Source organism: Bradyrhizobium sp. 87 (assembly GCF_023073015.1).
In the GTDB taxonomy this organism is placed as follows: domain Bacteria; phylum Pseudomonadota; class Alphaproteobacteria; order Rhizobiales; family Xanthobacteraceae; genus Bradyrhizobium; species Bradyrhizobium canariense_D.
The window spans coordinates 1-53977 of the sequence record NZ_JADPIQ010000128.1 but is presented as its reverse complement, the minus strand read 5'-3'; the positions used below and the strand labels follow the sequence as shown (position 1 = coordinate 53977).

Genomic DNA, 53977 nt, shown 5'->3' with positions numbered 1-53977 from the left:
GAACGGCGCAACCGCGGTCGAGTTCGCGCTGATCGGTCCGGCATTCATCGCTTTGTTGCTCGGAATCATCCAGACCTTCCTTGTTTTCTTTGCCCAGCAGCTCCTGGAGCAAGTGGTGAACCAATCGAGCCGGGCGATCCTGACGGGGCAGGCGCAGGCCGCGAGCATGACCCAAGCCCAGTTTGCCACTGCAGTCTGCTCCAACGTTGTGATCTTGTTCGACTGCAGCAAGATGATGATCGACGTCCAAGTAGCCGGATCATGGTCTTCGGCGAACACTGGCGCGCCAGCCCTGACGTTTGACGGCAGCGGCAACGTGACGAACGTCTGGAAATTCAACCCCGGCAATCAGGGCGACATCGTTGTCGTGCGGGTGATGTATCAATGGCCGGTTTTCCTAGGTCCGCTCGGCTTCAATCTGGCGAACCAGTCGAATGGCAAACGCCTGATCATGTCATCCACGGCTTTCATGAACGAGGCCTTTGTCAACTCATGAGCCGGATGCTTCATTACGTGCGAAACTTGTGGGCCGACACGCGCGCGGTGGCCGCGGTGGAATTCGCGATTGTGGTGCCGTTCATGCTGCTGCTCTATGTGGGCGGCGTCGAACTCGGGAACGGGCTCGCCATCAGCGTCAAGGTCAGCGAAACCGCCCACACGGTCGCGGACCTGGTGTCACGAAACGCGTGCGTCACCGATGCATCGCTAAGCACCATGCTTGGAGCATCGGCGGTGACGATCGCTCCCTATGCCTCAGCGAATACGACGGTAGTCGTGTCGGAAGTATCCACGGACGCCAGCGGCAAAGCGACGGTGACCTGGAGCAAAGCACTCAACGGCACCGCGCGGCCAGTAGCTCAGCAGGTGATTTTGCCAGCGGCCCTCGGCACGCCCTCACCTTCCAACACATCGTTGATACTCGGCGAGGTGACGTATCAATACACGCCCAACCTTGGCTATGCGATCACCGGGACTATCCCGATCGGCGAGAACTATTACCTGTTTCCACGCGTTTCCTCCGCCGTACAGTATCCATGCAGCTGAAATATCGCCGGCCGAGCCGGTAGAACCGCACGGCGATTGCGGCTAATGAAAGCGGCATGGCTGATCTCAAACTGACGCTCGTGGTGGCTTGCGCGCTGGTCGACGCCGACAAGCGCGTCCTGATCGCGCAGCGCCCCGAGGGCAAGACGCTGGCCGGCCTTTGGGAATTTCCCGGCGGCAAGTGCGAGCCCAGCGAGCGGCCGGAACAGAGCCTGATCCGCGAACTCCACGAGGAGCTCGGCATCACCGTCGCCGAACCCTGTCTGGCGCCGCTGACGTTCGCGAGCTACGGCTACGAGACCTTCCACCTCCTGATGCCGCTCTTCATTTGCCGGCGCTGGGAGGGACAGGTCACGCCGCGCGAAGGCCAGGCCCTGGCCTGGGTTCGCGCCAACAAGCTGCGCGACTATCCCATGCCGCCCGCGGACATTCCGCTGATCCCGCATTTGATTGATTTGTTGATGTGAATTCGAAGCGGGCACCACACTCTCGGCGTCATGCCCGGGCTTGTCCCGGGCATCCACGATCTTCGTGCTGAACCGAGAGGCGTGGATGGCCGGGACATAGGCGAGCGGAAGCGACGCCGTCCCTCGGACGGCATGCCGGCCATGACGGCGGAAAGAGCTTACGTCCCTCCGGCCTTCTTCACCGCTTCCGCCAGGCTCGCCTTCGCTGATCCAGGCTTGAGCGGCTGCTGCTGGCTCGCATGCGGCGCCCAGCCGGAAAGCCAGATGATGTCGAATGTCGCACGGATGCGGCCGTCGGCGTCGGCAAAGCGTTCCGCGTAGATTTCAGCCATCCGCAGCAGCGTCGATCGCCGGCTGGGCGTGCGTCGCCGCTCGATCAGCACATTGGCGGCGCCCATGCGCCTGATATCCTGCATCAGCGCGAACGCGTTGGCGTAGCGCACCACGACGCGGTCGACATCGGTGACCGGCAGCGCAAACCCCGCCCGCTGCAACAGCGCGCCAACGTCGCGCAGATCGGCGAACGGTGCGACTCGCGGCGATACGCCGCCCTCGCATTCGGCCTCGGCGGCGGCAAAGGCCTGGCGCAGCTCGGTCAGGCTGTCGCCGCCGATCATCGCCGCCAGCAGCAGCCCGTCCGGCCTCAGCGCGCGACGGATCTGCGCGAGCACACCCGGCAGATCGTTGGCGAATTGCAGCGCCAGCGCCGAGACCACGAGATCGAGGCTCTCCGGTGCAAAGGGTAGCTTCTCCGCACCCGACGCATCGAGCTCAATGCGCTCGATCGAGGGCAGTCGCGCGCGCAGCACCGCGAGACCCTCGCCGGGCGTCCAGAGATCGGCCGCCGTGTGAAACTCCCGCATTACCGCGGCAAGCCGGTCGGAGATGTCCTCGGCGACCCGATCCAGCAGGAAGCTCGCGGCACCTTGCGCCTGCGCGCGGCGCTGTCGCGCGCGCAGCAAAGCACGATCGAACAAAGCGGGCGGGGTTTGTGGGTCTTGAGCCATGCCGCTGGTTACGCCGATCATGCTGGTTCTGGCAATCCACTGCGCGCGGCGCTAGCCTTGCCTCATGGAGCCGACACCGGCCCCCGTGTTCCAAACTAGCAATCCGCACCAGGCCCGCGGCGCCGGAGCGTCAAACGATGATCACCTGTTATCTGCGATACGAGATCCCCCCGGACAAGCTCGCCGAATTCGAAGCCTATGGCAGGATGTGGCTGGAACTAGTGCCAAGATTCGGCGGCATCCACCACGGGTACTTCCTGCCATCGGAAGGCGCCAGCGACGTCGCCCTCGCGATGTTCAGCTTCCCGAGCTTCGCGGCGTACGAACAATATCGGAAGGACAGCGCCGAAGATCCGGACGTCCAGAAAGCGATCGAGTTCGCAAGGCAAACGCGCTGCTTTCGCCGTTATGAGCGATCGTTCTTCCGGCCCGTGCTGCCGAAAGAGCCGTAGGCCGGGCGCGGACGAGAACAGCCCATTGACTTGAGCGTGGCGCAGGACGGCGCTAGCCTTGCCCAATGGACGCCGAGGCATCACCACCACGCTCCATTTCCAGCCATTTGCGCGGCGCGCTTCAGGCCTGCCGAGGTGTGATGGCGCATCTGCCAAGGCTTGCACTCGACATCGCGCTGCCGACGCTGTGCGTGTCCTGCCGCGAGCCGGTCGACGGCGAGGGCGTGTGCGCGGCGTGCTGGGCGCGGCTGTCGTTCATCGAACGGCCCTACTGCCCGCGGCTCGGCATTCCTTTTGTGTACGATCCCGGGCCCGACATGCTGTCGATGGAGGCGATCGCGAGCCCGCCGGCCTACCAGCGGGCGCGCGCCGCGGTGCGTTATGACGACGTCGCGCGCACCCTGGTGCATGCGCTGAAATACCAGGATCGCACGGATTTGGCGCCCGCCATGGGCCGCTGGATGGCGCGCGCGGGCGGCGAACTGCTCGCCGAGGCTGACATGCTGGTGCCCGTTCCCCTGCATTGGCGAAGGGCCTGGCGCCGCCGTTACAACCAGTCCGGGGCGCTGGCGCGGATCATCGAGCGGCAGAGCGGAGTGAAAGTGAAGGCTGAGGTGCTGCGCCGGGTACGCGCGACCGAGCAGCAGATCGGCCTGTCGCGGGCCCAGCGCGCCACCAATGTGCAGGGCGCATTCCAGGTATCCCCCGACCGCCAGGCGGACGTCCAGGGTCGGCGCATTGTCCTCATCGACGACGTCCTGACGTCGGGCGCGACGCTGGATGCGTGTGCGCGGGCCCTGCTCCGGGCCAAAGCGGCGCAAGTGGACGTGCTGGTGTTTGCCCGGGTTGTCGAGAGCCGGTGAAGTCCCATATAATTCAATGAATTCATGACATGAGAGCGCCAGACAAGATGACCGCTGCTGTCGAGATCTACACGAGGCCGGGCTGCGGCTATTGTTCCGCCGCCAAGTCGCTGCTGACCCGCAAGAAGGCGACGTTCACGGAGTTCGATATCGCCAAGAACCCGTCCTGGCGCCAGGAGATGTACGATCGCGCCGGCGAGGGCTCGACCTTCCCTCAGATCTGGATCGGCGGAGCCCATGTCGGGGGCTGCGACGAGCTCTACGCGCTCGATCGCGAAGGCAAGCTCGACGGCATGCTCGAAAGCGTCAAGGCGGAGTCATGAGCGACAACAGGACCTTCACGGCGGCTATGGTGCAGATGCGCACCGGCCTGATGCCCGAGCCCAGCCTCGCGCAGGCCACCAGGCTGATCCGCCAGGCTGTAGCCAATGGCGCCGACTACGTGCAGACGCCCGAAGTCAGCAACATGATGCAGCTCAACCGCAAGGCCCTGTTCGAGCACCTCCAGAGCCAAGACGACGACAGCTCGCTGAGGGCGTACCGGGCGCTCGCGGCGGAACTGAAGATCCACATCCATGTCGGCTCGCTGGCGCTGCGCTTTTCGGACGAGAAAGCGGTCAACCGCTCGTTCCTGATCGGGCCCGAGGGCAATGTGCTCGCGAGCTACGACAAGATCCACATGTTCGATATCGAGCTGCCTGACGGCGAGAGCTATCGCGAATCCGCCAATTACCAGCCGGGCGAGACGGCCGTGATCTCCGACCTGCCCTGGGGCCGCGTCGGCCTGACGATCTGTTATGACGTGCGCTTCCCCGCGCTCTACCGCGCGCTGGCCGAAAGCGGCGCGTACTTCATCACGGTGCCCTCGGCCTTTACCCGCAAGACCGGCGAGGCGCATTGGCACGTGCTGTTGCGTGCGCGCGCGATCGAGACCGGTTGCTTCATCTTCGCCGCGGCACAGGCAGGCCTGCACGAGAACAAGCGCGAGACTTATGGCCATTCGCTGATCATCGATCCCTGGGGCGAGATCCTCGCCGAAGGCGATGTCGAGCCCGGCATCATCATGGCAAAAATCGATCCGGCCAAGGTCGAGACCGCGCGCCGCGCGATACCCTCACTCCAGCACGGCCGCCGCTTCGGCGTCGCCGACCCCAAGGCGGGGCCGGATCATCTGCACCTGGTGCGGGGATCGGCATGATCCGCTACGCGCTCCGCTGCGACCGGAGCCACGACTTCGAGAGTTGGTTCCAGAGCTCGGCCGCGTACGACCAGCAGGTGAAGCGCAAGCTCGTGACCTGTCCGATTTGCGGCTCGGCCAAGGTCGACAAGGCGATCATGGCGCCGCGCATCGTCGGCAAGAAGGGCCGCGGACGCGCCACGCCCCCGCCTGAGCCCACCGCCACGATGACCGCGCCCGAAGCTGCGCAATCCGCACCGACCTCGCTGCTGATGGCGCAGGAGCGCGAGCTGCGCGCCAAGCTCAAAGAGCTGCGCGATCACATCGTGAAGAACGCCGACAATGTCGGCGAGCGATTCGCCACCGAAGCCCGCGCGATGCATTACGGCGACAAGGAGCACCGTCCGATCTATGGCGAGGCCTCGCCCGACGAGGCCAAGTCGCTGATCGACGAAGGCATCGAGGTGTCGCCGCTGCCGACGCTGCCGGAAGATCGGAATTAGACTCCCACCAACACCGCCACGCCGACCACGATCAGCACGATGCCAATAATCTCGCGCGGCGCGATCGGCTGCTTGAACGAATAGTACGCCACGCCTTGCGCGAACAGCACCTCGATCAAAGCGAGGGTGCGGACATTGGCGGCGGCCGTCAGCGCGAACGCCAGGAACCAGAACTGCGAGGCGAAGGCGCCCATGAAGCCGGCGAGCAGCGATGGCTTCCAAAGCCTCAGGATCGACTGAAGCACTTTTGGCGCCCGCCAGAGCAGATAGACCGTCAGGATCAGCGTCTGCACGAACAGGCCGAGCACCAGCGTGAACGATGCCGCAGTCACGAACGAGACATCAGGCACGTTGATGATGGCGCCGCGGAAGCCGACCGCAGAGAGCGCGAAGGCCGCGGCCGCGACGAGGCCGGTGATGGTCGGCTTCAATTCGGCAAAGCTCTTCTCGCCGCCGGGCCGCAGCGCGGTGATGACGACGCCGATTGTCGCGATCACGATCGCAAGCACCTTCAGCCATGTCAGATGATCGCCGAGGAAGACGAAGCCGAAGATGGCGGTCTGGATCGCCTCGGTTTTCAAATAGGCCGTCGTCACCACGAAGGAGCGGTCGTTCATGGCGAGCAGCATCAGGCCGGTCGCGACGATCTGGCTGAGCGCGCCGAGCAGGAGCCACGGCCAGAACACACCGGGCGGCATATCGAGATGATCGCCGGTGGCGACCAGCACCACCGCCAGGAAAAGCAGCGAGAACGGAAAGCCGAACAGGAAGCGGATATTGGTTGCGCCCCAGGTCCCCAGCGGCTTCGTCAGCGACCGCTGCATCGCATTGCGCGCGACCTGGCCGAGCGCGGCAATGACGGTGAAGGGAATCCAGAGGCTGGCGATGGTCAACATGGGTGGGACTGCGCTGGGAGCGAGAGGACGTTGAGTCAACGTGCCGCTCGCGCTCAAGCAGGTCAATCACGCGGATGTCATGGGTGCGATGCTTGCCTGACGAATTCGGTGTCGTCCTGGACAAGCGAAGCGCAGATCCAGGACCCATTACCCCAGGGAGTGGTTTGGCGAAGACTCGTAATTATCAGTTTTCGCCTAACTAAACCCTGGCTTTCGCCAGGACGACGCCGAATGTTTGGAAGCGGCAACGCCTCACACCATGCCTTCCGCCACCACCATGTAGTTCACGTCCATGTCTGACGAGAGGGTCCATTTGTCGGCGAAGGGGCTGTAGACGACGCCGGTCTGCTCGGTGATGACCAGGCGGTTGTCGAGCAGGTATTTCGTCAGCTCGTCGGGGGTGACGAACTTGTTCCACTCGTGGGTGCCGCGCGGCAGCCAGCGCAGGACATATTCAGCGCCGACGATGGCAAGCGCAAAGCTCTTCCAGTTCCTGTTCAGCGTCGAGACCACCATCAGGCCGTTCGGCTTCAGCATCGCGGCGCAGCGCTTCAGGAAAACGCCGACGTCGACGACGTGCTCGACCACCTCCATCGCCAGAACGATGTCGAAGCGCTCGCGCGGGTCGATCTCCTCAACCGTGGTGCAGCGATAGTCGATCGCGAGGTGCGCCTTGTCGGCATGCAGCTTGGCGGCCGCGATGTTGCTGACCGACGGATCGACGCCGATGACCTGCGCACCCAGGCGCGACAACGGCTCGCAGAGCAGGCCGGCGCCACAGCCGATGTCGAGCACGCGCAGACCGCCGAGGCAGTTGAGGCTGCGCGCGTTGCGCTCGAACTTGCGGCAGGCGGCATCGCGGATATACCCGAGCCGCAGCGGGTTGATCCGGTGCAGCGGTGCCATCTTGCCGTTGGGATCCCACCACTCGACCGAGAGCTTTGAGAATTTCGCGATCTCGGCGGCATCGACGGTCGAGCCCGGCGAGGTGCTTGCGGTTACGGAAGTATCTTGCTGCATGCTCATGGTTACGCGCGGTCCTACCGCGTGGTGATCGAACTACGGAAGGCGAGCGGCGAGGCGATGGTCTTGATCGTCTCGATCCCCTCGCCGACGCCGCGAATCGTCACGTCGCCGTAGTTGAGAATTCGTCCAAGAATGGTCTGATCGACATCGACGCTCTCGACCTTGTCCAGCGCCATCTCGAAGGTGCGGCGCTTGATGAAGCCGGTCTTGTGCACGACCCGCAAATTGGTCACGTCGGTCTCGGTGGTAAAGCGATGGAACCAGCCCTTCACAGTCCAGTACAGCGCCGCCAGAGCGACCAGGCCGGCCGCAACCAGACAGAGCATGACGAGCCCCTCGACGGTGGTTTGCCGGGACAGGACGAACAGGACCAGCGCCACGATCCAGGCCAGGATCGCCGGAAAATAGAAGATCCAGTGCGCATTGGTCGAATACAGCACCTTCTCGCCAGGCTGCAGGATCTCGTCGATATAGCGCGCCATGATCTCGGTTAACCCACTACCCCGCACCCTGCCCCGCAGGAACCCGCTTGCCCCCGGCCCCGCCGCTATGTATACGCGCGGTCGGTGTCCGCGAGGCCCGTCCAGTGCGGGCCACCATACTGATCCTTATGAAGGAATGCACGCGTCGTCATGAGCCGCCTCGTGATGAAATTCGGCGGCACGTCCGTCGCCAACATCGAACGTATCCGCAACGTCGCACGCCATGTGAAGCGTGAGGTCGACGCCGGCCATGAAGTGGCCGTGGTCGTCTCGGCGATGTCCGGTAAAACCAACGAGCTGGTGGCCTGGTGCACCGAGGCCTCGCCGATGCACGACGCGCGCGAATACGACGCCGTGGTCGCCTCGGGCGAACAGGTGACGTCCGGCCTGCTTGCCATCGTGCTTCAGGGCATGGGTATCCAGGCCCGCTCCTGGCAGGGCTGGCAGATCCCGATCACGACCAGCGACGCCCATGCTTCGGCCCGGATCGAGGGCATCGACGGCAGCGAGATCATCAAGCGCTTCAGGGAGCGCAAGGAAGTCGCCGTGATCGCCGGCTTCCAGGGCATCAACCCCGAGACCAACCGCATCACCACGCTCGGCCGCGGCGGCTCCGATACCTCGGCCGTGGCGATCGCCGCCGCCGTGAAGGCGGACCGCTGCGACATCTACACCGACGTCGACGGTGTCTACACCACCGATCCGCGAATCGTGCCGAAGGCGCGCCGGCTCGACAAGATCGCATTTGAAGACATGCTGGAGCTGGCCTCCCAGGGCGCCAAGGTGCTCCAGGTCCGCTCGGTGGAACTCGGCATGGTCCACAACATGCCAATTTTCGTCCGCTCGAGCTTCGACAAGCCCGAGGATATCGACCCGCATGCCAACCAGCCGCCCGGCACGCTGATCTGCAGCGAGGAGGAGATCATGGAAAGCCACATCGTCACCGGCATCGCCTTTTCGAAGGACGAGGCCCAGATCTCGGTACGCCAGATCGAGGACAAGCCCGGCGTGGCGGCGTCGATCTTCGGCCCGCTCGCCAATGCCAACATCAACGTCGACATGATCGTGCAGAACGTCTCCGAGGACGGGAAGACCACCGACCTCACCTTCACGGTCCCGGCCGCCGACTACACCAGGGCCAAGGAGACGATTACCGCGGCCAAGAGCCAGATCAATTATGCCCGGCTCGACACGGCTACCGATGTCGCCAAGATCTCGGTGATCGGCAGCGGCATGCGCAGCCATGCCGGCGTTGCCGCCCAGGCGTTCTCGGCCCTCGCAGGACGGAATATCAACATCCGGGCCATTACAACCTCCGAGATCAAATTCTCGGTTCTAATCGACACCGCCTATACCGAGCTTGCGGTGCGCACCCTGCACACGCTCTACGGTCTCGATCAGGCTTAGGCTAATTTTCTCTTAGCGGTCGCAGCAAACGCGAAGGTGTCCACACTTTCGCGTTTGGCAGGCGTTTTGCTTGGCAAAACAAGCCCCAATTCGCTATACGGCGAACTGGGTGGGCTGCCAGAAACTGTGCCCCAGTTGAGGCGGTGCTGATTCGGCCCAGGCAACCGCCGGGGCTGGCGCCGGACGAGCAAATTTGTTGTTTTTCTGGATTTCTGGGCGAGCCGCCGCGGGTCCTTTCGGCCCCGGCAGACGGAGGAGATTGACGGTTCATGCGGAGCGCGTCGGGAGGTCCCCGCGTCTTGTTGAGACGGCTCCGCGAAACCATGGCGGAGCAGGTCTCGGCCCAGGAGCGGCTGGACAAGATCGTGGTGCTGATCGCCGCCAACATGGTGGCCGAGGTGTGCTCGGTCTATGTGCTGCGCGTCGACAACACGCTCGAGCTCTATGCCACCGAAGGCCTCAACCGCGAGGCGGTGCACCACACCGTGCTCAGCGCCCATGAGGGCCTGGTCGGCCTGGTCGCGAGCGAGGCAACGCCTCTCAACCTAAGCGATGCGCAAAGCCATCCGGCCTTCTCGTTCCGCCCGGAGACCGGCGAAGAGATTTACCACTCCTTCCTCGGCGTGCCGATCCTGCGCGCCGGCAACACGCTCGGCGTGCTGGTGGTGCAGAATCGCGCCAAGCGCAACTATGTCGAGGAGGAGCTCGAGGCGCTTCAGACCACCGCGATGGTGCTGGCGGAGCTGATCGCCTCCGGCGAGCTGTCTGCGCTGGCCCAGCCAGGCCATGAGCCCGCGGCGCGCCATTCGGCGCAGAAGGTCGGCGCCATCCTGTCGGAAGGCATCGCACTCGGCCATGTCGTGCTGCACGAGCCGCGCGTGGTTATCAAGGACTACATCGCCGAGGACCTGCCAAAGGAGATCAAGCGGCTCGACACCGCGCTCGCCAAGCTGCGCGCCGATCTCGACCGCATGCTGGAGCGCGGCGACGTCGCCGAGGGCGGCGAGCATCGCGAGGTGCTGGAAGCCTACCGCATGTTCGCCAACGACCAGGGCTGGTCGCACAAGCTGCACGAGGCGGTCGCCACCGGCCTCACGGCGGAAGCCGCCGTCGAGCGTGTGCAATCCGACACCCGCGCGCGCATGCTGCGCTCGACAGATCCCTATTTGCGCGACCGGCTGCATGATCTCGAGGATCTCGGCTATCGCCTGATGCGACAGCTGGTCGGCCAGGATCACGCGCCGTCACGCGAACAATTGCCCGACAACGCCATCGTCATCGCGCGCGCGATGGGCCCGGCGGCGCTGCTCGACTATGACCGCAAGCGCCTGCGCGGCATCATATTGGAGGAAGGCACCGCCAATTCCCACGTCTCGATCGTGGCGCGCGCGCTCGGCATTCCCGCGGTCGGCGAAGTCCCGAACGCGCCTGGTATCGCCGATCCCGGCGACGCCGTCATCGTCGACGGCACCTCCGGCATGATCTATGTGCGCCCATCGCAGGAGGTCGAAGCGGCCTTCGCCGAGCGCGTGCGCTTCCGGGCCCGCCGCCAGGCGCAGTATCTGGCGCTGCGCGACCGGCCCTGCGTCACCAAGGACGGCCAGAAGGTCGAGCTGATGATCAATGCGGGTCTCGCGATCGACTTGCCGCACATCGAAGACACCGGCAGCGCCGGCATCGGCCTGTTCCGCACCGAGCTGCAATTCATGGTCGGCCAGAGCCTGCCGCGCACCAGCGACCAGCTCGCGCTCTATCGCACCGTGCTGGATGCCGCCGGCACCAAGCCCGTCACCTTCCGCACCCTCGACATCGGCGGCGACAAGGCGCTGCCTTATATGGAGGCGGTAATCGAGGAGAACCCCGCGCTCGGATGGCGCGCGATCCGGCTCGGGCTCGATCGTCCCGGCCTGTTGCGCGGCCAGATCCGCGCACTGCTGCGCGCCGGCGGCGGCCGCGCGCTGCGCATCATGTTCCCGATGATCTCGGAGGTGGGTGAATTCGATTCTGCGAAGGCGCTGGTCGAACGCGAACTGACCTATCTGCGCCAGCACGGCCACACGCTGCCGGAGCGGATCGACATCGGCACCATGGTCGAGGTGCCGGCGCTGCTTTATCAGCTCGACGAGCTCCTGAAGAAGGTCGACTTCATCTCGGTCGGCTCCAACGATCTGTTCCAGTTCCTGTTCGCGGTCGACCGCGGCAACGCGAAAGTCTCGGAGCGCTTCGACACCATGTCGGCGCCGATCCTGCGCGCGCTTCGCGACATCGCACGCAAGACGCAAGCCGCGAACAAATCGCTGTCGCTCTGCGGCGAGATGGCGTCGAAACCGATCGGCGCGCTGGCGCTGATCGGGATGGGCTATCGCTCGCTGTCGCTCTCGGCCACCGCGCTCGGCCCGGTCAAGGCCATGGTGCTCGATCTCGACGCCAAGAAGGCCGAGGCGATGCTCGGGCCGTTGCTGGACGCGCCCGCCGGCAGCGTCTCGATCCGGCAGAAGCTGACGGAATTTGCCGAGGCCGAAGGCCTGGCCTTGTAGCGGGCCTGTCGCCCCCTCCTGCCGCCTCGCCCTTTTCCGCATTTGAGACCGAACCGATGTCGTCACTCCCCGAAGCCAAACTGGACGTCCTGCTCGCGCATCACGCCTCACTCGAGGCCGAATCGCTCGGTCAGCTCGCCTCCGAACGCTATGTGCAGATCACGCGTGAGCTCGCCGAGCTCACGCCATTGATCGAAGCGGTCAAGACCTATCGTTCGGCCCTCAAGGAGCTCGCCGACACCGAGGCGCTGATCGCCGATCCCGCGACCGATGCCGAGATGCGCGCCATGGCGGAAGCCGAGCGCGGCGAGCTGACGCCGAAGATCGAGGAGTTGGTCCAGAAGATCCGCGTCGCGCTGCTGCCGAAGGACGCCATGGACGATCGCAACGTGGTGCTGGAAATCCGCGCCGGCACCGGCGGCGACGAGGCTTCGCTGTTTGCCGGCGACCTGTTCCGGATGTACGAGCGCTTCGCGGCCCTGCAGGGCTGGAAGGTCGAGGTGATCTCGGCCAGCGAAGGCAGCGTCGGCGGCTACAAGGAAATCATCGCCGAGGTGCAGGGCCGCGGCGCGTTCTCGAAGCTGAAGTTCGAGTCCGGCGTGCACCGGGTGCAGCGCGTGCCGGACACCGAGACGCAGGGGCGCATCCACACATCTGCCGCCACCGTCGCCGTGATGCCCGAGGTGGAGGAGGTCGACGTCGAGATCCGGAACGATGATTTGCGTATCGAGACGATGCGCGCCGGAGGCGCCGGCGGCCAGCACGTCAACAAGACCGAATCAGCGATCCGCATCACCCACATCCCGACCGGCATCGTGGTGATGATGCAGGATAGCCGCTCGCAGCACAAGAATCGCGCTTCCGCCATGAACATCCTGCGCTCGCGCATCTACGACGCCGAGCAGCAACGCCTCGACGCGGCGCGCTCGGCCGAGCGCAAGGAGAAGGTCGGCTCCGGCGACCGCAGCGAGCGCATCCGCACTTATAATTTCCCGCAAGGACGCGTCACCGATCACCGCATCAATTTGACGCTCTATAAGCTGCCGCAGGTGATGGCGGGCGAAGCGCTGGGCGAACTGACCGACGCACTGACCACCGAGCACCAGGCCGCGCAGCTCGCCGCTCAGGGCGCGGCGGCGTAGAGCTCGCGGCTTCGCGCTTTCTTCAGCGTGTCCTCAGCGTCTCTTGGCTCGAAACGCTCGCAGGATCTTGCCCAAACCGGGCGCGGCGGCGCTGAGCTCGTCCAGATGGATGCGCGAGAGGGATCGCAGCTTCCGCTCGCCCTTCGCTGTCAGCTTGACCAGGACGCGCCGCGCATCATCCGGGTCGGCTTCCCGGCCAATCAGCTTCAGTTTCGCCATGCGATCCACCAGCTCCACCGCGGTGTGGTGCCGGATCAGCAGGAAGCGCGCGATGTCGCCGACGCTGGCGCCGTCAGGGGCGGCCAATCCTTTGATCGCCAGCAGCGCCTGGTGCTGCTGCGGCGTCAAGCCGGCGCTCTGGGCCGCGGCTTCGCTGAAGGCCAGGAAGGTTCGGAGCTGATAGCGAAACTGCGCAAGCGCCCCGTAGTCGGCCTCGCGCATCGCGCCACCCTTTGTGGGCACAGCACGCGCCGGGCGTGTCGTCTTCCGCTTCGATGGGGCCATTCCCTGCCTGCGACGTCGAGCCAGCCGGTGCAACGGGCGGCCTCACCGAGACTAGCAAGGAAGGCCAAGCCGAACCAACCGACCGGCGCCCCGGACACACAAATATCGCCACCTATTCGAAGCTGGACAGCAGGATCTTCACCAGGATGACCTGGAACGCGATCGGGATACGGACGCTCTTTCGCCGGATCGAGCGCTGCAGCGCGCCGGCAATCTCGGCGCTGGTCAAGGCACCCGCGGATGCATTGCTAATCAACTCGGCCCACATCTGCGACAGCGAGCCGCCGGGCGGGATCACCGGCTTGATCGTCACGCCACAGCCCTGCGCCCAGTCGATGATTTCCCTCATCGTGTGAGGACCGCAATTGCGCGCGGTCGCGAGGCGTTCGGCCGTCAGCGCAAGCAGCAATTCGCGCGAGGGCGACCAATTCCCCTTCGGCGGTTGCTCGGCAGTGAGCTCGACCGCGAGTTCCTTGAGGACGTTCTGGGCGCGCACGCTCAGCTTCTGCATCGGACCGGGCGCGCGCTTCGCCTGAACGGGGCCGACGGCGGGCCCGCGCCGGCCGGCCGGCCAGTTGCGCGGATCGGGCATGCGCGAGGCATCGCCGGACTGCGGTGTCGCCCGCTGCCCGCTCACCTCTTCCGGCCACGCCGCCTCCTGCCGCTCCGCACCTTGCGGCCACGACCGTCGCTTTCGGGTACCCGCCACTGTCGTCTGCCGCGCCATTTCTCTCGCCGAACCCGCCAGCCTCGTACTCACAAAGGCTAATATATATCGTGATGCGATATGTTTTCACGAGATAATTTTCGGCGTTCGACCAAAGACGAAATTGACAGAAGGCGTTCACAAGCAATGCTTGCGCCCAAGAGCTACACGCGGATGTGACGTGCCCGGCGCGGACAGGCCTTCGAGGCCGGCTGCCGTCGGACAGGTCGTGCTTTGCCTGCAAACAAGAACGACGTTAGGAGGAAACGATCATGACTGACAATCTCATCCGCCGCGGCCTTTCGCGCCGTGGCCTGCTTCAGACCACCGCGGGCCTCATCGGTGGCGCGGTTCTGCCGGGGATGCCGGCGTTTGCCGAGGACAAGCCGGCGATCGGCTCCTACCCCGCAGGGGTCTCGGGCTCCACCGCCTTCATCGGCATCTCGGTGCCGCGCACCGGCACCTATGCCGTGCAGGGTGAAGACGAGCTCAAGGGCTACCAGCTCGCGATCGAGCACATCAATGAAGGCCACGAGCTGATCAAGAAGATCTCGCCCAAGACCAGCAAGGGCGTGCTCGGCAAGGAGCTGAAGTTCGGCGTCGCCGATTCCGCGGCCAAGCCGAACGAGGCAGTGCAGGCGCAGCAGCGCTTCATCAGCGAGAACAAGGCGATCATGATCACCGGCGGCACGTCGAGCGCCGTTGCGGTGGCGCTGAACAAGCTCGCCCAGCGCGAACATGTGATTTTCGTATGCGGCATTTCCGGCTCGAACGACACCACCGGCAAGGATTGCGTCCGCTACGGCTTTCGCCAGAACTTCTACGGCCAGACTGCGGCCGCAGCGATCGGCCCGGTGATGGTACGTGAGTTCGGCAAGGGCAAGAAGGCGGCGTATCTGACGCCCGACTACACCTACGGCCACACCGTTACCAAATCGATGCAGGACTTCCTGGCGACCGCCGGCTGGACCACCGTGACCAACCAGGTCGCCCCGCTCGGCGCCCCCGACTATTCCTCATACCTGCTGAACGTCGCCAACTCCGGCGCCGACGTGCTGATCAACGTCAATTGGGGCCACGACGCGGTACTGTCGACACAACAGGCCAAGCAGTTTGGCGTGCTCGACAAGATGAAGCTGGTCGTGCCGTACCAGGTGCCTTTCATCGCGCGCGAGACCGGGGGCCTGATGCAGGGCGTCTACGCCGCCACCGACTATTGGTGGACCATCGAGGACAAGTTCCCGCTGGCGAAAATGTTCAACGAAGCGTTCGAGAAGAAGTACGGCTACAAGCCCGAATGGGGCGCCGAGAACGCCTATGTCAGCTTCGCGCATTGGGCGCACATGTGCGAGCAGGCCGGCAGCTTCAGTCCGCCTGACGTGATCAAGACCTACGAGAAGGGCGAGACGATCCCCTCCCTGGTCGGCGACGTCCATTACCGCCCGGAGGATCACCAATGCGTCCGCCCGGTGATCATCGTCAAGGGCAAGCAGCAGAAGGACATGAAGAACAAGGAAGACTGGTACGACGTCGTCGAGATCGTCCCGGGTGAAGGCCTGATGCAGAAGCCCGACGCCTTCGGCTGCCATCTCGGCGACTACAGCTGAGACCTCGCCAACCCCTGTGACGCCGCGGACTGCACTCCGGTCCCGCGGCGTCGCCTTTTTCTGACGCGCAACATCGCGCGCCACAACAGCGATTGTCGCATGATAAGTTGGCCCAACCTCGTTTCACAGCTTTTCAACGGGCTCGCGCTCGGCGCCCTGCTCGCGCTGATCAGCTCCGGCCTGACCATCATCTACGGCACGCTCGGCGTGCTCAACCTCGCACACGGCGCGATGTTCATGATCGGCGGCTATGCCGGCTTCGTCGCCTATCAGTACACGGAGTCGTTCACCCTTGCCGTGATCGCGGGCTCCCTGTTCGTGATGCTGCTCGGCGTTCTCATGGAACGCGGCATCATCCGTCATTTCTATCATCGTCCGCACGAGGATCAGCTGCTCGTGACCTTCGGGCTCGGCATCTGTTTCGTCGAGCTCGTGCGCCTGATCTTCTCGAGCCAGTCGCAGCTGGTGCCGCCGCCGGCGCTATTCCAGGGCATCACCAATCTCGGCTTCATGTTCTATCCGACCTACCGCCTCGCCGTCGTCGGCATCGTCGCGATCGCCCTCGGCGCATTGTTCATCGTGCTCTACCGGACCCGGCTGGGCATGATTGTGCGCGCCGGCATCGAGGATTCGGTGATGGTGGATTCGCTTGGCATCAATGTCTATCGCGTCTTCATGGTGGTCTTCGGCATCGGCGCAATGGCCGCCGGCTTTGCCGGCATCGTCAACGCGCCGGTGGTGTCGCTGACACCGGGCATCGGTGACGACATCCTGGTCCAGACTTTCGTGGTGGTGGTGATCGGCGGCGTCGGTTCGTTCCCCGGCGCAATTCTCGGCGGCCTGATCGCCGGCGAGATCATCAGCGTCACCTCCATGTTCAACCCCGGCTATGCCTATGTGATGCTGTTTGCGGCGATGACGCTCGTACTCGTGGTACGACCGCATGGCCTGCTCGGCGTCCAGGGCCGCGAGTAAGCGATCACCTGATGCTCAAGCAACGCCCCTTCCTGATCGAAGCCCTGACTGCGATCGGCTTGATCGCAGCCCCCTTCGTGCTGCCTCATCTCGGGTTCGCGCCGAACACCGTGAACAGGATCCTGGTCTGGGGCCTGTTCGGGCTCGGCTTCGACATCCTGTTCGGCTTCACCGGCCTGCTCTCGTTCGGCCAGTCCGCCTTCTACGGCACCGGCGGCTTCGTCGCCGCCTACCTGCTGACCCGCGCGGGCTTCGGCAACGTGCTGGGCGCGCTGATCATCGGCATGATCGCGGCCGCAGCGACCGGCTACCTGATCGGCCTGATCGCATTGCGCCGCACCGGCATCTATTTCGCGATGATCACCGTGGCAATCGCGGAAGTGTTCTTCTTCGTCGAATTCAATCCACTTTCCGATTTCACCGGCGGCGAAAACGGCCTGCCCGGCGTGCCGACGCCGAGCTTCAATCTCGGCTTCATCTCCATCCACTTCACCAATGGCTGGTCGCTCTATCAGTTCATCGCGCTGTGCTATTTCGTCGGCGTTGTCATCGCCCTCAGGATCGTGCGCTCGCCGGTCGGCGCGGTTCTGAGTGCGATCCGCGACAATCCGCTGCGCGCCACGGCCGTCGGCCACAACATCCATGGCTACAAGCTGACCGCCTTCGTGATCGCAGCCGCTTACGCGGGCTTCGCCGGCGGACTGCTCGGCGTGCTCCAGGCCTTCATGCCGCCCGACGCCTTCACCTTCGACACCTCGGGCCAGCTCGTGATGCAGACGGCCATCGGCGGCAGGGGCACGCTGTTCGGACCGCTGGTCGGCGCAACCGTTTGGCTGTTCCTTCAGGACTTCCTGCAGTCCGCACTGGGCCTCGGCGCAGCCTGGAAGTTGGTGCTGGGTGTCGTGTTCGTGCTGCTGGTCTGCTTCCTGCGCGGCGGCATCATCGGCGGCCTTGCCGATCTCTACCGCCTCGTCTCGGGAAAGCGAAAGCAGACGGATGCGGAGATGGAGCAGGACGCCGCTGACACCGAGGCCAGGCTGCAACCTCCACCGGCGCCGATGCAGGCCAAGGAGGTCGAGCACCCCGCCTATTCCGGGCCGATCCTGAAAGCCACCGGCCTGACCAAGCGCTATGGCGGCCTCGTTGCCAACAGCGACATCGATTTCAGCGTCAATCGGGGCGAGCTGCGCGGGATCATCGGCCCCAACGGCGCCGGCAAATCAACCTTTTTCAAGATGCTGACCTGCGAGATCGCGCCGAGCTCCGGCCAGATCGTGTTCGAGGGCCGCGACATCACGGGATTGAAGGTCACCGAGGTTTGCCAGCTCGGACTGACCAAAAGCTACCAGGTCAACCAGCTCTTCACCGGGTTGACGGTGCGGGAGAACCTGACGATCGCAGCCCTTGCCGAACTGCGCGGAAAATTCCGGCTCGACCTGTTCCGCACGCTCGGCGGCGTCAAGGGCCTGACGGAGCAGGTGGCGCACACGCTCGCTTTGGTGAACCTGACCCGTCGTGCCGACACGCCCGTGTCCGAGCTCGCCTATGGCGAGAAGCGCAGGCTGGAAATCGGGCTTGCGCTCGCCACGTCGCCGCGCCTGTTGCTGCTTGACGAGCCGCTCGCCGGCATGAGCCCGCGAGAGCGTCTCGAGACCGTCAAGCTGCTCAAGTCGATCGCGCGCGGCCGTACCATGATCATCATCGACCACGACATGGATTCGCTGTTCGAGTTGGTCGAGCGCGTCACCGTGCTCCAGGAAGGCCGGGTGCTGGTCTCCGGCACGCCGGAGGAAATCAAGGCCAACGCCGCCGTCCAGGAAGCCTATCTCGGTGGCGTGCACGGAGAGATCGCGGCATGAGCCTGATCGAGGTCAACGGCCTGAACAGCTATTACGGGGACTCCCACATCCTGTTCGACGTCGCCATGCATGTCGAGCGTCACGAGGTGGTGGCGCTGCTCGGACGCAACGGCGCCGGCAAGAGCACCACGCTGAAGAGCCTTATGGGCGTCGTGACGCCGCGTAGCGGCAGCGTGAAATTCGACGGCATCGATATCGCCGGGCGCAAGAGCCACAGAATCGCGCAGGCCGGCATGCAGCTCGTGCACGAGGAACGCCGCATTTTCGGCAGCCTGTCGGTGGAGGAAAACATCGTCCTCGCCGGCATCACCGCGCCGAAACGCTGGCCGCTCGATCGCATCTACGAGATGTTTCCGCGGCTGAAGCAGCGGCGCAACAACCGCGGCACCGAGCTATCCGGGGGCGAACAGCAGATGCTCGCGATCGCACGGGCGCTCGTGCGTGATCCCAAGATCGTGCTGCTGGACGAGCCGTTCGAGGGACTCGCGCCCGTCATCGTCCACGATCTGGTCAAGGCCTGCCGCGAGCTCGCCGCCGCCGGCCAGACCATCGTGCTGGTCGAGCAGAACCTGGCGGCGACGCTGGCGCTGGCGACACGGATCTACATCATCAACAACGGACATATCGTGCACGAAGGGCCGGCGCGGGAGCTCAAGGCCCAGCCGGAGCTGCTCCAGCGCTATCTCGGCGTCTAGAGAGCGGCGATCATTCGCCTGGCGTGAGCGGCGAGCACCGCCGTGTCCTCCTTGCGCGTCTGCGCCGGCAGCAGCTCGATTCCGGCCCTGACCGGCATGACGTGCATGTGCAGGTGAAAGACCACCTGGCCGCTGGCCGGCTCGCTGAACTGCTGAAGGATGATGCCCTCGGCGTCGAACGCCTTCATCGCGGCAATCGCGATCCGCTTGGCGGTTCGGGCGACCGCGGCGAGGTCGTCATCCGCGATGTCGAGGATGCCGCGTGCCGGCGCCCGGGGAACGACCAGCGTGTGCCCGGGCGAACGCGGCATGATGTCGAGGAAGGCGAGGCTACGGTCGTCCCTGAAAACCTCGAAACAGGGGATCTCGCCACGCAGGATCTTTGCGAAGACGTTCTGATCGTCGTAGGGCGTCATGGACCCTCCTTGGTTGCGAGGCGCGATCTGACGCGCTCCTTTTCATTGACGCAAGCAAGCCAGCCGATCTATCCACGATGCTAGGCAGGATGGTTCCATTGGCGACAGATTTCGATCCAGGACACAGCATCGAGAGTGCGCGGCGCGTGCTTGCGGCACGGCTGCAATCGGCCGGCATCGAGCAGCCCGCCCTCGATGCGCGCCTGCTCGTCGGAGCTGCGCTGAGGCTTGATCTGACCGGGATGGTGACGCAGGCGGGCCGACAACTCGCGCCTGAAGAGGCTGCGCGGCTGGAAGCGTATGCGCAGCGCCGGCTCGCGCATGAGCCCGTCGCCCGCATTCTCGGCGCTCGGGAATTCTGGGGCCTGCCGTTCCAGCTATCCGAGGCGACGCTGGTCCCGCGGCCGGATACCGAGGCCGTGGTCGAACTGGCGCTCGAGATCTTTCATGGGCTTACGAATTCGGGACGGCGCCCGTGCATCGCCGATATCGGCACCGGATCCGGCGCCATCCTGCTCGCGCTGCTGCACGAAATTCCCGGCGCCGTCGGCGTCGGCACCGATCTCAGTCTGACCGCGCTCAAGACCGCCAGAGACAACGCCGCGGCTCTTGGCCTCGCCGACCGCGCCAGCTTCGTCGGCTGCTCCTACGCAGCGGCGCTCCGCGGCCCGTTCGACCTCGTCGTGTCGAATCCGCCCTATATCCCGTCGGCCGAAATTCCGAAATTGAGCATCGAGGTGCGCGAGCACGATCCGCACCTGGCGCTCGACGGCGGCAATGACGGTTACGACGCCTATCGCGCCCTGATCCCGCAGGCGACTGAACGTCTCGCTCCCGGCGGAGCACTGATCGTCGAGGCCGGACAGGGCCAGGCCCGCAATATTGAAACCTTGATGACGGCTGCCGCGTTGGTCGTGGACAGGCCGCCCAAGGCCGATCTGGCGGGCATCCCACGGGCGGTTTCGGCCCGGAAAATGCCCCCATAAAAGCCGGATTGGGCTGCAAAAAACCTCTTGGAATATCCCTTGGGAACGACTACCTTCCTATCAACACATCGGTGCCGGCCCCGTAGACCTACGGGCGAAAGCCGGGCTCTCGGGCGAGAGCTTACTGATAATGGTTCCAAGCCGCAGGTCCTGTTGAGCGCGATGGCCATTTGAGCTGCGCTGCTTACCGACCGCAACGTGAACGAAAGCCTGATATTGCGCTTGAAGACTTACGCAACAAAGCAGGGCTTGTTTCGGCAGGCGATATGAATGGGTTCGCTGGCGATGGATGCTGGCGGTGGGGAACGCGTCTTTTGTTGAACGCGACGGTCGACGAACATCGGCAGGGATCAATCCGCTCTTGCGTGCGGTTGCGCGCAAGCGATGTGAACCGCTGTCATCAGGTCACTCTCGGCAATCAGTAATGCGTGCAACCTTTAGGGCTGGAATTAAAGGCAGGACATGAGAAACGGTCAGAACAAGCAGCGGATGCGCAACCGCAACAATAATAATAACAATAACAACAATAATAACCGGCGCGGCCAGAACCCGATGACCCGGGTCTACGAGTCCAACGGACCTGACATCAAGATCCGCGGCACGGCTTCGCATATTGCTGAAAAGTATCTCCAGCTCGCGCGCGACGCGCGCTCCTCCGGAGACCCCGTTGCGGCCGAGAACTACTACCAGCATGCCGAGCATTATTTTCGTCTGATCGCGACGGCTCAGGAACAGTTCCGGCAGAACCAGCAACCGCGCGGCGACGAGCCCATCAGCAACAACAGCGGTGACGACGGCGAGGACGACGGCGAGAATTTCTCGAATTTCGGCCAGGAACCGGGTTTTGTCCCACAGCCGCCACCGCCGCCCTTCACCCGCGACCGCGACGGCCCGCGCGATCATCAGCCGCGTGATCATCAGCCCCGCGACAACCATGCTTATCAGCGCGACAACCAGCAGCCGCGCGAGCATCGCGAACGCGACCATCGTCCGCAGCCGCAATATCAGCCCCAGCCGCAACCGCTACCGCTGAACCAGCCTCAGCCCGTCGTCGCCGACGCCGTCAGCGTCGATCGTTTGCCTTCCTTCATCACCGGCCCGCAGCCGCAGGTGAGCGGTGGCGCGCCCGGCCAGGCCGGCTTCGAAGGTGGTGGTGGCGAGCGCTTTCCGCGGCGGCGCCGCCGCCCGAATGGCCCGCGCCCCGAGCGCGAAGCCGCTCCGGCCGCCTCAAGCGACGAAGTGGCTCCCGGCGAGTAAGCCTTTCGCCGGACATCTTGCGCCAGATGTCCTGACCCGAATCGTCCCGGCATGTCCGGGACGATTTGTTTTTAGCCGCGCGTCGCCGTCGTCGAGGATGGTACCAGCACCGGCTTCGCCAGTGATGGAATGAGCCGCGCCCGCTCGCGCTTGGCGGGGATCGCGCGGTAGACCTGCTTGGTCGCCTCGACGATGTGCACGCCGGCGAAGGGCAGCGACAGCGCCGCGCCGGCCCGCTCCCACATCTGTGCGGATTTCAGCACCCAGCCCCCGGCATAGGGCGGCATGAACAGCGCCTCGCCCCAGGCGGTCGGGGTGAACCAGGTCTGGCGCAACAGGTCCGTGATCTGCGAACGCGAATAGGGCCGGCCGTGACCGAACGGCGTGCTGTCGGTGCGGGTCCACACCCCGCGCCGGTTCGGGATGACCGCAATCACGCGACCGGACGGCGACAGCACGCGCCATGCCTCGCGCAGCAGCGCGGCCGGATCGTCCGACATTTCCAGTGCGTGGACCAGCAGGATGCGATCGACCGCGGCGTCGGGAAGCGGCAGCGAGAACTCGTCCACCAGCGAGGCAAGCGCCGGCCGTCCGGTGGGCCATTTCAGGACGCCCTGGGCCGAGGGCATGAAGGCGATGCAGCGCTCCGCGTCCTCGCGGAACAACCCGAGATAGGGCGTGGGATAGCCGAAGCCGAGCACCCGCTGGCCATCGACGCGCGGCCAGCGCTCCCGAATGCCGCGATTGATCATTTGCCGCGCCACAATCCCGAGGCGACGGGAGTAGAACTCGCGGAGGTCGACGACATCAATGGTCATGATCGCAATGTAACATGCACGAGGCGGCCCCCGCGCGCGGAATATTGCATTGCCTGCGCAACGTTAACGCCATATTTGTCTGACGGAGCTGAGCGCGATCGGAGATGACATGGCCGCCGAAATTCGTACTTTCACCTGTTTAAACGACAATTTCGGTTACCTCATCCACGATGTGGAAACCAAGGCGACGGCGTCGATCGACGCGCCGGAGGCCGGCCCCATCGTGAGGGCGCTCGAGCGCGAGGGGTGGCAGCTCACCGACATTCTGATCACCCATCATCATGGCGATCATGTCGGCGGGGTCGCCGAACTCAAGCAGAAATACAATTGCCGCGTCGTCGCGCCGCATGACAAGACGACGGAGATCGCAGACGTCGACCTGCGCGTCGCCAATGCCGAAATCGTCAGGGTCGGCAGCTTGCTGGGGCGCGTACTGGAGACGCCCGGCCACACGCTCGACCACATCTCCTATGTGTTCGACACCGACAAAGCGCTGTTCGCCGCCGACACGCTGTTCTCGATCGGCTGCGGCCGCGTGTTCGAGGGCACCTATCCGATGATGTGGGATTCGCTTCTGAAGCTGCGTGCCCTGCCCGACGACTTCAAGCTCTATTGCGGCCATGAATACACGGCCTCCAACGTCAAGTTCGCGCTGACCGTCGACCCCGACAATGCGGCGCTGCAGTCGCGCGCGGCGGAGGTGGCGAGGCTGCGGGCCGAGAACAAGCCGACCATTCCCGCGCTGCTTGGTGACGAGAAGCGGACAAACGTGTTCCTGCGCGCCGACGAACCCTCGATCGCAGCCAGGCTGCACATGAAGGGCGCGGATGCCACCGCGGTGTTCGGCGAGCTGCGCGAGCGCAAGAACAAGTCTTGAAGAACAGATCCTGACGGGAATCGATGCCGACCGCAGCCGAGATCATCGCGCGCCTCGAACTCCGCCCGCATCCCGAAGGCGGGCATTACCGAGAGACGTTTCGCGACCAGACCACCGACGCCAACGGCCGCGCGCGCTCGACCCTGATCTATTTTCTGCTGGCGCGCGGCGAGCGTTCGCACTGGCATCGCATCGATGCTGTCGAGAGCTGGCACTATTACGCCGGCAGCCCGCTGACCCTGCGGATAGCGCACGAAGGCTGCTCCCAGCACGAGGTACGGCTCGGTACGGACCTGTTGAACGGCGAGCGGCCACAGGCGATCGTGCCGGCCGATGCGTGGCAGACGGCAGAGACCACCGGCGAGTGGACCCTGGTCGGCTGCACCGTGGCGCCCGCCTTCGAGTTCGCGAAGTTCGAGCTCGCGCCGAAGGGCTGGGAGCCCTAAGGCCCTGTCGCTTCGGCTTGCGCCCGGCAATGATGCTACCGCTTCCGCAGCAACATGTCCTTCGCCGCAATCAGGCCGCCGCCGGCGATCAGGATCGCGGCGATGGTGATGTTGGCGCTGGCATTGGCAAAGCCAGCGGCGATGAGGAAGCCGGTCGAGAGCAGCGGCGTCGCATAGGAGGCGGCGCCGAGCACGCGGATGTCGCCACGCTTCATGCCGATGTCCCAGGCGTAGAACGCAGCACCGACGGGACCGATGCCGAGCGCGATGACGGAGAGCCATTGCAGCGTCGTGTCCGGCCACACCGTGGTTTCAAGCAGTCCATGCATCAGCGCGGCGAGCACCGCGGTGGCGAGGCAGAATCCCGCGACCGCATCGGTCGGCACCGCCTTCAGTCGCCGCGACAACACCGAATAGATCGCCCACACGAACGCTGCGATGAAGGCCGCGGCCAAACCCGGCAATTGTCCCTGCGTGAAGCCCGAGGTGTTACCGGCGAACAGCAGCACGGTGCCGACGAGGCCGAGCAGGGCGCCAACGACGTGATGCACGGCAAGCCGCTCGCCCGGCAGAAACGACGAGAACAGCACGATCAGGAGCGGCCACAGATAATTCAGCAGGCCGGCTTCAGCCGGTGGCGCAAAGCGCAGCGCGAGGAAATACAGCGCGTGATAGCCGAACAGTCCGCCGACACCGACGATCCACACGACCAGCGGCTGACGCAGGCTTTTGGCCGCTGCGCCGCGGCCGATCCAGGTGAGCAGGCCGACGAGCCCGCCGATCGCGAACGTCATCGCGGCCAGCTGGAATGCCGGGATCTTTCCGGTCGCCACCGTCATCACTGACAGCAGCGACCACATCAGGATCGCGGTCAATCCGATCAGCGTTGCGGTGCGGGGAGTCATCGATCAAAGGCTCTGAGGACGTTTATGCCCGGCACAAGGCCGGGCATTTTCGTCCTCACTATCGCCTTGTCGCGACTGAAGCTACATATTTTGCCTCAGCGACGTTGCGCCAAGAGAATGGGCGCCATCAGGCCTGATATTGGCCGCCATTGATGGTCAGCGTCGAGCCGGTCATGAAGCCGGCCTCGTCCGCCGCCAGGAACACGACCGCACGTGCGATCTCTTCCGGTTCGCCGAGCCGGTTAACCGGGATCTGCGGGATCACGTTCTTTTCCAGGACGTCCTTTGGCACTGCCTGCACCATTTCGGTGTTGATGTAGCCGGGGCAGATCGCGTTGACGGTGATGCCGCCCTTGGCGTTCTCGAGCGCAAGTGCCTTGGTGAAGCCGATGTCACCGGCCTTCGCCGCGGAATAGTTGACCTGGCCAAACTGTCCCTTTTGGCCGTTGATCGACGAGATCGAAATGATGCGGCCGAACTTGCGCGCACGCATGCCTTCAATGATGGGACGCGTCATGTTGAACAGCGAACCGAGATTGGTATTGATGACGGCGTTCCACTGCTCGAGCGTCATCTTGTGGAAGGCGGTGTCGCGGGTGATGCCGGCATTGTTGACGAGCACGTCGATCGGCCCGACGTCCGCCTCGACCTTCTTCACGCCCTCGGCGCATGCATCGAAACTGCTGACGTCCCATTTGTAGACGGCGATGCCGGTCTCGGCCTTGAACTTCTCCGCCGCCGCGTCGTTGCCGGCATAACTCGCCGCAACCTTGTAGCCGGCCGCCTTCAGCGCTTTGCTGATCGCAGCTCCGATGCCCCGCGTACCACCCGTCACCAATGCAACACGTGCCATATCGTATTTCCTTCCCTTGGACTCTTCGGACGTTTCTGAGTGATCGTTTTTAAGTGCGGATTATGGGGGACGTTTGACGGACATCAAGAACAAAACGCCCGGCGTCGAGCCGGGCGTTTCTCTTTAGTCGAGGCTTGTACGGTTGCGAAGAATATTTGATTTGCAACCGCTGCCTTTTTAATCGCGTGCAACGCACTCAGTCACGTGTGCAGCGCACGCCCAAATGACGCGTCAACTATCTCAGTCGCGCGCCACACACATCGCGATACCCATGCCGCCACCGATGCACAGCGTGGCGAGGCCCTTCTTCGAATCGCGCTTCTGCATCTCGTGGAGCAGCGTCACCAGCACGCGGGCGCCGGAGGCACCGACCGGATGGCCGATCGCGATCGCGCCGCCGTTGACGTTGACCTTGGAGGTATCCCAGCCGAGGTCCTTGTTGACGGCACAGGCTTGCGCAGCGAAGGCTTCGTTGGCCTCGATCAGGTCGAGATCGCCGACGTTCCAGCCGGCCTTCTTCAGCGCGGCACGCGAGGCCGGGATCGGGCCCGAGCCCATGATCTTCGGATCGACGCCCGCCTGCGCCCAGGACACGATGCGCGCGAGCGGCTTCTTGCCTTCCTTGGCGGCCTGCTTGGCGGTCATCAGCACCACGGCAGCAGCGCCGTCGTTGATGCCGGACGCCGAGCCCGCGGTGACCGTGCCGTCCTTCTCGAAGGCGGGACGAAGCTTCGCCATCGCGTCGACCGTTGCGCCATGGCGCGGATATTCGTCGGCGCTGACGACGACATCGCCCTTGCGTCCCTTGATGGTGACGGGAACGATTTCGTCGTTGAATTTACCGGCCTTCTGCGCGGCCTCGGCCTTCTGCTGCGAGGCGACCGCGAACTCGTCCTGCTGGGCGCGGGTGATCTGCCACTGCCGCGCGACGTTCTCGGCGGTGTTGCCCATGTGATAGCCGTTGAAGGCGTCCCACAGACCGTCCTTGATCATGGTGTCGATGAATTCGACTGCACCCATCTTGACGCCGCCACGCAGGTACTGGGCGTGCGGAGCCATGCTCATGGATTCCTGGCCGCCGGCGACCACGATCTCGGAATCGCCGTTGAGCAGCGCCTGATAGCCGAGCGCAACGGTGCGCAGGCCCGAGCCGCAGAGCTGGTTGACACCCCAGGCCGGGCTCTCGACCGGAATGCCGGCATTGATCGAAGCCTGACGGGCCGGGTTCTGGCCCTGGGCGGCGGTCAGGATCTGGCCCATGATGACTTCGGAGACCCGGCCGGGCTCGATGCCGCCGCGCTCCAGCGCGGCCTTGATGGCAATGGCGCCGAGATCATGGGCGGGAAGGGTTGCGAACGCTCCGTTGAAGCTTCCGACCGGGGTGCGGGCGGCGCTGACGATGACGACATCGTCTGACATGGGCATCTCCTGGGTTGAATGGGGGCAGACGGGGCTGGGGAAACGGCTCGCCAGTCTCGGACGGCATCCTGTTAACGTCGTTGAGGCATGTCAATCGGCCGGTGGCCGAATTCATCCCGCAGCGCATTCAAAATAGCGTTCTTGGCGCTTTCGCAAGCACGTTTTTGCTGCCCGATTAACCGTGGCGCACAAAACGGTAGCGTGACCCCTTTGAAAATGCTTATTTTGTTGCGTTGCGTACTCTTCCCGCCCTGCGGCATAGCCCGTCAGGTTCCCGTTCTCCGCGCTTGCAAGTGAGAGCCCATGGCGAAATCAGACCAACCCACCACGATCAAGAAATACGCGAACCGCCGGCTCTATAACACCGGGACGAGCACTTACGTGACGCTGGAAGACCTCGCCGCCATGGTCAAGGATGGCGAAGATTTCCTGGTTTACGACGCCAAGACTGGCGACGACATCACCCGCTCCGTGCTTGCCCAGATCATCTTCGAGCAGGAGAACAAGGCCGGCCAGAACCTGCTCCCGACCACCTTCCTGCGCCAGCTGATCCGCTTCTACGGCGACAGCATGCAGATGGTGGTGCCGAAATATCTGGAGCAGGCCATCGCCTCGCTCACTCAGGAGCAGGAGAAGTTCCGCAAGCAGATCGCCACCTCGCTGTCGGGAACCCCGTTTGCGCCGCTGGAGGAACAGGTCCGCCGCAACATGGAGCTGTTCCAGCAGACCTTCTCGATGTTCAAGCCTTTCGCGCCCGGCGCAGCCCGCCCCGCGGGCTCCGCGGAGCCGGCGCCCGAGCCGGCCGCCGAAGCCCCAAAGGACAGCAATATCGACGATCTGCGCCAGCAGATGAAGGACATGCAGGAACGCCTCGAGCGGATGTCGAAGAAGGACGAGTAGGGGTTCCTGCCACGCGCTAACGCGCCTTGCTGCCACAACTCCGCCGTCGTACCGGCGAGGGTGGGGAAGCTACGCCGCCAGCTTCACTGCGTGGGCAAAGTCCCAATAGAGCTTGCGCGCGCGCGTGTAGAGCGGGCCCGGCTGCAGCTCGCGATCGTCGATGCGGATCACCGGCGCGACTTTTGCGAAATTGCCGGTCGAAAAGATCTCGTCGGCGGCGAGGAAGTCGGCGTAACGCAGCGTCTTCTCGACCACGGTGACGCCGTCGGCGCGAAGCAGGCTGACGACGCGCTGGCGGGTGATGCCGTTGAGGAAGGTGCCGTTCGGCACCGGCGTGTAGACCACGCCGTCCTTGGCCATGAACACGTTGGAATTGCCGAACTCCGCGACGTTGCCGAGCATGTCGAGCATCAGCGCGTTCTGGAAGCCGCGCGAGGCGGCCTCGGCAAGCGCGCGCGAATTGTTCGGATAGAGACAGGCGGCCTTGGCCTCAACCGGGGCGCATTCGGCGGTGGGCCTGCGGAACGGCGACAGCGTGATCGCGTTGCCGACCGGCTTTGGCATCGGCGCCTCGTAGATGCACAGGCACCAATCGGTGGTCTCGGGGTCGAACAGCACGCCGCCGCCCGCGCCGTTCCGCGCCCAGTACATCGGACGAACGTAGAGCTCGGCATTCGGCGCGAAGCGTGCGATGCCCTCGTTTGCGAGTGTCATCCAGGTTCCGGAATCGACCACCGGCTTCAGGCCAAAGTTGATCGCGGATTGATTGGCGCGGGCGACGTGGCGGTCGAGATCAGGCGCGACGCCTTCGAACGCCCGCGCGCCGTCAAACACGACCGAGCCGAGCCAGGCCGCATGCGTGCGCGGGCCCATGATCGGCACATTGCCGTCGTGCCATTTGCCCTCGAAGAAGGTCCAGCTCGGCGAATATTCGATGGGCTTTTTGATCTCGGCCATGACCGGCCTCTCCCTTGGCGTGGTGCCGCATTATAGCGCCACTATTGGGCGCAATTTCTAAATGATTCCCTGCGGGAAAATGGTGAGTTACCCTCCCGCGAGGGGAAAGGAAGCACCATGCCGCTCGATCCGCTCGCAAAGCGCTTGTTGACCATGATGGCTGCGGCTGCGCCGCAGGCACGGAGCCGGCCGAGCGTGGAAGCACGGCGGCAATCATTGGCAAAGCTGATGCAGTTTGCGCGCGCCGATGCGCCTGACGTGCCGACGTCCGACGGCGTGCTGCCTGGTCCCGGCGGCGCGCTGCCCTATCGTCTCTATTCACCCGCAGGCGCCGATGATCGCGCGCCCGGCTTCGTGTTCTTTCACGGCGGCGGGCTCGTTGCCGGCAGCATCGCCACGCATGACCGCATCGCGGCGGCGTTGGCACATGCGACCGGTTGCCGCCTCGTCTCGGTCGATTACCGGCTGGCGCCAGAGCACAAATTCCCCGCCGCCGTGGACGATGCGATTGCTGCCACCGAATGGGTGGCGCGCGAGGCCGCATCGCTCGGCATCGACGCCGGGCGTCTGGTGCTCGGCGGCGATTCCGCCGGTGCAACGCTCGCTGCGATCGTGTGTCAGGAGGCGGCGCAGACAGCTGGTCTTTCCATCGTCGCGCAATGCCTGATCTGCCCGGTGCTGGATTTCGAGGAGGCCTCGCCTTCGCGCGAGGCGTTCGCCGAGGGCCACCTGATCGACCGCGTCACGATCGAAGCCGATCTCGCCGACTATCTGCCCGAAGCCTTGGACGCTGCCGATCCCCGCATCTCGCCCTTGCGCGCGACACGGCTTGCGGGCTTGCCGACCGCCATCATTCACACCGCGGAGTTCGACCCGATGCGCGACGAGGGCAATGCCTATGCCCGCAAGCTGCTCGCTGCGGGCGTCACGGTCGAGCACGTCTGCCACGAGGGCATGGTCCACAATTTCCACGCCATGGGCGCAATTCTGCCGCAGGCGCAGCTCGTGCTGTCGCAGATCGGTGAGCAGGTCAGGCGGGCGGTGGGGACGTGAAGCACCTGGTGTTGCCGCCTCCCGCAACGGGAGAGGAAAGAGAATGCCTCACGCTCTTGCCCCGATGACGGAACGCGCCGCCGCGACGTAGTTTGGCCAATGCGCATCCGCATAACGCTCGGCCTGTCGCGCGCAGGTGATTTCGGGCGCATGCGCAGCTGCGATCATGCGCGCAAAGCGCTCTTCGGCGACCGTCACATCATCGGCCGCGGTCGAGGGCGCGGCTCCAGCGGCGGTCGGCGCAACGGCGAGTCCCGCCAGTCCGGCGAGCAGGATGCGGCGTGACGTGTCCATGGCTGTCGTTCCCTCTTCATTGCACTTCGATCGTGACCGGCGAATGCATCGCCATGGCGGCGGCAGGGTACCGTGACGCTTCCGTCCAGTCCAGCAGCTGGGGCAGTGTGGTCAGTCCGGCACCGGCACGTCGAACGTGTTCAGCGTGACCGACACCATGCAGTAAACGCCGACGAGATAGGACAGTTCGGCCGCACCGTGCTCGCCGAATTCCTTGACCGCGGCCCGATAAGTCAGTTCCGGCAGCACGCCGCCGCTGACCAATGCGGACGCCACGTCGTAGGTGACGGCTTCCTGCTTGGTGAGATCGACCGGCCGCTGTCCGGCGACGATGGTCGCGAGCTTCTCGTCGGAGAGGCCGCGCTGCTCGGCAACCAGCACATGCGCATAGAGCTCGTAGCCGGAGCGGAAATGCGAACCGGTGACGAGGATCGCGACCTCACGCACCGGAGCCGGCAGCAGCGGGTTCGCCGCGATCGCCTTGACCAGCTCCCACACAGGCTTGCCGAAGCGCGGCTCGCGGATCCATGGATTCCAGGGCCCGAGCAGCGCGCCGTCGTCGCGCATGTTCACAAAGCCCTTGAAGTGGTCCTTGATGCCCGCTCGCATGTCGTCATAGAGCGGCTTCTGTTCGGCACTCAGGTCTTTCGGATCGAGAATGGGAAGGCGCACGGCAGGTCTCCTCGTTAAGAAGCCGCGAAACTCGCCCGCAGGCGCTCGCAAGGCAAGTGAAGTTGCCGTGACATTCGGTTTGGGGCGAGCCGATGGCGTCGGTTACGATGCTTCCGGCCGCACCAGCGGCTCGCCCAGCGTATGCATCAGCCGGTTGGCCCAGCCGAAGATCGCGGCCGACAGCACCAGGTCGAGCTGCTCAAGCTCGCTCAGCCCGGCCTCGCCAAGTGCGTGCGCATCGTCTGCGCTCGCTTCGATCGGAGTCGTCGAGAGTTTTGTAGCGAAATTGAACAATGCCTGCTGGCGCGTCTCCAGCGTGGCATCGCGCTCGTCGGCAAAGATCTCCTCGACGACCTCTTTGCGCCCGGAGTAATTGATGAAGCGTGAGGCGTGCACGGCGGCGCAATAGATGCAGCGGTTGACGACCGAGGCACTCAGCGCGCCGAGCTCGCGCTCCGCCGGGGACAGGCCGTCCTTGCCATACATAATGAGGTTGAACAGCGGCGAGCGCACCGCGAGCGACTCCGGGTCATGCGCCAGCGTCAGCACGTAAGGCGAGACGCCCTTGTTGGAGGGGGTGACCTTCATCGCCGCGAGCTGCTCGGGCGTTGCCGAGGCGAGCTCGACTGGCGTGACATAAGGCGACCAGGTCGGGACCGTGGTGGTGAAGCTATGGACGACCTCGCTCATCAGGCTTCGACCTCTTTCAGGAGCCTGAGGCCGGCCAGGACCCGCAGCTGGTAGTTCACGAAGGCGCCAAGCTCGGACAGCCGCACGATATCGGCCTCGCTGACGCCGGCCACCTTCAGCGCCGCAATGTCCTGTCGCGTCGCCTCGCGCGGCGAAAGCGTCAGCAGATCGACGTGGCGGGCCATGGCATCGTGAAGAGGATCGCCGCACACACCGCCGGGCCGGGTGAGCACGGCCAAATCAAGATCGCTCGAATGCGCCAGGTAGGATTCGTAATGCGCGATCAGCGCCCCGTCGCCGACATGACGGCACATCCGCGCCGCGAGTGCCGCCCGCAAGCCGTGGCTCAGACCGCCGGGCTCGCGCGGCAGCAGCACCGCGTCATGGGCCGCTTCGCTGAGGCGCAAAATCTCGGTGCGGGCGTTCAGAGCGTGGCCGAGCCGCGACGCCGCGGGCACGCCGACAATGGTTTCGATCAGCGTGGTCAAGCATTGCTCCGCGAGCTCTGTGGATTGGCGACGTCCTCGACGGCGAGCGCCGGCGGCTGCGCCGTATCGAGAAACGCCGACAGGGCAGCCTCGATCGGCATCGGATCAAGGCCGCGAGCTTTCAGCCACGTGGGATCATAATAGGTCTGCCGGTAGCGCTCGCCGGAATCGCAGATCAGCGTGACCAGCGATCCGGTTTGACCGGCGCTGCTCATCTCCGAGGCAATGCGGCACAGCGCCAGGAAATTGGTGCCGGTCGAGCCGCCGACTGGCCGGCGGAGCCGGCGCGACAGCACGTTCATCGCTGCGATCGTTGCGACATCCGGGATCTTCATCATGCGATCGACGACGCCCGGCACGAAGGAGGGTTCGCAGCGGGGCCGACCGACGCCTTCGATCAGCGAAGGCCGCTCGCAAACATGGGAGCGGTCCTGCGAGCGGAAGCAGTCGAAGAAGGCGGAATGCTCGACATCGGCAACGCAGAGCCGCGTCGGGTACTGGCGATAGCGCAAATAGCGTCCGAGCGTGGCCGAGGTGCCACCGGTGCCCGCCCCCATCACGATCCAGTCCGGCAACGGACGCGTCTCGCCCTTCAATTGCGTGAAGATCGATTCGGCGATGTTGTTGTTGCCGCGCCAGTCGGTGGCGCGCTCGGCGAAAGTGAACTGGTCCATATAGTGGCCGTTCAGGCGGGCGGCGAGCGCCGCCGCTTCCGCATAGAGTGCACGACCGTCATCGATCAGATGGCAGTTGCCGCCATAATGCTCGATCGCGGCGATCTTCTCCGCCGATGTCGTGCGCGGCATCACGGCATAGAAGGGCACGCCGATCATCTGTGCGAAATAGGCTTCCGACACCGCGGTCGATCCCGACGAGGCTTCCACCACGGGCGTGCCTTCGCGGATGTGGCCGTTGCAGAGCGCGTAGAGGAAGAGCGAGCGCGCGAGCCGGTGCTTCAGGCTGCCGGTCGGATGCGTGGACTCGTCCTTCAGATAGATGTCGATGCCTGATAGCGCCGGCACGATCAGCCGGATCAGATGCGTGTCGGCGGTGCGGCACTGGTCGGCCTCGATCGCCGCCACGGCCTCATCGACCCAGCCGCGCCGATAGGCCGGTCCGGCCGGATTGTGGTGGCGAAAGGGGTTCGGCTCCATCGACATGACCCTCAACTTCTCATAATGCCTATTGCACATCAAGAAATATTGTTCATTCTATATTCGCATAATGCGGGCACCAGACCATGAACCAGGACGTTATCGACATTCGCCTTCTCGAGGCCTTTGCCGCCGTGATGTCGGCCGGCAGCATCACGGGTGCGGCACGGTTGCTCGGCCGTTCGCAGCCGGTCACGACGCGTCAGATCCAGGATCTCGAGGCTGACGTCGGCTATCTCCTGTTCACCCGGAATGGCCCGCGCATCAGCCCGACGCCGAAAGGCGTCTTGTTTCATGCCGAGGTCGAGCGGCTTCTGATGGGCCTGAAGCACATCCGCCAGCGCGCCAACGCGATCGGCGCGGGTGCGCTTCCCGTGCTCAGCCTGGCGGCGATCCCGGCGCTGGCGGCCGGCTTCGTCCCGGCTGCGCTCGCAGCGCTCGAACGCGAGTTGCTACCAAGCCAGATCCACGTGCAGGCGCTCTCGGCCGAGAATGTGGTGCAATCGGTGCTGTCGCAGTCGGTCGATTTCGGTCTTGCGAGCCTGCCGATCCAGCATCCCGGGCTCGACGTGCAGTGGGTCTGCGAGGTGCCGTGCGTTGCGTGCCTCGCGTTGGATCACCCGCTGGCGAAGAAGAAGGTCATTCGCCTGAAGGACCTTGGTGGCGTCCGGCTGCTGACGATGGCCAACCCCTACCGGCTTCGCCGCCGCGTGGAGGAGGCGCTGGAGCGTGAAGGTGTCGTGCCCGCTGGGGTCATCGATACCAACGCTTCCCTGACGGCGATTGCCATGGCCAAGCAGTCGCTCGGCATCGCCGTGGTCGAGCCGGTGCTGACGTCCAGCCTGCCGGTTGAAGGCGTCGTCACCCGGCCGTTGGACGTGTCCATTTCGTTCCTGTTCGCCGCGATTGCGCCGACCGGGCGCGAGCCGACGCCAACGGTTGCCGCACTCAACGGCGCACTGCGCGCCGCGGTCGCGCTGATGCCGGGCGCAAGGCTGCATAGCGGCGCCACCGCGCTAGCCGAGGCCGGCGACGAAACCAGTCAATTCGAGAAAGCTTCCTCATGACGATGACACCTGGTGCGGCGGGCCTCGGGGCACTTGAAGCGCGCCTGAAGCAGGATCTGGCCTGGCTCGAACTGCCCGCCAAGTCATGGGTGCCCCGCCGCGTCGTCGATGGCGAGGGTGTCTTCGACGTCGTCATCGTCGGTGCCGGCATGGCCGGCCTTGTCGCCTCCGCCATGCTCAAGCGTCTCGGCGTCGACAACCAGCTCGTGCTCGACCGCGCGTGCGCAGGCGAGGAAGGTCCCTGGGTCACGTTCGCGCGGATGCGGACGCTGCGCTCGCCCAAGGAATTGACCGGCCCCGCGATGGGCATGCCGGCGCTGACCTTCCGCGCCTTCTACGAAGCGCAATATGGCGAGCAGGCGTGGCAGGCGCTCGACCGCGCGCCGCGCACGGTATGGATGGATTACTTGATATGGTACCGCAAAGTGCTGGGCCTGCCGGTCCGCAACGGGGTCTCGGTTGCGCGTATCCACGCGCGCCCCGATGAATTGTTCGCTCTCGACATCAGCGAGAGCGGCACGTCGCGACACATTCTCGCCCGGCATGTCGTGCTGGCGACGGGGCGCGACGGCCTCGGCGGCGCTTACGTGCCGCCGCTCGCCGACGGCATCGACCGGCGCTTCTGGGCGCATTCCGCCGATCCTATCGACTTCGAAAAGCTCCGCGGCAAGCGCGTCGCCGTCGTCGGCGCGGGCGCATCCGCGATGGACAACGCGGCGATGGCGCTGGAGTCGGGCGCCGCGCGCCTCGACCTCTTCATCCGGCGCGCGGACATCCCGCGCGTCAACAAGTTCACCGGTATCGGCAGCCAAGGGGTCGTGCACGGCTTTGCCGGCCTGACGGACGACTGGAAATGGCGCTTCCTCGATCACACGCTGAAAGCGCAGACGCCGCCGCCGCGGCAGAGCGTGCTGCGCGTCTCCGCCTATCCGCAGGCGCATTTCCATCTCGCAAGTCCGATCGATGATCTCGTCGTCAAAGAGGATCATCTCATGGTGACGACGCCGAAGGGCCGCTATGCGACCGACTTCATCATCTTCGGAACCGGCTTCAAGGTCGACCTCGCGTTGCGCGACGAGCTTGCCGCGTTTGCGCCGCATATCCGCTTCTGGAGCGACCGCTTCCCGACGCCTGACGGCATGGACAATGCGGAGCTGGAAAACTCGCCCGACCTCGGCGACAGCTTTCAGTTCCTGGAGAAGCAGTCAGGCGCCTGCCCGATGCTGGCACGGCTGCACTGTTTCAACTATCCGGCGACGCTGAGCCACGGAAAGCTTTCCGGCGATATTCCCGCGATCAGCGAGGGCGCCGACCGGCTCGCGCGCGGCATCGTCCGCCGCCTCTTCGTCGAGGATCGCGAGATTCATTTCGCCAACCTCAAGGCCTTCGCAACGCCGGAACTCGTTGGCGACGAATGGCAGGATGCCGACGCCACCCATCAACTCGCCGAATAGGCGCAACCGGACAGGCAAGCGAGAGATGCAGACGAACAGGAAAGCCATCGTGGCCGCGGTCGCCGGCAACGCAATGGAGTGGTACGACTTCACCGTGTTCGCGCTGATGACACCGGTCATCAAGAACCTGTTCTTTCCGGTCGACCCGAAAATTCCGGGCAGTGAGATCAACGCGCTACTGCTGACGACCGCGCTGTTCGGCACCGGCTTCTTCATGCGACCGATCGGCGGCCTCGTGCTCGGCTATTTCGGCGATCGCAAGGGGCGGAAAGCGGCGATGACGCTCGGCATGGGCATCATGGCGCTGTCGGTCGCGCTGTTGGCATTGACGCCGACCTACGCCACGGCCGGCATTGGGGCACCCCTGATCGTGCTGCTGGCGCGGCTGTTACAGGGCTTTTCGGTCGGCGGCGAGTTCGGTACCTCGACCGCCTATCTGATCGAAGCGGCGCCTCCCGGCCGCACCGGCTTCTATGGCTCGTGGCAGATCGCCGGCCAGCTCATGGCCAACGTGCTCGGCGCAGTGCTGGGCGCCGCCCTGACGCTGACCTTCACGCAGGAGCAGCTTGCCGCCGGCGCCTGGCGTATTCCCTTCTTCGTCGGCCTCGTGATCGTTCCGATCCTGCTCTATATGCGCGCCAGCGTCATCGAGCCCGAAGCGTCCCGGCGCAGCATGGCGACGGTGCACAAGGAGGATTTCATCGCCGCGCTGAAGAATCCCGGCCGCAATTTCCTGATCGGCATGGGCATGGTGGTGGCGAGCGCCGTGTCGTTCTACGTCACCTTCGGCTACACCGTGACGTACGCCAAGGAGGTGCTGAAGCTGCCGCTGATGCAGAGCTTCCTGGTTCAGATGATCGCGGCGATCGTGATGGTGATCGTCGTCCCCATTGCCGGCGCCATCTCCGACCGCTACCCGCGCAAGCCGCTGCTGCTGGTCTCGCTCATCGGCTATTTCGTCTCGCTCTATCCGCTCTATAGCTGGGTGATCTCCGAGCCGTCGATCGCAAAGCTCCTGGTCGCCCAGGTCGTCATCGGCTGCTTCAGCGCCTTCTTCCTCGGCGTCTACTGCACCACGCTGGTCGAGCTGTTCCCGATCCGGGTCCGCTCGACCGCGCTTGCCATCGTCAACAATGTCGCGGTGCTGGTATTCGGCGGCTTTGCCCAGTTCTTCGTGACATGGCTGATCGCGCTCACCGGCTCCCCGTTGGCGCCGATCTTCTATGTGATGATCGGCGTCGGCCTCGGGCTGATCGCGGTGATCGCGATGCGGCCGGAGGACGCCGGCCGGGAGCAGGTCGCGGACGGCATCGTCGAACAAGCGTTGTGAGGCCGCTCAAAACTCCAGCGGCGCGTTGTCGACGACTTCCTTCATCACGAAGAAGGTGCGGGTCTGGCGCACGCCGGGCAGCGCGATCAGTTGCTCGCCGTGGATACGGTTGAAGTCCTCCATGTCGCCGACGCGGATCTTGAGGAAATAGTCGAAGTCGCCGGCGACGAGGTGACAGTCGAGCACGAATTTCAGCCTGGTGATCGCCTGCTCGAAGATCGCAAAGCTCTCCGGCGTCGAACGGTCGAGCACGACCCCGACCATCACCAGCGTACCCTTTGCCACCTTCTTCGGCGCGACGATGGCGCGGACGGCGGCGATGAAGCCGTGCTCGAACAGGCGCTGGGTGCGGCGATGGCAGGTGGCGGGACTGATGGCGACGGTTTCGGCCAGCTCGGCGTTGCTGAGCCGGCCGTTATTTTGCAGCAATCGCAACATCTTAAGGTCGACACGATCAAGACGAGCGGACATGGAAGAAGCTTCCGTTCTTAGTACCTAGTCCGAAAGGAATACCACACATCTCGTCCATTATCGCAAGATCATCCGCAATAGAGGCGCAATATTTGAAAGCACCTTTTTGCAGAGCGATGCTAGCATTTTTGGAGACATTAACGCCAATCGGGATGACCTGACGATGCTCGAAAAATTCGCGCGCTATCCGCTGACCTTTGGTCCGACGCCCATCGAGAAGCTGGAGCGGCTGTCAAAGCATCTCGGCGGCAATGTCGAGGTCTATGCCAAGCGCGAGGACTGCAATTCCGGCCTCGCTTATGGCGGCAACAAGCTGCGCAAGCTCGAATACATCATCCCCGACGCGATCGCCTCGAACGCCGACACGCTGGTCTCGATCGGTGGCGTGCAGTCCAACCACACCCGCATGATCGCGGCCGTCGCGGCCAAGATCGGCATGAAGTGCCGCCTGGTGCAGGAGGCCTGGGTGCCGCACGAGGACGCCGTCTATGACCGCGTCGGCAACATCATGCTGTCGCGCATCATGGGCGCCGACGTGCGCCTGGTCGACGACGGCTTCGACATCGGCATCCGCAAGAGCTGGGAGGACGCGATCGAGGAGGTGAAGGCGGCGGGCGGCAAGCCCTATGCGATTCCCGCCGGCGCCTCCGTGCACAAATTCGGCGGCCTCGGCTATGTCGGCTTCGCCGAGGAAGTGCGCAAGCAGGAAGCCGAACTCGGCTTCAAGTTCGACTACATCGTGGTCTGCACCGTCACCGGCTCGACCCATGCCGGCATGCTGGTCGGCTTCGCCGCCGATGGCCGCGCGCGAAAGGTGATCGGCATCGACGCCTCCTTCACCCCGGCGCAGACCAAGGCGCAGGTGCTCTCGATCGCACAGAACACGGCCAAGCTCGTCGAGCTCGGCAAGGATCTCGTCGCCGACGACGTCGTGCTGATCGAGGATTATGCTTATCCCGCCTACGGCGTGCCGTCGGAAGAAACCAAGGAGGCAATCCGCCTCACCGCGCGTCTCGAAGCCATGATCACCGACCCCGTCTACGAGGGCAAGTCGATGCAGGGCCTGATCGATCTCACGCAGAAGGGCTATTTCGAGAAGGGCGCAAAGATCCTCTACGCCCATCTCGGCGGCGCGCCGGCGCTGAACGGCTATGGATATGCGTTCCGGAACGGCTAGCGCGTCGGTGATGTGAGGCGGCGCGCACCTCCCGACGAGTGTCGTCCTGGCGAAAGCCAGGACCGATTACCCCGACTGCCAATTGTTGAAACACGCTGAGGCAGTCAGCGTGCCTTTTCCTACGGCCCGTGGCTATGGATCCCGGATCGGCGCTCCGCTTCGCTGCGCTTGTCCGGGATGACGGCGGAGGTGTGCCCGCGCCCTACCGCGTCCTGACGATCTGCAGCAGCTCGTCGCCGTAATGCTCGAGCTTCTTGTCTCCGATGCCGGGCACATTGCGCAGTTCGTCCAGCGTGGTCGGCCATGCGCGAACGATGCCGTCGATGGTGGCGTCATGCAGCACGACGTAGGCCGGCACGCCACGTGCGCGGGCAATGTCCGAGCGCCACGCTCGTAGCCGCGCGCGCAATTCAGGATCGACATCGCCCTGCGGCGCGTCGGCTGCCGGGGCCAGATCACCGCGGCGGGACTTGGCGCGGCTCGAACGGATCCGGACGCCGGGCGCCTCTTCGCGCAGCCACACTTCCGTTTCGCCCCGCAGCACGCCGCGCGACGAATCCGTCAGCTTCAGCGCGCCGAACGATTCGCTGTCACTCAGCAAATGTCCCATCGCCACGAGCTGCCGCAGCACCGTACGCCACTGCTTCTCGTTGAGCTCGCGTCCGATGCCGAAAACGGTGAGCTTGTCGTGACCGAACTGCGTCACCTTCTCGGTCAGGCGTCCGATCAGCACGTCGATGAGGTGCATCGCGCCGAAACGCTGCCCGGTGCGATAGGCACAGGATAGCAGTTTTTGCGCCAGCACCCTGCCGTCGCGCATTTTCGGCGGCGTCAGGCAATTGTCGCAATTGCCGCAGCCCTCGCCCATCACGATCTCGCCGAAATAGGCGAGCAGCCGCCGGCGCCGGCAGTGCGGCGTTTCGGCGAGGCCAACGAGCGCATCGAGCTTGCCAATCGAGACCCGCTTGAATTCGTCGGAGCCGCTCGACTCGTCGATCATGCGGCGCTGCTGCACGATGTCCGAGAGACCGTAGGCCATCCAGGCCGCCGACGGCTTGCCGTCGCGGCCGGCGCGTCCTGTCTCCTGGTAATAGGCCTCGATGCTCTTGGGTAGATCGAGATGCGCGACGAAGCGCACGTCCGGCTTGTCGATGCCCATGCCGAAGGCAATGGTCGCGACGATGACGATGCCGTCCTCGTTGAGGAAGCGGTCCTGGTTGCGCGAGCGCACGCTGCTGTCGAGCCCGGCGTGATAGGGCAATGCGGCAATGCCGGCGTCGTCGAGCGCCGCGGCGACCTCCTCGACCCGTTTGCGGGAGAGACAATAAACGACGCCCGCATCACCTGCGTGACGCCCCCGGATGAAATCCTTGAGCTGCGACACCGCGTTGCGCTTGTCGACGATCTCATAACGGATGTTGGGACGATCGAAGCTGGAGACGAAGTGCGGACTGTCTGCAAGCTGAAGCCGCTCGACGATCTCCTTGCGGGTCAATTCGTCGGCAGTCGCGGTCAGCGCGATGCGCGGCACGTCGGGAAAGCGCTCGGCGATGATCGACAGGCCGACATATTCGGGGCGGAAATCATGGCCCCATTGCGAGACGCAATGCGCCTCGTCGATCGCGAACAGCGCCACCTTCGCCCGCGCCAGCAGCGCCAGGCAGCGCGGCGTCAGCAGCCGTTCCGGCGCGACATAGAGCAGGTCGAGATCACCCACGATCAGGCGCCGCTCGATGTCGGAGGCTTCCTGCGGGGTCAGCGACGAGTTCAGCGCGGCCGCGTTGACCCCGGCTTCGAGCATGGCGGCGACCTGGTCGCGCATCAGCGCAATCAAGGGCGACACCACGACACCGCAGCCTTCGCGCAGCAGCGCCGGCAATTGATAGCACAGCGACTTGCCGCCGCCGGTCGGCATCAACACCAGGCAATTGCCGCCGCCGGTGACGTGCCGGATGATCTCGCCCTGCGCGCCGCGGAACCCGGGCAGGCCGAACACCGAACGCAGCACCGACAGCGCATCGCGGCCCTGGGCCGGCGCAGGCAGCGGAGCGGTGGAAGGAGAGGACATGGGCATGTCGGGGTGAGGCCGTGAGATTCGTCACAAGGCCAGTCGCATGACCGCGCAGGCGTGGCAAGGCTGTTTGCTCCGCAGGACGCCGCCTTCCACCCTTCGTGGGAAGAAAACTTTCTTACGCCCCGATCCTCCGCAGCGCTTCCGCGACCGTCACGATCGGCATGTCGCGCCTCGCGGCGGCCTGCAGCGCATGGCGCATCAGGTCCGGCGTGCAGCCATACGGGCTCGGCGCGTTGGCGACGTCATGACCGTAGAAGATCAGCCATCCGCCGCTCTCGACCGCCTCGTCGAAATAGCCATCGACACCCGTCGTATTGATCTCGCGATCGACCAGGGGCGAGGCCCGCAGGAACTGGAGATCGATGACGTCGCGATTGACGCCGGGAAGGATGCCGCGCGCCGAGCGGAAGGTCTTGGCGAGCTGCGGCTTGCGCCACACCGACGCGATGCCATAGGGGTAAGCAAAATTTTCGAGCGTGATCGAGGAATCGATGCCGCGAAAATGGCTGCGGTTTCGCTCGATCTCGCGGGCCATGGCGGTCTCGTCGAGATTGACCGCACTCTGGTGCGAGAAGGTGTGGCACGCAATCTCGTGCCCCGCCCGGTGAAGCCGCACGATCGCGTCGTTCGACAGGCCGTGCCAATGGTCCGAGGGACGATCGACCAGGCTGCCCGCGAGATAGAAGGTACCGCGGCCGCCATGCTGCTCCAGAAGCTCGGCGCCCTCGCCTGCGGCGCTATCGGGGGCATCGTCGAAGGTGAAGCTCACCATGGGCGCATGCGCGGGCAGACGGTGCGGCGCGGCACGAAAGTGCCGGGCCAGCCGATTGCTCACGCGTCCCTGGAGTGCCGACCACACGACTCGCATTTCCTGTCTGCCCCGCCGTCACTGAAGCATTCGTGCGCCGCTCGAGGCAAGCTACACACTTCGTTAGTCCTAACGTCGATGCCGTCGTCCCGACCTAACGTGCAAGCACCGACGCGTCGGTCCCCGCGCCGAGATATTGCAGCCAGTTCCGGAACAATGCCGCCGCGGCGCTGCCCGCGGCAATATCGGCACGCAAATTCAGCGCGGGCAGCTCGTTGCTGAGCGCGGGGTGGCGCTGGTGCCTTGCCTGTTTCTCGAAGCGGACCAGCTTCTCTTCGGTCGAAGCGTCAAAATAGCTCACGGGCAGATGCGGATAATTGTCGCGCTCACGCGCGAGATAACGGCCGATGTCGCGCAGATATTCACGCTGAAGCGACAGCGCGTCATATTCCGGATGGCCCTGGAAGAACACGAATCGGCTGGCATATTGGCGGACGAAGGTATCGACGCCGGCCTTTGCCGAACGCGTCAGCACCTGGTAGCCGGCCTCAACGAGGTCGCTCTCGGCGATCTCGTTGAGACGCGAATGCGAGACCTTGAGGGGAGCGGGCGCGGCCCGCGTCAGCGGATCCCTGGTCACGGCTTCGCAGTCGAAAATGCCGTGACATTTGGCCGGCAGCGGCCGCCGTTCGATGCGGTCGAGATGCAGCACCGCGGCATGCGCAGCGAGGCACGACCAGATCGTCGAGCGCGTGTTGACCTTGGCCCAGTCGATCAGCTCGGTGAGATCGCGCCAATACGGTTCCTGGTCGAGCTCAGGCGCGATCGGCTCGGCGCCGGTCACGATCAGGCCGTCGAACCTGTGGCGTCTGAGCTCGGTGAGTTCCGAGTATTCGCTCTCGACATGCCATCTCGCTTCCGGCGAGCGCTTCACCGAAGGCAGCGAGAAGCAGTGAAAGCGGATGCGGCGCGGACCTGCTGCGGCTTGCAGCAGCTTCATGAATTGCCGCTCGGTCGCCTTCAGCGCCGGATCCGGCATGTTGTTGATCAACCCGATCGTGAGCTCGGTGCCGCCGGGCTCGCGCGCCAGATCGCCCGCTCCCGGCACCAGCGCCGGGCTCGATATAGCTTGATCCCTGTCGATCAGGATCGTCATCGGCGCAGCCGCCTACTCCGCGGCCTGGAGGCGCGCGGACGGGCAGGCCTTTTCCAGTGCCTGATCGAGGTCCTCGATGATGTCCTGGCAATGCTCGATGCCGATCGACAAGCGGATCGTTTCCGGCAAAACGCCGGCGACCCGCTGCTGCTCCGCCGACATCTGCCGGTGCGTGGTCGAGGCCGGATGGCAGGCCAGCGACTTGGCATCGCCGATATTGACGAGGCGCGTGATCAGCTTCAGCGCATCGTAGAAGGACTTGCCGGCTTCCATGCCGCCCTTGATGCCGAAGGTGAACAGCGACGAGGCGTTGCCGTCGAGATATTTCTGCACCAGCGGATAATAGGGACTGTCCGGGAAGCCGGTGTAGTTGACCCAGGCCACGCGCGGATCCTTGCGCAGGAATTCGGCGACCTTGCGGGCGTTTTCGCAGTGGCGCTCCATGCGCAGCGCGACGGTTTCGATGCCCTGGAGCAGCAGGAAGGCGTTGAACGGCGACAGCACCGAACCCATGGTGCGCTGATAGATGCTGCGCGCGCGCTCGATATAGGCTGTGCGGCCGAAGCGCTCGGCATAGACGAGGCCGTGATAGGAGGCATCCGGCTTGTTGTAACCGGGGAAGCGGTCGGCGTGCTTGGCCCAGGGGAAATTTCCGGAGTCGACGATGGCGCCGCCGAGCGTGGTGCCGTGACCGCCCAGAAACTTGGTCAGCGAATGCACGGCGATGTCGGCGCCGTAATCGAACGGCTTGAGCAGGATGGGCGTTGCAACGGTATTGTCGACGATCAGCGGCACGCCGTGGGCGTGGGCGACCTTCGCCAGTGCTTCGATGTCGCAGACATTGCCGGCGGGATTGCCGATGGTTTCGGCGAACACGGCGCGGGTGTTCTCGTCGATCAGCCTTTCGATTGCCTCGGGCTTGTCGCTCTCGGCGAAGCGGCCGGTGATGCCCTGCCGCGGCAGGATGTGCGAGAGCAGCGTATGCGTGGTGCCATAGAGCTGCGGCACGGAAACGATGTTGCCGCCGTGATCGGCGACGTTGACGAAGGCGAAATGCAGCGCGGCCTGCCCGGTCGCGACCGCAAGCGCGCCGACGCCGCCCTCGAGCTCCGCGATACGCTTTTCCAGCACCGCGCTGGTCGGATTGGCGATGCGGCTGTAGCGATAGCCTTCGGTCTCGAGATTGAAGAGCGCCGCGCCGTGATCGGCGCTGTCGAAGGCGTAGGCCGCGGTCTGGTAGATCGGCACGGCAACCGCGTGCGTGGTGGCTTCGGGCTCGTAGCCGGCGTGAATAGCGATCGTCTCGTTGCGCATCGTGCCACCTCCGCGTGGAGCGGGCCGCACTTATTGGCCTGTATGAGGCATGTGCGTTGTCCGCCGTCCCTCTGTTAGAGGCGGGTGGTAAAGCGGACAATAATTCGTCTAGAGATCGAGGAAGTAACCCTAACGGTTGTTGGGGAATTGGCTAAAATTCAAGTCAAATTGGATTAATGAAGTTTTGCGGTTGGCGGCAGCGAACACGCTGCACTCCCTTCTCCCCTTGTGGGAGAAGGTGGCGCGAAGCGCCGGATGAGGGGTCTCTATCCATACGGCCAAGCTTGCGTTAGCGGAGAGAGACCCCTCACCCGTCTCGCCGCTGCGCGGCGAGCCACCCTCTCCCACAAGGGGAGAGGGAAACAACTTCGCTGCCCTATCAGTCCATCTGTTCCCACAGCCGATGGGCGAGCACGCCGGCGCGCTTCTCGATCGCGGCCGCTGCATCGAGCGCGAGATCCTCGCGATAGCGCCCGGCAATGAGCTGCACGCCGATCGGCTGGCCATCGTGCAGCGTCACCGGCACCACGGCGCCCGGCAGGCCCAGCACGTTGATCGCGGAGATGAAGCGGATCTCGCCCCAGAAAATCTCGCGCACGCGCTGGGGGCTGACAGTGTCCTCGCGCGGGCTAGGCGTCGGCTTCACCGTGGTCGGTGCCAGCACCACCGGATACTCCTCGAAGAACAATTGCCAGGCGCGAATGTGGCCGTTGCGCGCGGCGGTCGCCTGCATCCAGGCCTTGAGGTCGAGCACGTTGGCCTTGGCTTTCATGCCGCCCCACGCCTTGTGGAAGTCTTCCGACGTCACCTTCAGCATGCCGGCCTCCTGCATCACCATCGTCTCGTTGGTGATGATGTCGCACCAGGTCTGCCAGACGCCGTCGATGTCGGGCACATCGACCTCGCTGACGCGATAGCCGGAACGCTCCAGGTGATCGGCGGCCTGACGCAACGCCGCCGCGACGTGCGGATCGACGTCCATGTCTTCAGGAATCCTGGCGAGCGCGACCTTGATCGGCCCCTTCGGCTTCGGCCCGACCAGCGGCGCCGGTACCCACCAGGGATCGCGCGGATCGCGCTGGCTCATCACCTCCAGCGCGAGCCTGACGTCGGCGACGTGGCGGGCGAGCGGCCCCTGCGCCGACATCAGATGCGCCAGCATCGGCCGCTCGGCGGTTGCGCTTGCGTTGAAGGCCGGAATACGTCCCTGCGTCGGCTTGATGGTCGCAACGCCGTTGCAATGCGCCGGCCAGCGCAGCGAGCCGCCGATGTCGTTGCCGTGCGCGATGGTGCCTATGCCGGCGGCGACCGCCGAACCCGCACCGCCCGAGGAGCCGCCGCAGGTGATATTGGGATCCCAGGGATTGAGCGTCAGCCCGTGCAGGGGATTGTCGGTGAAGCCGCGGAAGGAGAATTCCGGCGTGTTGGTGAGGCCGATGATGATCGCGCCAGCCTTCTTCAGGTTGCGCACCACCGGCGAATCCGACGGCGCGATGAGGTCCTTGTTGGCGGGGACGCCATTGAAGTTCGGACGGCCCTCGTAGTCGACGTTCTCCTTGATCGTGATCGGTACGCCGTGCAGAAGGCCGAGCTCGCCGCCCTTCGCGCGCCGCTTGTCGGCCGCATGCGCCGCGGCCAGCGCCTCCTCAGAGAGATCGACGACAACCGCGTTCAGTCGCGGATTGACGGCCCGCATCCGCTCGAGATGCGCCTCGACGGTCTCGACCGCCGAGATGGCGCTGGAGCGGATGGCGGCTGCGGTCTCGACCGCCGACCATTGCCAGGCCGGGCCTTTTGGGCGGCGTGGTGCCGATGATTTGCGCGGAGCTGCCTGCTTGACCGGCTTGGTTGCAGCCTTCGCGACCTTGCCCTTGCGAACGGCGCTTGTCTTGCTGGAGGTCTTCGCTGCTTTCTTCGCAGCAGATTTCTTCCTGGTCGCCGTCTTCTTCGCCACGTCGCATCTCCTCACATTGCGCCGCGGAAGTTATGGAGGTCACGCCACCGTGTACAGGCGCGTTTCTGCATGGCGCGACTTCACGACGCGTTGTGGCGGCCGAAGGCGCGCGAGAGACGCTCATGCACCTTTGGGGCTTTTCCCACGACGCATGTACTGGTTGAATGATGGAATAAACTGCGGCCAGGTTGCCGCATCGCGACCGGGTTTTGACGCCGCCATTTGGACAGCGGCAATTGGAGCGGACACGGGGCTGATGGCGGAGAGAGTGGGACTCTCCCCCCGATGCCGGAAATGCGCGAAAACCCGCAGAAAACAAGGATTCCTAAAAAGCCCGGCCAAGTTTTGTGACCACCGGTGTGTACCACCTGTTCGGCCGATTCGGCCGTCAATCTCGGCCGATTTCGAGGCCAACTAGGACTGTCCGTTCCACCAGGGCAGCAGAGCGGAATGGTGAAGGACTCCGAAACGAGCCACGAGCACGGCCTTAAGCCAGGGGAAGGGGGCGCCCGTCAGCCGCCCTTGGCCGACACAAACCCTTGCCCGGCGAATGGTGGTAAGCGCTTGACCGAGGAAAAGCCGCCCCCTCGACCAGCGCGGCTTGTTGCTGTCGGGCCCTTCACCAGCGGTGATGGTGCCAGCGGTGCCGCACGACCGGATATGATCCGCGGTAATAGGCGTAAGCGGGCCGCACGGCTCGGCGGTACCGGTAGCCGTAAGACACGGGCGCCGTGTAGTAGGTCGTCGTGGCGTAACCACCGCCCCAGCGATAGGGCTCGTCGTAGCCGTAGTCGTAGGCATAGGGGCCGCCGTAATATCCTGCGCCGTAGTAGCCCGAGCCACCGTAGTAGCCGTAGCCAGGTCCCCATCCATAAGCCGACGAGGCAAGCCCGCCGATTACGGCGCCAGCCAGCAGACCGCCGGCGATGCCCGGTCCCCAGCCACCTCGCCAGTGCGCTTCGGCAGGAGAGATGGTGGCCACCGAGGATAGACCAAGAGCGCCGACCATCAGCGCCGACATCGCGATCTTCTTCATCGAGATTCCTTTCACATTGCTCGCGCCCTACCGATAACGGGAAAAAGAGGCAATGGTTGCAGCTGCCCGGGCGGCGCGGGCCATGGAATCCTCGCCGCCAGAGACGGCGCGCGAAGCTCCAGTGCGGAGCCCGACCGCCGCAACCCCGACGACTACCACCTTGCATCCAGAAGGTCCGGCCGAAGCCAACGCCTGCAGCGCCGGTGCGGCACGTACGCGGGCGCATGTCAGCGCATCCTGAGCTTCCTCCCTTCGTCTACTGTCGGGAAAATCCGGAAACGTTCCGGAGCGCCTTGAGTTGGCAGCGACTGGGTTCGGTCTCTGCAGGGAGTCAGTATGGTCGACGAAGTCGTCTTGAAGAACGCCGCGGAGACCGCCTGGACGGTGTATCGGACGCGGCACCCCGAGGTCGATGCGCACGACAGCCGGCGCTGCCTGCTGGAGCGTCACCTCCACAGCAGGTCGGAAGCGCGCGCAAGCGATAGCGAAGAGCTCGCAGGCTTCGGAATAGCCTACCTGCAGCGGCGTTCTCGAGACTCGGCGTACCGCTTCGTGGCCGGTTAGCGCGCCCCATTTCGATCGGGGAGTGAACGCCATGTCTGGCATACGATACGCGGGCTGCTGACTACAACGTGCCCGAAGGCTGGCCTACACGGCGGCTGGCACCCGTGCAAGGCGCTGCGCCTCCTCCGCCCCCCTTTCAAGCCGCTAGGATCGCGTTCCGGGCGGAATGCGATCCCACCCCCGCTTACGGCCTCAAATCCTCGCTGATAGGGCCAGAACCACGGGCTGGGCACGCGAGATTGGTCTTCTGGGCGTCCGTCGGCGACTCTCTTCGCGCGGCAGGAGGGCGGCCGCGCTCCGGCCGGCGCGCGCTGCGGCACCACCAGGAACCGACGGGTTCGCGTCAGGCTTCGCCGGGTCCGGTGAAGCTCGATGCAGGCGGCGTCGTGCGCGGCGCCGGCAGCGGCCGTTCGGTCGCTCCCGGTCCTGCGGCGCCGCCCTTGGAGTCGTACCGCTTGGCGAGATCCAGGAGACGACGCCGGGTGAAAGGATCGGCCTTTTCGGCCATACCGCGGACCCGCTGCGCGAGACCTTGGTAGAACTCTTGCTCCATGACACGCCCCTCAACATCACTGCCGAGAGTTGAGTGCTCTGCGGTCGCGGAGTCAAGAAGGCCCGCAACAGTGCGTGAATCCGACCAGGATTTCATCGGCCCGCTTGAGCTCCCGATGTCGGCTGAACTAGAGTGCCATCGCAGGGGGAATGGCCATGCTCCATCCCGTCCGGAAGGCGTGCCCGGCGTGCGGCAAGCCGATGAAAGCTGTGCATGACGAAGCATCGGACAAGCGGCCGCGGTACGTCTGCACCAATTGCAACGACGACCCCCTGCGCGATCCCAACGCCCTCAAATGGGCGCACAGCCCGCTGCGGCCTCCGGAGCCGTAGGTCTTCGCGTTGCGAGCGGACTTCTCGTGAGTATGGAACGGGCTTGGCCGAATGCCGTTGGTGCGGCGGGCCTCGCGCGAATGCATGGCCTGCGTGGCTCCGCCATCAAGCCCCCCAGCCCCCAAAAGGCGGGGCCACGCTAAAATCCTCTCCGTCCCTTCCGCAGAAATTTTCGTCATCCATAACTTGCGTGAATCCTAGGCTGGGCGGGTTCAGGCAGGATGCTGCTTTCGCTGGGGGAGACCTCCAATGTTCGATGCTGAAACCACCGCGCTTTTGCGCGCGGTCCTCGAAGATGTGTGCGAGAGCGTGTCTTGCTACGAGACCGCTGCCCGCACCCACGTGGCCTCCATGATCCTAGAAGCCGCCAGCAAGGGCGAGACTTCGGTCGACGGGCTGAAGCAGGTGGGCAGGACTGCACTCGGCCAGGGGCCGATCTTGCGGAATTGACCTGCTGTCAATGAGCCGGAGTAAGTATCTGCCCGCAAGTGGCGCAGTACGGGACCCATCGGATCCTGATTACCCTCAGTGCTCGCGAACCCCAGCTTTTCTGAGTCCTTCGACAATGTCGTCGTACTCACGACGAAACTGTGGATTGCTCGAACGTGCGTAGCCGATTTGCTGGAACCACTGGATCGTGAAGTCCGGTCGGATTGCATTCAATTCGACCAATGCTTGTTGGGCCATTTCCAATTGGTCGGTGGCTCCATAAGCCGAAATCAGATCCGGATACGGAAACCAGTCCAATTTGTTCATGTTGATGGAGCGCTTACATTCCTCGATGCCTTCCTTGTATTGGCGCAGATGGATATGAGCATGGCAGAGGAAAAATCGCCAAGTGCTGGCGGCCGGATCTTTGGGGCTTAGGCGCAAAGCGATCTGAATCGGGGAAAACGCTTCGCGCGCGCGTCCCGCCGTAATAAGTACGATCCCCTTGGATGCATAAGCGACGGGCGAATTAGGATCGATTTCCAAGGCTGCGTCGTATTCAGGCAAGGCTTGCTCGGGATTTCCATAGTTCAATATGTTCCCCTTGGCTGCGTGCGCGTTTGCGGTCGCAGGGCGTTGTGCGAGAGCTTTATCGATTAGCTTGAGCGCCGTCCTTTTGTCCTGATCAACGGACGTTGACCATCCGTAGATCACGCCATCCGCTATGCATGAAGCCTTGCCGATCATTGCATCGATGTTGTCCGGATCGAGGCGCAGTGCGCTCTCGAAGAAGTCGTTTGCCTGTGCATTCATAAACTTGGTCCGGGGGCCATAGCGCTTCGCCCAGCCACGCATGCTGAAATCCACAGCGTCTGGATTGGTTGTCCTGTCCATTTGGCTGCGCCGGCTTTCAGCCTGGATGAGCTCGACGTTCAGAGAGCGAGCGAGCCGCGCCGTGACCTGCTCCTGCAATCCCGCAAGATTGGTCCGATCGCCGTCGAAGCGGTCCGACCAGACGTCGCGACCGGTCGACAGGTCAGCAAGTGACACATTCATCCGGACCCGATCTCCAGCCCGTTGCACGGCGCCCTGTACCGCCCATCGGATACCAAGATCCTTGCCGAGCGTCTTGAGATCGACCTGCTTGTTCTTATAGGTGAAAGCCGTCCCGCGTCCGATCACGAATGTATCGGGCATTTGCGCAAGATCTGTCGTCAGATCGGTCGTGATACCCTCGGCGAAATAGTCCTGCTCTGCGTCGTTGTTGAGGTTTGCGAATGGCAGGACAACGAGAGACAAACGCGGAGCAATGTCGGGCCGGGTCGTAGCCTCCTTCTGCGTTTTTTGGCTTCCCGGAAACACGTCCGCTCGGAGTGTCTTCCAAACAGTCCAGTAGCCGACGAGGCCGCCGGCGATGGCACCGACGGCGGCAATCGAGGCGAGAGCGCCGCCGATCAACTGCAATCGTGCCCGCAGCCGTATCTTCAGATTGCGATCGTATGGCGGCTTCCCTGGCTGCTCCTGATCAGATGCTGCTTTGTCCGGATGCTCATGATCGGACGGCGGTTTGCTAAGTGGGTCATTGGAGACTTCCGAGTTGGTCACCGTTGCCTCCCCGCACGGGCCGTACGCCCGGACTCCAGACATTAGCAGAATTGCGCCTGTAGGTTGGTCAGGGCTTCTCACTCATTCGCGCTTTTTATGAAGCTGTAGCCGGACGATCGCCAGTTCTACGACCGCGCGACGTCGGGTTTGGGGTCGGCAAAGCCGCCGATCACGCTCAAGCAGGGCGAGTTTCCCGTCAGCGTACGGAGCCGACGTTTATGGGCACAGACCCTCAGCCGAGGCTATCCCCGAGCTGTCGTAGTCGCTTCGCCTCCAAGTGCACTTGGTCGACACATCACTGAACCGGACCCGGGTATTCTTGCTCGATCCAGGGCTCATCGGCAAAGCGAACGTCCTCGATCTTCGACAGCCGAAGGCAGATCCACCTGGCTTGTGGCGGACGCTTCGTGCGCGCACTCGCGTCCAGAAGGAGGACGAATGCGCGCTCCTCGCCGGTGGCCTGGCCCAGAATGTAGGGGCAGACCGTCTGGCACTCGCCGTCACGGCTTACGTGAACGGGCCGGCGTTCAAGAAGCGCTTGTCTGAGCGCCATGAAGACTTCGCTGTGCCCCTCGCTCAGGATCTGGAAGGGTCGCTTGCGACCGCGGCGGGGTCGGTACGCTGCGAAGCCGGGATTGAAGGTCGCTGCTCACGTGATCCCCATGCGGTCCATCAGGGCAAAACTCGTCCGGTCGACGAAGGAAAAACTCTCGTCCGGGAAGCGCGCCCCTATCTCCGAAGCCGCCTCCAGATCGACGCGGACGATGGGTTCGATCCGAACTCCGCTGTCGCGCAGCCGCTCCCAGAAGACTTCCGCCACACCGCGGCCAAATCGGGCTTTTAGAAGCTGGCACGTCTCGACCAGCACCAAGTCCGTCGTGAGGTATTGGTCGATGCTCTGAAGGATCGACTTGGCGCACTCGTTCTGAGCATCCCGCTCGGCGGCCGCAGCGAACCAGACGGAGCTGTCAACGAACGCACTCATGCGCGTCACTCCTGAATCGGGTACTGCCAAATGTCGCGCTTTGGCTTGTTGTCCTCAAGCCATTTTTGCGCGCGGTCTTTCGAGACAAAGAGCTTGATCCAGTCGGGCTCACCGATGGCTCTGGAGGCCGGGTCGGGCAAGCAGAGCCACACCGATCCTTGAGCTGGACCGCCTTCCACTTCGTATTCCCAGGCAACGCCTTCGGGATCGTGGTCCTGGAGCCAGGCTCTACGGCACGCCCAGATGCAAATACCTTCACCCATTCGGGATCGCCCATCGTGCGCGACTCGCCGTCCTCGTAGTCATCAAGGTAGAGCCATGCGGTTCTGCCGTCGCGGCGAGCCGTGTCATGGCGGAGAACCGCCTCGTTCACCCGCTGCCTGTCGGATCGATCGGTCTCGGGCAGCGACGTCACCGCGGCGTAGAGTTCGGCCGGCATGCTACGCCTGTCGCCGGGAGGCTTGTAGCGCCATTCCATCCATTGATCGAATGCATCCGACATATCGCTCACCTCCTTGGTTTGGCGCGGAACGGACTGTCGATGATGAAGGCGTCCGGCTCGATCCCGCTCTCGATGCGCTTCCAGGTCACGGGCGCTGCGATGGGGAATCCCTCTCGGGCTCGCGGGGAATAGGTGCCGATCGCGGTGGTGCCGCGGCCATTGCGCAGATAATCGAGGAAGATGCGATCGCGACGCTTTGCCTGGGCGGACAGCAGGTAGCGGTCTGGATGGCGCGCTGCGAGGGCGGCGACCAACTGATGCGCGACCCGATGCGCCTTGTCGTGCAGCACCGGCTGATCCAGTGGCGCCATCAGATGAATTCCTTTGCCGCCGGTGAGCTTGGGCCACGTTTCAAAGCCCTCGCGCTTCATCAGCGTGCGCAGATCGAGCGCGGTCTCCACGACCGCATCCCAGCCGACACCCTCGCCGGGATCGAGATCGATTACGATGCGGTCGGCATGTTCGAAGTCCTCGACGGTCGCATTCCACGGGTGCAGCTCGACAGCGCCGATCTCGACGAGCCCAAGGAAGCCATCCAGGCTGTCGACCCACAGGCGCGTTCCCTGGCCGCCCTCGCGCTTCTGAATACGGAGCTGGTGCACGGCTTCGGGGATGTCCTTCGGCAGCGGCCCCTTATGATAGAAGGTCGTGCCGTGCACGTGACGCACGAGCTTGAGCGGACGATGCCCCAGGTGCGGCAGCGCCTTCTTCCACACCCGGGTCCAATAGTCGGCGAGTTCGTCTTTGGGGGGAGCAACGGCTTCGGGCAGAAGCTGCAGGATGTTCTCTCGGGGGACGCCCAGCTTCGGCCGACCGGCGACGGACGGCACCAGCCGCGGCGCCTTCACCTTGCGAACCGCAAGATCGTCGCGAAAGCCCTTGAACACCGCTTCGCGCAGCAGGCCGTCGTCGGTCAGCGCGCCGTACTGCACCTCGACCTCGACCGTCGGTTCAACCCAGGTTGCCTTGGGCTTCTTCACGGGCACATCGAGCGGGGAAGTTCGCCGGATCAGCGGATCGAGCCGCTCGCGCAATTCGCGCGCGGTCGTCTCGGTGTAGCCGGTACGCACCTTGCCGGCGTAGAACAGCTTGCCGTTGTCGCGCCGGCCGACGTAGAGGGAGGCGACCTTGCGCGGGCGCGCCCCAAGCTTCTCCACGAAGGCGACGATCGGGAAGCTCTCGCTCTTCCGGCACTTGAGCTTGATCCAGCTCTCCTGCCGGCCCGAGCGGTACGGCTCGCCCAGCCGCTTGCCGACCAGACCTTCCAGCCCCAGCTTGCACCCTTTCTCGAAGACCTCGTTGCCATCGGCCGCAAGCGCCTCGACGTAGATGAAGGTTTCCGGTGCGTCCTTCAGAAGGCGCTCTAGCAGGCGCTTGCGGTCCTCATACACGACGCCGCGCAGGTCGTAGCCATCGAGGTACAGGAGATCAAAGGCGTGGTAGCGCACATGCTCGCTCCGCTTGGACCCGAGCTCCCGCCTGAGCTGCTGGAAGTCCGGCAGGCCGCCACTGCCGTACACCACGGCCTCACCGGAGCTATCGCCGAAAGTTGGTGACGGCGAGAATCGGAAAGGCGGCATATCGTGGGGGTGCTTGACGCCTCCACTTCTCCACCGAAGGAGCGATATGCCG

At 64.5% G+C, this 53977-nt stretch carries 58 protein-coding genes (1 of these 58 cut by a window edge); 28 read left to right on the top strand and 30 right to left on the bottom strand.

Annotated features, from left to right (window positions below):
• The 3 genes in view from IVB50_RS31595 to IVB50_RS31585 are tightly spaced (at most 56 nt apart) and all read left to right on the top strand, a layout consistent with a single transcriptional unit that may run on beyond the window.
• On the top strand, nt 1-496 hold the 3' portion of the coding sequence (locus IVB50_RS31595) for a TadE/TadG family type IV pilus assembly protein (protein ID WP_018452907.1). It extends 65 nt beyond the left edge of the window; the window shows 496 of its 561 coding nt (coding positions 66-561); its start codon lies beyond the left edge, outside the window; the stop codon is at nt 494-496.
• Nucleotides 493-1044 (top strand): TadE/TadG family type IV pilus assembly protein, encoded by a 552-nt coding sequence (locus tag IVB50_RS31590; RefSeq protein WP_018452906.1) that lies wholly within the window; start codon nt 493-495, stop codon nt 1042-1044. The genes IVB50_RS31595 and IVB50_RS31590 overlap by 4 nt, the downstream gene beginning before the upstream one ends.
• Nucleotides 1045-1100: 56 nt before the next feature.
• On the top strand, nt 1101-1511 hold the full coding sequence (locus IVB50_RS31585; protein ID WP_018452905.1) for a (deoxy)nucleoside triphosphate pyrophosphohydrolase: 411 nt from the start codon (nt 1101-1103) through the stop codon (nt 1509-1511).
• A 158-nt stretch (nt 1512-1669) separates the two neighbouring features.
• Here the strand turns inward: IVB50_RS31585 and IVB50_RS31580 are convergent, their stop codons facing one another.
• Nucleotides 1670-2539, bottom strand: a complete 870-nt coding sequence (locus IVB50_RS31580) for a methyltransferase domain-containing protein (protein WP_026232416.1) — start codon at nt 2537-2539, stop codon at nt 1670-1672.
• A 116-nt stretch (nt 2540-2655) separates the two neighbouring features.
• Between IVB50_RS31580 and IVB50_RS31575 the strand changes: the two genes are divergently transcribed.
• The 5 genes from IVB50_RS31575 to IVB50_RS31555 all read left to right on the top strand — a co-directional run bounded on the left by IVB50_RS31575 (nt 2656) and on the right by IVB50_RS31555 (nt 5513).
• Entirely contained in the window at nt 2656-2970 is a 315-nt protein-coding gene (locus IVB50_RS31575; RefSeq protein WP_007599187.1) for an NIPSNAP family protein, read from the top strand.
• Nucleotides 2971-3035: 65 nt separating this feature from the next.
• On the top strand, nt 3036-3833 hold the full coding sequence (locus tag IVB50_RS31570; protein WP_026232415.1) for a ComF family protein: 798 nt from the start codon (nt 3036-3038) through the stop codon (nt 3831-3833).
• A gap of 47 nt (nt 3834-3880) precedes the next feature.
• Nucleotides 3881-4156, top strand: coding sequence for a glutaredoxin 3 (gene grxC / locus IVB50_RS31565; protein WP_018452902.1), 276 nt, complete (start codon nt 3881-3883; stop codon nt 4154-4156).
• On the top strand, nt 4153-5031 hold the full coding sequence (locus tag IVB50_RS31560) for a carbon-nitrogen hydrolase family protein (RefSeq protein ID WP_018452901.1): 879 nt from the start codon (nt 4153-4155) through the stop codon (nt 5029-5031). Before grxC ends, IVB50_RS31560 begins: the two co-directional genes overlap by 4 nt.
• Nucleotides 5028-5513 (top strand): DUF1178 family protein, encoded by a 486-nt coding sequence (locus IVB50_RS31555; protein ID WP_018452900.1) that lies wholly within the window; start codon nt 5028-5030, stop codon nt 5511-5513. The genes IVB50_RS31560 and IVB50_RS31555 overlap by 4 nt, the downstream gene beginning before the upstream one ends.
• Here the strand turns inward: IVB50_RS31555 and IVB50_RS31550 are convergent.
• The 3 genes from IVB50_RS31550 to IVB50_RS31540 all read right to left on the bottom strand — a co-directional run bounded on the left by IVB50_RS31550 (nt 5510) and on the right by IVB50_RS31540 (nt 7917).
• Complete coding sequence (locus tag IVB50_RS31550) at nt 5510-6409, bottom strand: EamA family transporter (RefSeq protein WP_018452899.1); 900 nt, start codon at nt 6407-6409, stop codon at nt 5510-5512. The two genes, IVB50_RS31555 and IVB50_RS31550, sit on opposite strands and share 4 nt — an antisense overlap.
• A gap of 252 nt (nt 6410-6661) precedes the next feature.
• Complete coding sequence (gene ubiG / locus IVB50_RS31545) at nt 6662-7435, bottom strand: bifunctional 2-polyprenyl-6-hydroxyphenol methylase/3-demethylubiquinol 3-O-methyltransferase UbiG (RefSeq protein ID WP_018452898.1); 774 nt, start codon at nt 7433-7435, stop codon at nt 6662-6664.
• 14 nt (nt 7436-7449) lie between these two features.
• Nucleotides 7450-7917 (bottom strand): PH domain-containing protein, encoded by a 468-nt coding sequence (locus tag IVB50_RS31540; RefSeq protein WP_018452897.1) that lies wholly within the window; start codon nt 7915-7917, stop codon nt 7450-7452.
• A 150-nt stretch (nt 7918-8067) separates the two neighbouring features.
• Here IVB50_RS31540 and IVB50_RS31535 point away from each other — a divergent pair, with 150 nt between their 5' ends.
• From IVB50_RS31535 to prfA, 3 genes are all read left to right on the top strand, one after another.
• Nucleotides 8068-9324, top strand: a complete 1257-nt coding sequence (locus IVB50_RS31535) for an aspartate kinase (RefSeq protein ID WP_085348397.1) — start codon at nt 8068-8070, stop codon at nt 9322-9324.
• 269 nt (nt 9325-9593) lie between these two features.
• A complete protein-coding gene (gene ptsP, locus IVB50_RS31530) occupies nt 9594-11861 on the top strand; it encodes a phosphoenolpyruvate--protein phosphotransferase (protein WP_026232414.1) in 2268 nt (755 codons plus the stop codon).
• A 56-nt stretch (nt 11862-11917) separates the two neighbouring features.
• Nucleotides 11918-13003 carry a peptide chain release factor 1 gene (gene prfA, locus IVB50_RS31525; RefSeq protein ID WP_085348398.1) on the top strand — a complete coding sequence of 362 codons (1086 nt, stop codon included), beginning with the start codon at nt 11918-11920 and terminating at the stop codon, nt 13001-13003.
• A 33-nt stretch (nt 13004-13036) separates the two neighbouring features.
• On the opposite strand, the gene IVB50_RS31520 is transcribed toward prfA, so the two are convergent.
• Both IVB50_RS31520 and IVB50_RS31515 read right to left on the bottom strand, forming a co-directional pair.
• Nucleotides 13037-13444 (bottom strand): helix-turn-helix domain-containing protein, encoded by a 408-nt coding sequence (locus IVB50_RS31520; RefSeq protein WP_345946345.1) that lies wholly within the window; start codon nt 13442-13444, stop codon nt 13037-13039.
• 175 nt (nt 13445-13619) lie between these two features.
• Nucleotides 13620-14234 carry a hypothetical protein gene (locus tag IVB50_RS31515; protein WP_018452892.1) on the bottom strand — a complete coding sequence of 205 codons (615 nt, stop codon included), beginning with the start codon at nt 14232-14234 and terminating at the stop codon, nt 13620-13622.
• A gap of 251 nt (nt 14235-14485) precedes the next feature.
• Here IVB50_RS31515 and IVB50_RS31510 point away from each other — a divergent pair, with 251 nt between their 5' ends.
• The 4 genes from IVB50_RS31510 to IVB50_RS31495 all read left to right on the top strand — a co-directional run bounded on the left by IVB50_RS31510 (nt 14486) and on the right by IVB50_RS31495 (nt 19349).
• A complete protein-coding gene (locus IVB50_RS31510) occupies nt 14486-15820 on the top strand; it encodes a substrate-binding protein (protein WP_018452891.1) in 1335 nt (444 codons plus the stop codon).
• A 99-nt stretch (nt 15821-15919) separates the two neighbouring features.
• Complete coding sequence (locus IVB50_RS31505) at nt 15920-16795, top strand: branched-chain amino acid ABC transporter permease (protein WP_018452890.1); 876 nt, start codon at nt 15920-15922, stop codon at nt 16793-16795.
• Nucleotides 16796-16806: 11 nt separating this feature from the next.
• Entirely contained in the window at nt 16807-18654 is a 1848-nt protein-coding gene (locus IVB50_RS31500; protein WP_018452889.1) for a branched-chain amino acid ABC transporter ATP-binding protein/permease, read from the top strand.
• Complete coding sequence (locus IVB50_RS31495; protein ID WP_018452888.1) at nt 18651-19349, top strand: ABC transporter ATP-binding protein; 699 nt, start codon at nt 18651-18653, stop codon at nt 19347-19349. The genes IVB50_RS31500 and IVB50_RS31495 overlap by 4 nt, the downstream gene beginning before the upstream one ends.
• Here IVB50_RS31495 and IVB50_RS31490 read toward each other — a convergent pair.
• A complete protein-coding gene (locus IVB50_RS31490) occupies nt 19346-19765 on the bottom strand; it encodes an HIT family protein (RefSeq protein WP_018452887.1) in 420 nt (139 codons plus the stop codon). The two genes, IVB50_RS31495 and IVB50_RS31490, sit on opposite strands and share 4 nt — an antisense overlap.
• Before the next feature lie 89 nt (nt 19766-19854).
• On the opposite strand from IVB50_RS31490, the gene prmC reads away from it, so the two are divergent.
• The gene (prmC, locus tag IVB50_RS31485) at nt 19855-20751 is read left to right on the top strand and encodes a peptide chain release factor N(5)-glutamine methyltransferase (protein ID WP_018452886.1); all 897 of its coding nucleotides are present in this window, start codon (nt 19855-19857) and stop codon (nt 20749-20751) included.
• A gap of 462 nt (nt 20752-21213) precedes the next feature.
• Complete coding sequence (locus tag IVB50_RS31480; RefSeq protein ID WP_018452885.1) at nt 21214-22008, top strand: DUF4167 domain-containing protein; 795 nt, start codon at nt 21214-21216, stop codon at nt 22006-22008.
• Between the two features lie 71 nt (nt 22009-22079).
• Here IVB50_RS31480 and IVB50_RS31475 read toward each other — a convergent pair whose 3' ends face one another.
• Nucleotides 22080-22826: a methyltransferase domain-containing protein gene (locus tag IVB50_RS31475; protein ID WP_007599158.1), complete on the bottom strand. Its 747-nt coding sequence runs from the start codon at nt 22824-22826 to the stop codon at nt 22080-22082.
• A 109-nt stretch (nt 22827-22935) separates the two neighbouring features.
• On the opposite strand from IVB50_RS31475, the gene gloB reads away from it, so the two are divergent.
• The gene (gloB, locus tag IVB50_RS31470; RefSeq protein ID WP_018452884.1) at nt 22936-23703 is read left to right on the top strand and encodes a hydroxyacylglutathione hydrolase; all 768 of its coding nucleotides are present in this window, start codon (nt 22936-22938) and stop codon (nt 23701-23703) included.
• A 23-nt stretch (nt 23704-23726) separates the two neighbouring features.
• The gene (locus IVB50_RS31465) at nt 23727-24149 is read left to right on the top strand and encodes a cupin domain-containing protein (protein WP_018452883.1); all 423 of its coding nucleotides are present in this window, start codon (nt 23727-23729) and stop codon (nt 24147-24149) included.
• Between the two features lie 35 nt (nt 24150-24184).
• On the opposite strand, the gene IVB50_RS31460 is transcribed toward IVB50_RS31465, so the two are convergent.
• The 3 genes from IVB50_RS31460 to IVB50_RS31450 form a co-directional block, all read right to left on the bottom strand.
• On the bottom strand, nt 24185-25054 hold the full coding sequence (locus IVB50_RS31460; protein ID WP_018452882.1) for an EamA family transporter: 870 nt from the start codon (nt 25052-25054) through the stop codon (nt 24185-24187).
• A gap of 127 nt (nt 25055-25181) precedes the next feature.
• Entirely contained in the window at nt 25182-25907 is a 726-nt protein-coding gene (gene phbB / locus IVB50_RS31455; protein WP_018452881.1) for an acetoacetyl-CoA reductase, read from the bottom strand.
• Between the two features lie 240 nt (nt 25908-26147).
• Nucleotides 26148-27326 (bottom strand): acetyl-CoA C-acetyltransferase, encoded by a 1179-nt coding sequence (locus IVB50_RS31450; protein ID WP_018452880.1) that lies wholly within the window; start codon nt 27324-27326, stop codon nt 26148-26150.
• A 303-nt stretch (nt 27327-27629) separates the two neighbouring features.
• On the opposite strand from IVB50_RS31450, the gene phaR reads away from it, so the two are divergent.
• A complete protein-coding gene (phaR, locus tag IVB50_RS31445) occupies nt 27630-28226 on the top strand; it encodes a polyhydroxyalkanoate synthesis repressor PhaR (protein WP_018452879.1) in 597 nt (198 codons plus the stop codon).
• A gap of 69 nt (nt 28227-28295) precedes the next feature.
• On the opposite strand, the gene IVB50_RS31440 is transcribed toward phaR, so the two are convergent.
• Nucleotides 28296-29183, bottom strand: a complete 888-nt coding sequence (locus tag IVB50_RS31440) for a branched-chain amino acid aminotransferase (protein ID WP_018452878.1) — start codon at nt 29181-29183, stop codon at nt 28296-28298.
• 117 nt (nt 29184-29300) lie between these two features.
• Here IVB50_RS31440 and IVB50_RS31435 point away from each other — a divergent pair, with 117 nt between their 5' ends.
• Entirely contained in the window at nt 29301-30236 is a 936-nt protein-coding gene (locus IVB50_RS31435) for an alpha/beta hydrolase (protein ID WP_018452877.1), read from the top strand.
• Between the two features lie 48 nt (nt 30237-30284).
• On the opposite strand, the gene IVB50_RS31430 is transcribed toward IVB50_RS31435, so the two are convergent.
• The 5 genes from IVB50_RS31430 to IVB50_RS31410 all read right to left on the bottom strand — a co-directional run bounded on the left by IVB50_RS31430 (nt 30285) and on the right by IVB50_RS31410 (nt 33534).
• A complete protein-coding gene (locus IVB50_RS31430; protein WP_018452876.1) occupies nt 30285-30530 on the bottom strand; it encodes a hypothetical protein in 246 nt (81 codons plus the stop codon).
• 111 nt (nt 30531-30641) lie between these two features.
• Nucleotides 30642-31202: a carboxymuconolactone decarboxylase family protein gene (locus IVB50_RS31425; RefSeq protein WP_018452875.1), complete on the bottom strand. Its 561-nt coding sequence runs from the start codon at nt 31200-31202 to the stop codon at nt 30642-30644.
• A 102-nt stretch (nt 31203-31304) separates the two neighbouring features.
• Nucleotides 31305-31892: a peroxidase-related enzyme gene (locus tag IVB50_RS31420; RefSeq protein WP_018452874.1), complete on the bottom strand. Its 588-nt coding sequence runs from the start codon at nt 31890-31892 to the stop codon at nt 31305-31307.
• Nucleotides 31892-32380: a hypothetical protein gene (locus IVB50_RS31415; RefSeq protein WP_018452873.1), complete on the bottom strand. Its 489-nt coding sequence runs from the start codon at nt 32378-32380 to the stop codon at nt 31892-31894. Before IVB50_RS31415 ends, IVB50_RS31420 begins: the two co-directional genes overlap by 1 nt.
• Nucleotides 32377-33534: a PLP-dependent cysteine synthase family protein gene (locus IVB50_RS31410; RefSeq protein ID WP_039798756.1), complete on the bottom strand. Its 1158-nt coding sequence runs from the start codon at nt 33532-33534 to the stop codon at nt 32377-32379. Before IVB50_RS31410 ends, IVB50_RS31415 begins: the two co-directional genes overlap by 4 nt.
• A gap of 86 nt (nt 33535-33620) precedes the next feature.
• Between IVB50_RS31410 and IVB50_RS31405 the strand changes: the two genes are divergently transcribed.
• Genes IVB50_RS31405 through IVB50_RS31395 form a run of 3 tightly spaced genes read left to right on the top strand, consistent with a single transcriptional unit; the run spans nt 33621 to nt 37385 of the window.
• Entirely contained in the window at nt 33621-34601 is a 981-nt protein-coding gene (locus IVB50_RS31405) for a LysR family transcriptional regulator (RefSeq protein WP_018452871.1), read from the top strand.
• A complete protein-coding gene (locus tag IVB50_RS31400; RefSeq protein WP_018452870.1) occupies nt 34598-36055 on the top strand; it encodes an NAD(P)/FAD-dependent oxidoreductase in 1458 nt (485 codons plus the stop codon). The genes IVB50_RS31405 and IVB50_RS31400 overlap by 4 nt, the downstream gene beginning before the upstream one ends.
• 25 nt (nt 36056-36080) lie before the next feature.
• Complete coding sequence (locus IVB50_RS31395; protein ID WP_026232412.1) at nt 36081-37385, top strand: citrate-proton symporter; 1305 nt, start codon at nt 36081-36083, stop codon at nt 37383-37385.
• A 6-nt stretch (nt 37386-37391) separates the two neighbouring features.
• On the opposite strand, the gene IVB50_RS31390 is transcribed toward IVB50_RS31395, so the two are convergent.
• A complete protein-coding gene (locus IVB50_RS31390; RefSeq protein ID WP_026232411.1) occupies nt 37392-37856 on the bottom strand; it encodes an Lrp/AsnC ligand binding domain-containing protein in 465 nt (154 codons plus the stop codon).
• A gap of 163 nt (nt 37857-38019) precedes the next feature.
• On the opposite strand from IVB50_RS31390, the gene IVB50_RS31385 reads away from it, so the two are divergent.
• The gene (locus tag IVB50_RS31385; protein ID WP_085348408.1) at nt 38020-39033 is read left to right on the top strand and encodes a 1-aminocyclopropane-1-carboxylate deaminase; all 1014 of its coding nucleotides are present in this window, start codon (nt 38020-38022) and stop codon (nt 39031-39033) included.
• 202 nt (nt 39034-39235) lie between these two features.
• On the opposite strand, the gene recQ is transcribed toward IVB50_RS31385, so the two are convergent.
• The 6 genes from recQ to IVB50_RS31355 form a co-directional block, all read right to left on the bottom strand.
• Complete coding sequence (recQ, locus tag IVB50_RS31380; RefSeq protein ID WP_018452866.1) at nt 39236-41101, bottom strand: DNA helicase RecQ; 1866 nt, start codon at nt 41099-41101, stop codon at nt 39236-39238.
• 121 nt (nt 41102-41222) lie between these two features.
• On the bottom strand, nt 41223-41966 hold the full coding sequence (locus IVB50_RS31375) for a polysaccharide deacetylase family protein (RefSeq protein ID WP_026232410.1): 744 nt from the start codon (nt 41964-41966) through the stop codon (nt 41223-41225).
• Between the two features lie 103 nt (nt 41967-42069).
• Entirely contained in the window at nt 42070-43071 is a 1002-nt protein-coding gene (locus IVB50_RS31370) for a homoserine O-succinyltransferase (RefSeq protein WP_018452864.1), read from the bottom strand.
• A 12-nt stretch (nt 43072-43083) separates the two neighbouring features.
• Nucleotides 43084-44385, bottom strand: a complete 1302-nt coding sequence (locus IVB50_RS31365; RefSeq protein ID WP_085348411.1) for an O-acetylhomoserine aminocarboxypropyltransferase/cysteine synthase family protein — start codon at nt 44383-44385, stop codon at nt 43084-43086.
• Between the two features lie 379 nt (nt 44386-44764).
• Nucleotides 44765-46339 carry an amidase family protein gene (locus tag IVB50_RS31360; RefSeq protein WP_018452862.1) on the bottom strand — a complete coding sequence of 525 codons (1575 nt, stop codon included), beginning with the start codon at nt 46337-46339 and terminating at the stop codon, nt 44765-44767.
• A 619-nt stretch (nt 46340-46958) separates the two neighbouring features.
• Nucleotides 46959-47390, bottom strand: a complete 432-nt coding sequence (locus IVB50_RS31355) for a hypothetical protein (RefSeq protein WP_247299189.1) — start codon at nt 47388-47390, stop codon at nt 46959-46961.
• A 321-nt stretch (nt 47391-47711) separates the two neighbouring features.
• Here IVB50_RS31355 and IVB50_RS31350 point away from each other — a divergent pair, with 321 nt between their 5' ends.
• Nucleotides 47712-47939 (top strand): hypothetical protein, encoded by a 228-nt coding sequence (locus tag IVB50_RS31350; protein WP_247299186.1) that lies wholly within the window; start codon nt 47712-47714, stop codon nt 47937-47939.
• Between the two features lie 343 nt (nt 47940-48282).
• Here IVB50_RS31350 and IVB50_RS31345 read toward each other — a convergent pair whose 3' ends face one another.
• Complete coding sequence (locus IVB50_RS31345) at nt 48283-48492, bottom strand: hypothetical protein (protein ID WP_247299185.1); 210 nt, start codon at nt 48490-48492, stop codon at nt 48283-48285.
• A gap of 149 nt (nt 48493-48641) precedes the next feature.
• Here IVB50_RS31345 and IVB50_RS31340 point away from each other — a divergent pair, with 149 nt between their 5' ends.
• Entirely contained in the window at nt 48642-48824 is a 183-nt protein-coding gene (locus tag IVB50_RS31340) for a zinc ribbon domain-containing protein (protein WP_346771315.1), read from the top strand.
• A gap of 249 nt (nt 48825-49073) precedes the next feature.
• Nucleotides 49074-49274 carry a hypothetical protein gene (locus IVB50_RS31335; protein ID WP_247299183.1) on the top strand — a complete coding sequence of 67 codons (201 nt, stop codon included), beginning with the start codon at nt 49074-49076 and terminating at the stop codon, nt 49272-49274.
• A 75-nt stretch (nt 49275-49349) separates the two neighbouring features.
• Here the strand turns inward: IVB50_RS31335 and IVB50_RS31330 are convergent, their stop codons facing one another.
• The 5 genes from IVB50_RS31330 to ligD all read right to left on the bottom strand — a co-directional run bounded on the left by IVB50_RS31330 (nt 49350) and on the right by ligD (nt 53925).
• Entirely contained in the window at nt 49350-50858 is a 1509-nt protein-coding gene (locus IVB50_RS31330; RefSeq protein WP_247299181.1) for a tetratricopeptide repeat protein, read from the bottom strand.
• 295 nt (nt 50859-51153) lie between these two features.
• Entirely contained in the window at nt 51154-51411 is a 258-nt protein-coding gene (locus IVB50_RS31325; RefSeq protein WP_247299178.1) for a hypothetical protein, read from the bottom strand.
• A 96-nt stretch (nt 51412-51507) separates the two neighbouring features.
• A complete protein-coding gene (locus IVB50_RS31320; protein WP_247299176.1) occupies nt 51508-51843 on the bottom strand; it encodes a PIN domain-containing protein in 336 nt (111 codons plus the stop codon).
• A gap of 5 nt (nt 51844-51848) precedes the next feature.
• Nucleotides 51849-52106 (bottom strand): hypothetical protein, encoded by a 258-nt coding sequence (locus IVB50_RS31315; protein WP_247299174.1) that lies wholly within the window; start codon nt 52104-52106, stop codon nt 51849-51851.
• Between the two features lie 244 nt (nt 52107-52350).
• A complete protein-coding gene (gene ligD, locus IVB50_RS31310) occupies nt 52351-53925 on the bottom strand; it encodes a DNA ligase D (RefSeq protein ID WP_247299172.1) in 1575 nt (524 codons plus the stop codon).
• Between the last annotated feature and the right edge of the window lie 52 nt (nt 53926-53977).

Excerpts from the sequence above, each read along its gene's own strand:
- IVB50_RS31590 (WP_018452906.1), top strand. The coding sequence starts at position 493 with ATGAGCCGGATGCTTCATTACGTGCGAAACTTGTGGGCCGACACGCGC.
- IVB50_RS31585 (WP_018452905.1), top strand. The coding sequence starts at position 1,101 with ATGGCTGATCTCAAACTGACGCTCGTGGTGGCTTGCGCGCTGGTCGAC.
- IVB50_RS31580 (WP_026232416.1), bottom strand. The coding sequence starts at position 2,539 with ATGATCGGCGTAACCAGCGGCATGGCTCAAGACCCACAAACCCCGCCC.
- IVB50_RS31575 (WP_007599187.1), top strand. The coding sequence starts at position 2,656 with ATGATCACCTGTTATCTGCGATACGAGATCCCCCCGGACAAGCTCGCC.
- IVB50_RS31570 (WP_026232415.1), top strand. The coding sequence starts at position 3,036 with ATGGACGCCGAGGCATCACCACCACGCTCCATTTCCAGCCATTTGCGC.
- grxC (WP_018452902.1), top strand. The coding sequence starts at position 3,881 with ATGACCGCTGCTGTCGAGATCTACACGAGGCCGGGCTGCGGCTATTGT.
- IVB50_RS31560 (WP_018452901.1), top strand. The coding sequence starts at position 4,153 with ATGAGCGACAACAGGACCTTCACGGCGGCTATGGTGCAGATGCGCACC.
- IVB50_RS31555 (WP_018452900.1), top strand. The coding sequence starts at position 5,028 with ATGATCCGCTACGCGCTCCGCTGCGACCGGAGCCACGACTTCGAGAGT.
- IVB50_RS31550 (WP_018452899.1), bottom strand. The coding sequence starts at position 6,409 with ATGTTGACCATCGCCAGCCTCTGGATTCCCTTCACCGTCATTGCCGCG.
- ubiG (WP_018452898.1), bottom strand. The coding sequence starts at position 7,435 with ATGAGCATGCAGCAAGATACTTCCGTAACCGCAAGCACCTCGCCGGGC.
- IVB50_RS31540 (WP_018452897.1), bottom strand. The coding sequence starts at position 7,917 with ATGGCGCGCTATATCGACGAGATCCTGCAGCCTGGCGAGAAGGTGCTG.
- IVB50_RS31535 (WP_085348397.1), top strand. The coding sequence starts at position 8,068 with ATGAGCCGCCTCGTGATGAAATTCGGCGGCACGTCCGTCGCCAACATC.
- ptsP (WP_026232414.1), top strand. The coding sequence starts at position 9,594 with ATGCGGAGCGCGTCGGGAGGTCCCCGCGTCTTGTTGAGACGGCTCCGC.
- prfA (WP_085348398.1), top strand. The coding sequence starts at position 11,918 with ATGTCGTCACTCCCCGAAGCCAAACTGGACGTCCTGCTCGCGCATCAC.
- IVB50_RS31520 (WP_345946345.1), bottom strand. The coding sequence starts at position 13,444 with ATGCGCGAGGCCGACTACGGGGCGCTTGCGCAGTTTCGCTATCAGCTC.
- IVB50_RS31515 (WP_018452892.1), bottom strand. The coding sequence starts at position 14,234 with ATGGCGCGGCAGACGACAGTGGCGGGTACCCGAAAGCGACGGTCGTGG.
- IVB50_RS31510 (WP_018452891.1), top strand. The coding sequence starts at position 14,486 with ATGACTGACAATCTCATCCGCCGCGGCCTTTCGCGCCGTGGCCTGCTT.
- IVB50_RS31505 (WP_018452890.1), top strand. The coding sequence starts at position 15,920 with ATGATAAGTTGGCCCAACCTCGTTTCACAGCTTTTCAACGGGCTCGCG.
- IVB50_RS31500 (WP_018452889.1), top strand. The coding sequence starts at position 16,807 with ATGCTCAAGCAACGCCCCTTCCTGATCGAAGCCCTGACTGCGATCGGC.
- IVB50_RS31495 (WP_018452888.1), top strand. The coding sequence starts at position 18,651 with ATGAGCCTGATCGAGGTCAACGGCCTGAACAGCTATTACGGGGACTCC.
- IVB50_RS31490 (WP_018452887.1), bottom strand. The coding sequence starts at position 19,765 with ATGACGCCCTACGACGATCAGAACGTCTTCGCAAAGATCCTGCGTGGC.
- prmC (WP_018452886.1), top strand. The coding sequence starts at position 19,855 with ATGGTTCCATTGGCGACAGATTTCGATCCAGGACACAGCATCGAGAGT.
- IVB50_RS31480 (WP_018452885.1), top strand. The coding sequence starts at position 21,214 with ATGAGAAACGGTCAGAACAAGCAGCGGATGCGCAACCGCAACAATAAT.
- IVB50_RS31475 (WP_007599158.1), bottom strand. The coding sequence starts at position 22,826 with ATGACCATTGATGTCGTCGACCTCCGCGAGTTCTACTCCCGTCGCCTC.
- gloB (WP_018452884.1), top strand. The coding sequence starts at position 22,936 with ATGGCCGCCGAAATTCGTACTTTCACCTGTTTAAACGACAATTTCGGT.
- IVB50_RS31465 (WP_018452883.1), top strand. The coding sequence starts at position 23,727 with ATGCCGACCGCAGCCGAGATCATCGCGCGCCTCGAACTCCGCCCGCAT.
- IVB50_RS31460 (WP_018452882.1), bottom strand. The coding sequence starts at position 25,054 with ATGACTCCCCGCACCGCAACGCTGATCGGATTGACCGCGATCCTGATG.
- phbB (WP_018452881.1), bottom strand. The coding sequence starts at position 25,907 with ATGGCACGTGTTGCATTGGTGACGGGTGGTACGCGGGGCATCGGAGCT.
- IVB50_RS31450 (WP_018452880.1), bottom strand. The coding sequence starts at position 27,326 with ATGTCAGACGATGTCGTCATCGTCAGCGCCGCCCGCACCCCGGTCGGA.
- phaR (WP_018452879.1), top strand. The coding sequence starts at position 27,630 with ATGGCGAAATCAGACCAACCCACCACGATCAAGAAATACGCGAACCGC.
- IVB50_RS31440 (WP_018452878.1), bottom strand. The coding sequence starts at position 29,183 with ATGGCCGAGATCAAAAAGCCCATCGAATATTCGCCGAGCTGGACCTTC.
- IVB50_RS31435 (WP_018452877.1), top strand. The coding sequence starts at position 29,301 with ATGCCGCTCGATCCGCTCGCAAAGCGCTTGTTGACCATGATGGCTGCG.
- IVB50_RS31430 (WP_018452876.1), bottom strand. The coding sequence starts at position 30,530 with ATGGACACGTCACGCCGCATCCTGCTCGCCGGACTGGCGGGACTCGCC.
- IVB50_RS31420 (WP_018452874.1), bottom strand. The coding sequence starts at position 31,892 with ATGAGCGAGGTCGTCCATAGCTTCACCACCACGGTCCCGACCTGGTCG.
- IVB50_RS31410 (WP_039798756.1), bottom strand. The coding sequence starts at position 33,534 with ATGGAGCCGAACCCCTTTCGCCACCACAATCCGGCCGGACCGGCCTAT.
- IVB50_RS31405 (WP_018452871.1), top strand. The coding sequence starts at position 33,621 with ATGAACCAGGACGTTATCGACATTCGCCTTCTCGAGGCCTTTGCCGCC.
- IVB50_RS31400 (WP_018452870.1), top strand. The coding sequence starts at position 34,598 with ATGACGATGACACCTGGTGCGGCGGGCCTCGGGGCACTTGAAGCGCGC.
- IVB50_RS31395 (WP_026232412.1), top strand. The coding sequence starts at position 36,081 with ATGCAGACGAACAGGAAAGCCATCGTGGCCGCGGTCGCCGGCAACGCA.
- IVB50_RS31390 (WP_026232411.1), bottom strand. The coding sequence starts at position 37,856 with ATGTCCGCTCGTCTTGATCGTGTCGACCTTAAGATGTTGCGATTGCTG.
- IVB50_RS31385 (WP_085348408.1), top strand. The coding sequence starts at position 38,020 with ATGCTCGAAAAATTCGCGCGCTATCCGCTGACCTTTGGTCCGACGCCC.
- recQ (WP_018452866.1), bottom strand. The coding sequence starts at position 41,101 with ATGTCCTCTCCTTCCACCGCTCCGCTGCCTGCGCCGGCCCAGGGCCGC.
- IVB50_RS31370 (WP_018452864.1), bottom strand. The coding sequence starts at position 43,071 with ATGACGATCCTGATCGACAGGGATCAAGCTATATCGAGCCCGGCGCTG.
- IVB50_RS31365 (WP_085348411.1), bottom strand. The coding sequence starts at position 44,385 with ATGCGCAACGAGACGATCGCTATTCACGCCGGCTACGAGCCCGAAGCC.
- IVB50_RS31350 (WP_247299186.1), top strand. The coding sequence starts at position 47,712 with ATGGTCGACGAAGTCGTCTTGAAGAACGCCGCGGAGACCGCCTGGACG.
- IVB50_RS31345 (WP_247299185.1), bottom strand. The coding sequence starts at position 48,492 with ATGGAGCAAGAGTTCTACCAAGGTCTCGCGCAGCGGGTCCGCGGTATG.
- IVB50_RS31340 (WP_346771315.1), top strand. The coding sequence starts at position 48,642 with ATGGCCATGCTCCATCCCGTCCGGAAGGCGTGCCCGGCGTGCGGCAAG.
- IVB50_RS31335 (WP_247299183.1), top strand. The coding sequence starts at position 49,074 with ATGTTCGATGCTGAAACCACCGCGCTTTTGCGCGCGGTCCTCGAAGAT.
- IVB50_RS31325 (WP_247299178.1), bottom strand. The coding sequence starts at position 51,411 with ATGGCGCTCAGACAAGCGCTTCTTGAACGCCGGCCCGTTCACGTAAGC.
- IVB50_RS31320 (WP_247299176.1), bottom strand. The coding sequence starts at position 51,843 with ATGAGTGCGTTCGTTGACAGCTCCGTCTGGTTCGCTGCGGCCGCCGAG.
- IVB50_RS31315 (WP_247299174.1), bottom strand. The coding sequence starts at position 52,106 with ATGGGTGAAGGTATTTGCATCTGGGCGTGCCGTAGAGCCTGGCTCCAG.
- ligD (WP_247299172.1), bottom strand. The coding sequence starts at position 53,925 with ATGCCGCCTTTCCGATTCTCGCCGTCACCAACTTTCGGCGATAGCTCC.